The sequence below is a fragment of the Gluconacetobacter entanii genome, from assembly GCF_003206495.1.
Taxonomy (GTDB): domain Bacteria; phylum Pseudomonadota; class Alphaproteobacteria; order Acetobacterales; family Acetobacteraceae; genus Novacetimonas; species Novacetimonas entanii.
Genome location: NZ_NKUF01000013.1, coordinates 1 through 57,671, shown reverse-complemented (window position 1 = coordinate 57,671; position 57,671 = coordinate 1). Strand labels below are relative to the sequence as shown.

Annotated in this window: 41 protein-coding genes (1 of these 41 running past the window's edge); 21 read left to right on the top strand and 20 right to left on the bottom strand. The window is 61.9% G+C overall.

Features of this window, described 5'->3' with window-relative positions; genetic code table 11:
* From CFR72_RS07800 to CFR72_RS07790, 3 genes are all read right to left on the bottom strand, one after another.
* Window positions 1–148 carry the 5' portion of a (2Fe-2S)-binding protein gene (locus CFR72_RS07800; RefSeq protein WP_110913439.1) on the bottom strand. It extends 83 nt beyond the left edge of the window, so 148 of the gene's 231 nt are visible here — the first part of the coding sequence; the start codon lies at window positions 146–148; its stop codon lies beyond the left edge, outside the window.
* Window positions 149–429: 281 nt separating this feature from the next.
* A complete protein-coding gene (locus CFR72_RS07795; protein ID WP_110913419.1) occupies window positions 430–1,644 on the bottom strand; it encodes an NADP-dependent isocitrate dehydrogenase in 1,215 nt (404 codons plus the stop codon).
* A gap of 179 nt (window positions 1,645–1,823) precedes the next feature.
* Window positions 1,824–3,287, bottom strand: coding sequence for a sodium:solute symporter (locus CFR72_RS07790; protein ID WP_110913418.1), 1,464 nt, complete (start codon window positions 3,285–3,287; stop codon window positions 1,824–1,826).
* 289 nt (window positions 3,288–3,576) lie between these two features.
* On the opposite strand from CFR72_RS07790, the gene CFR72_RS07785 reads away from it, so the two are divergent.
* From CFR72_RS07785 to CFR72_RS07775, 3 genes are read left to right on the top strand one after another with little or no spacing between them, the layout of a single operon-like run.
* Window positions 3,577–4,758 carry a serine hydrolase domain-containing protein gene (locus CFR72_RS07785; RefSeq protein ID WP_110913417.1) on the top strand — a complete coding sequence of 394 codons (1,182 nt, stop codon included), beginning with the start codon at window positions 3,577–3,579 and terminating at the stop codon, window positions 4,756–4,758.
* 38 nt (window positions 4,759–4,796) lie between these two features.
* Window positions 4,797–5,729, top strand: a complete 933-nt coding sequence (locus CFR72_RS07780) for an N-acetylmuramic acid 6-phosphate etherase (RefSeq protein ID WP_110913416.1) — start codon at window positions 4,797–4,799, stop codon at window positions 5,727–5,729.
* Between the two features lie 5 nt (window positions 5,730–5,734).
* Window positions 5,735–6,493, top strand: a complete 759-nt coding sequence (locus CFR72_RS07775; RefSeq protein ID WP_244182211.1) for a GntR family transcriptional regulator — start codon at window positions 5,735–5,737, stop codon at window positions 6,491–6,493.
* Here the strand turns inward: CFR72_RS07775 and CFR72_RS07770 are convergent.
* The 8 genes from CFR72_RS07770 to CFR72_RS07735 form a co-directional block, all read right to left on the bottom strand.
* Complete coding sequence (locus CFR72_RS07770) at window positions 6,468–8,522, bottom strand: beta-N-acetylhexosaminidase (protein ID WP_244182210.1); 2,055 nt, start codon at window positions 8,520–8,522, stop codon at window positions 6,468–6,470. The two genes, CFR72_RS07775 and CFR72_RS07770, sit on opposite strands and share 26 nt — an antisense overlap.
* 36 nt (window positions 8,523–8,558) lie before the next feature.
* Window positions 8,559–9,662, bottom strand: coding sequence for an N-acetylglucosamine-6-phosphate deacetylase (gene nagA, locus CFR72_RS07765; protein WP_110913413.1), 1,104 nt, complete (start codon window positions 9,660–9,662; stop codon window positions 8,559–8,561).
* Window positions 9,663–9,711: 49 nt separating this feature from the next.
* Window positions 9,712–10,665 carry an N-acetylglucosamine kinase gene (locus tag CFR72_RS07760; RefSeq protein ID WP_110913412.1) on the bottom strand — a complete coding sequence of 318 codons (954 nt, stop codon included), beginning with the start codon at window positions 10,663–10,665 and terminating at the stop codon, window positions 9,712–9,714.
* Between the two features lie 45 nt (window positions 10,666–10,710).
* Window positions 10,711–11,502 (bottom strand): glucosamine-6-phosphate deaminase, encoded by a 792-nt coding sequence (gene nagB, locus CFR72_RS07755; protein WP_167400331.1) that lies wholly within the window; start codon window positions 11,500–11,502, stop codon window positions 10,711–10,713.
* 42 nt (window positions 11,503–11,544) lie between these two features.
* Window positions 11,545–12,735 carry a hypothetical protein gene (locus tag CFR72_RS07750; RefSeq protein ID WP_146220677.1) on the bottom strand — a complete coding sequence of 397 codons (1,191 nt, stop codon included), beginning with the start codon at window positions 12,733–12,735 and terminating at the stop codon, window positions 11,545–11,547.
* Window positions 12,732–14,060, bottom strand: coding sequence for a glucose/galactose MFS transporter (gene gluP, locus CFR72_RS07745; RefSeq protein WP_110913409.1), 1,329 nt, complete (start codon window positions 14,058–14,060; stop codon window positions 12,732–12,734). Before gluP ends, CFR72_RS07750 begins: the two co-directional genes overlap by 4 nt.
* Window positions 14,061–14,142: 82 nt before the next feature.
* Window positions 14,143–16,491: a TonB-dependent receptor gene (locus tag CFR72_RS07740; RefSeq protein ID WP_244182209.1), complete on the bottom strand. Its 2,349-nt coding sequence runs from the start codon at window positions 16,489–16,491 to the stop codon at window positions 14,143–14,145.
* 454 nt (window positions 16,492–16,945) lie between these two features.
* Window positions 16,946–17,833: an ROK family protein gene (locus CFR72_RS07735; RefSeq protein WP_110913408.1), complete on the bottom strand. Its 888-nt coding sequence runs from the start codon at window positions 17,831–17,833 to the stop codon at window positions 16,946–16,948.
* A 192-nt stretch (window positions 17,834–18,025) separates the two neighbouring features.
* Here CFR72_RS07735 and CFR72_RS07730 point away from each other — a divergent pair, with 192 nt between their 5' ends.
* On the top strand, window positions 18,026–19,165 hold the full coding sequence (locus tag CFR72_RS07730; RefSeq protein ID WP_167400329.1) for an ROK family transcriptional regulator: 1,140 nt from the start codon (window positions 18,026–18,028) through the stop codon (window positions 19,163–19,165).
* 154 nt (window positions 19,166–19,319) lie between these two features.
* On the opposite strand, the gene CFR72_RS07725 is transcribed toward CFR72_RS07730, so the two are convergent.
* The gene (locus CFR72_RS07725) at window positions 19,320–20,603 is read right to left on the bottom strand and encodes an exo-beta-N-acetylmuramidase NamZ family protein (RefSeq protein WP_110913437.1); all 1,284 of its coding nucleotides are present in this window, start codon (window positions 20,601–20,603) and stop codon (window positions 19,320–19,322) included.
* 36 nt (window positions 20,604–20,639) lie between these two features.
* Window positions 20,640–22,853: a beta-N-acetylhexosaminidase gene (locus CFR72_RS07720; RefSeq protein ID WP_244182208.1), complete on the bottom strand. Its 2,214-nt coding sequence runs from the start codon at window positions 22,851–22,853 to the stop codon at window positions 20,640–20,642.
* 310 nt (window positions 22,854–23,163) lie between these two features.
* Between CFR72_RS07720 and CFR72_RS07715 the strand changes: the two genes are divergently transcribed.
* Window positions 23,164–23,775: a TetR/AcrR family transcriptional regulator gene (locus CFR72_RS07715; protein ID WP_110913406.1), complete on the top strand. Its 612-nt coding sequence runs from the start codon at window positions 23,164–23,166 to the stop codon at window positions 23,773–23,775.
* Between the two features lie 14 nt (window positions 23,776–23,789).
* Here CFR72_RS07715 and CFR72_RS07710 read toward each other — a convergent pair whose 3' ends face one another.
* Window positions 23,790–25,148 (bottom strand): NCS2 family permease, encoded by a 1,359-nt coding sequence (locus tag CFR72_RS07710; protein ID WP_110913405.1) that lies wholly within the window; start codon window positions 25,146–25,148, stop codon window positions 23,790–23,792.
* Window positions 25,149–25,470: 322 nt separating this feature from the next.
* Between CFR72_RS07710 and CFR72_RS07705 the strand changes: the two genes are divergently transcribed.
* The 6 genes from CFR72_RS07705 to glgB all read left to right on the top strand — a co-directional run bounded on the left by CFR72_RS07705 (window position 25,471) and on the right by glgB (window position 37,316).
* A complete protein-coding gene (locus CFR72_RS07705) occupies window positions 25,471–26,574 on the top strand; it encodes an ABC transporter substrate-binding protein (protein WP_244182207.1) in 1,104 nt (367 codons plus the stop codon).
* Between the two features lie 81 nt (window positions 26,575–26,655).
* Window positions 26,656–27,663, top strand: a complete 1,008-nt coding sequence (locus tag CFR72_RS07700; RefSeq protein ID WP_244182214.1) for a FecCD family ABC transporter permease — start codon at window positions 26,656–26,658, stop codon at window positions 27,661–27,663.
* The gene (locus CFR72_RS07695; RefSeq protein WP_110913402.1) at window positions 27,660–28,445 is read left to right on the top strand and encodes an ABC transporter ATP-binding protein; all 786 of its coding nucleotides are present in this window, start codon (window positions 27,660–27,662) and stop codon (window positions 28,443–28,445) included. The genes CFR72_RS07700 and CFR72_RS07695 overlap by 4 nt, the downstream gene beginning before the upstream one ends.
* 155 nt (window positions 28,446–28,600) lie before the next feature.
* The gene (locus tag CFR72_RS18015; RefSeq protein ID WP_110913401.1) at window positions 28,601–31,783 is read left to right on the top strand and encodes a maltotransferase domain-containing protein; all 3,183 of its coding nucleotides are present in this window, start codon (window positions 28,601–28,603) and stop codon (window positions 31,781–31,783) included.
* Window positions 31,780–35,088 carry a maltose alpha-D-glucosyltransferase gene (treS, locus tag CFR72_RS07685; RefSeq protein ID WP_110913400.1) on the top strand — a complete coding sequence of 1,103 codons (3,309 nt, stop codon included), beginning with the start codon at window positions 31,780–31,782 and terminating at the stop codon, window positions 35,086–35,088. The genes CFR72_RS18015 and treS overlap by 4 nt, the downstream gene beginning before the upstream one ends.
* A complete protein-coding gene (glgB, locus tag CFR72_RS07680) occupies window positions 35,085–37,316 on the top strand; it encodes a 1,4-alpha-glucan branching protein GlgB (protein WP_110913399.1) in 2,232 nt (743 codons plus the stop codon). Before treS ends, glgB begins: the two co-directional genes overlap by 4 nt.
* Window positions 37,317–37,370: 54 nt before the next feature.
* On the opposite strand, the gene glgX is transcribed toward glgB, so the two are convergent.
* Window positions 37,371–39,497 carry a glycogen debranching protein GlgX gene (gene glgX / locus CFR72_RS07675; RefSeq protein ID WP_110913435.1) on the bottom strand — a complete coding sequence of 709 codons (2,127 nt, stop codon included), beginning with the start codon at window positions 39,495–39,497 and terminating at the stop codon, window positions 37,371–37,373.
* A gap of 493 nt (window positions 39,498–39,990) precedes the next feature.
* Between glgX and CFR72_RS07670 the strand changes: the two genes are divergently transcribed.
* From CFR72_RS07670 to CFR72_RS07655, 4 genes are all read left to right on the top strand, one after another.
* Window positions 39,991–41,685, top strand: coding sequence for a carbohydrate porin (locus CFR72_RS07670; protein WP_408869960.1), 1,695 nt, complete (start codon window positions 39,991–39,993; stop codon window positions 41,683–41,685).
* Between the two features lie 182 nt (window positions 41,686–41,867).
* Window positions 41,868–43,262, top strand: coding sequence for an efflux transporter outer membrane subunit (locus tag CFR72_RS07665; RefSeq protein ID WP_167400328.1), 1,395 nt, complete (start codon window positions 41,868–41,870; stop codon window positions 43,260–43,262).
* A gap of 162 nt (window positions 43,263–43,424) precedes the next feature.
* Complete coding sequence (locus CFR72_RS07660) at window positions 43,425–43,601, top strand: DUF3311 domain-containing protein (protein WP_110913396.1); 177 nt, start codon at window positions 43,425–43,427, stop codon at window positions 43,599–43,601.
* A complete protein-coding gene (locus tag CFR72_RS07655; protein ID WP_233043619.1) occupies window positions 43,598–45,103 on the top strand; it encodes a sodium:solute symporter family protein in 1,506 nt (501 codons plus the stop codon). Before CFR72_RS07660 ends, CFR72_RS07655 begins: the two co-directional genes overlap by 4 nt.
* Before the next feature lie 160 nt (window positions 45,104–45,263).
* Here CFR72_RS07655 and CFR72_RS07650 read toward each other — a convergent pair whose 3' ends face one another.
* Complete coding sequence (locus CFR72_RS07650; RefSeq protein ID WP_110913394.1) at window positions 45,264–45,731, bottom strand: hypothetical protein; 468 nt, start codon at window positions 45,729–45,731, stop codon at window positions 45,264–45,266.
* Window positions 45,732–45,824: 93 nt separating this feature from the next.
* The gene (locus CFR72_RS07645; RefSeq protein ID WP_110095945.1) at window positions 45,825–46,031 is read right to left on the bottom strand and encodes a cold-shock protein; all 207 of its coding nucleotides are present in this window, start codon (window positions 46,029–46,031) and stop codon (window positions 45,825–45,827) included.
* 826 nt (window positions 46,032–46,857) lie between these two features.
* Between CFR72_RS07645 and CFR72_RS07640 the strand changes: the two genes are divergently transcribed.
* A complete protein-coding gene (locus CFR72_RS07640; RefSeq protein WP_244182213.1) occupies window positions 46,858–49,230 on the top strand; it encodes a mechanosensitive ion channel family protein in 2,373 nt (790 codons plus the stop codon).
* A 78-nt stretch (window positions 49,231–49,308) separates the two neighbouring features.
* On the opposite strand, the gene CFR72_RS07635 is transcribed toward CFR72_RS07640, so the two are convergent.
* A complete protein-coding gene (locus tag CFR72_RS07635) occupies window positions 49,309–49,614 on the bottom strand; it encodes a hypothetical protein (protein WP_110913392.1) in 306 nt (101 codons plus the stop codon).
* Between the two features lie 272 nt (window positions 49,615–49,886).
* Between CFR72_RS07635 and CFR72_RS07630 the strand changes: the two genes are divergently transcribed.
* The 3 genes from CFR72_RS07630 to CFR72_RS07620 all read left to right on the top strand — a co-directional run bounded on the left by CFR72_RS07630 (window position 49,887) and on the right by CFR72_RS07620 (window position 54,120).
* The gene (locus CFR72_RS07630; protein WP_110913391.1) at window positions 49,887–50,279 is read left to right on the top strand and encodes a hypothetical protein; all 393 of its coding nucleotides are present in this window, start codon (window positions 49,887–49,889) and stop codon (window positions 50,277–50,279) included.
* A gap of 66 nt (window positions 50,280–50,345) precedes the next feature.
* The gene (locus CFR72_RS07625; RefSeq protein WP_244182206.1) at window positions 50,346–52,712 is read left to right on the top strand and encodes a TonB-dependent receptor family protein; all 2,367 of its coding nucleotides are present in this window, start codon (window positions 50,346–50,348) and stop codon (window positions 52,710–52,712) included.
* A 10-nt stretch (window positions 52,713–52,722) separates the two neighbouring features.
* Window positions 52,723–54,120 (top strand): PepSY-associated TM helix domain-containing protein, encoded by a 1,398-nt coding sequence (locus tag CFR72_RS07620; protein ID WP_110913390.1) that lies wholly within the window; start codon window positions 52,723–52,725, stop codon window positions 54,118–54,120.
* A gap of 111 nt (window positions 54,121–54,231) precedes the next feature.
* Here the strand turns inward: CFR72_RS07620 and CFR72_RS07615 are convergent, their stop codons facing one another.
* Both CFR72_RS07615 and CFR72_RS07610 read right to left on the bottom strand, forming a co-directional pair.
* Window positions 54,232–54,903 carry an SCO family protein gene (locus CFR72_RS07615; RefSeq protein ID WP_110913389.1) on the bottom strand — a complete coding sequence of 224 codons (672 nt, stop codon included), beginning with the start codon at window positions 54,901–54,903 and terminating at the stop codon, window positions 54,232–54,234.
* 66 nt (window positions 54,904–54,969) lie between these two features.
* Window positions 54,970–55,434 carry an Lrp/AsnC family transcriptional regulator gene (locus tag CFR72_RS07610; RefSeq protein ID WP_110913388.1) on the bottom strand — a complete coding sequence of 155 codons (465 nt, stop codon included), beginning with the start codon at window positions 55,432–55,434 and terminating at the stop codon, window positions 54,970–54,972.
* A gap of 109 nt (window positions 55,435–55,543) precedes the next feature.
* Between CFR72_RS07610 and CFR72_RS07605 the strand changes: the two genes are divergently transcribed.
* Window positions 55,544–57,058, top strand: coding sequence for an aminotransferase class V-fold PLP-dependent enzyme (locus CFR72_RS07605; protein WP_110913433.1), 1,515 nt, complete (start codon window positions 55,544–55,546; stop codon window positions 57,056–57,058).
* Window positions 57,059–57,179: 121 nt separating this feature from the next.
* Window positions 57,180–57,515, top strand: a complete 336-nt coding sequence (locus tag CFR72_RS07600; protein WP_208629989.1) for a hypothetical protein — start codon at window positions 57,180–57,182, stop codon at window positions 57,513–57,515.
* The last annotated feature ends 156 nt before the right edge of the window (window positions 57,516–57,671 follow it).

Sequence of the window (57,671 nt, the reverse complement as noted above, 5' to 3'; positions counted from 1 at the left end):
GCAGCAGGCACACGACCCCCGGGACACAGTTCCCGCACTGCGCCTTGCATCCCTTTGCCGCATAAACCTCCCGCGGATGGGTGGCCCCCTTGCTTACAGCGATATTTACATCCGTATCCGTCAGCATGTTGCACGAACAAACAAACATGAAACACCCATCCATTGCCGCGAGTCCGCCTCACCATATATGAGAACAATTCTCAATATCAATGGGGGATGAAGGATTTTCTGCACCTTTTGCGAACACGCCCGCGCGAACTGCCCGCCCGCAGGCGGCGCCTTGCGATTCGCCCACCGGGATCGGCGGTTTGCCCGGCTGGATGGGGCACCGGGCCCAAACACAAACGCCGCCTCCCGGACGGGCGACGGCGTTCATGGACCGTGGTCAGGACAGGCCCCGGATCACAGGGCCTGCTGCGGATGGAGGGATCAGGACAGTTTCTTGCGCAGGCGGGCGTCGAGAACGTCAAGGAACGGCTGCGTGTCCAGCCATTTCGTCCCGTTGCCAACCAGCAGGGCAAGATCCTTGGTCATTTCACCGCCCTCGACCGTCTCGATGCAGACACGCTCCAGCGCCTCGGCAAAGTGGATGACGTCGGGCGTATTGTCGAAACGCCCTCGATAGGCCAGTCCGCGTGTCCATGCGAAGATGGAGGCGATGGGGTTGGTGCTGGTGGGGCGTCCCTTCTGGTGCTCGCGGAAATGGCGGGTCACCGTGCCGTGCGCGGCCTCGGCCTCCACCACGTCGCCCGTGGGGTTGAGCAGCACGGACGTAATCAGGCCAAGGCTGCCGAAGCCCTGCGCCACGATGTCGCTTTCCACGTCACCGTCATAGTTCTTGCACGCCCAGACATACCCCCCCTGCCATTTCAGCGCGCAGGCCACCATGTCGTCGATCAGGCGATGTTCGTAGGTCAGGCCCAGCTTTTCGAAATCCGCCTTGAATTCGCGCTCATAGACCTCCTGGAACACATCCTTGAACATCCCGTCATAGGCCTTGAGAATGGTGTTCTTGGTGGACAGGTAGACCGGCAACTTGCGGTCCCGCCCATAGTACAGCGACGCACGGGCAAACCCCTCGATGGACGCACGGGTATTGTGCATGCCCAGCGCCACGCCCGGCCCCTTGAAATCATGCACATCGAGCACCTGCTCCTCCCCACCATCGGCAGGCTGGTAGCGCAGCGTGACCTTGCCGGGACCGGGGATGCGGGTTTCGGCGGCGCGGTAGATGTCACCATAGGCATGGCGGCCGATGACGATCGGCTTGGTCCAGTGCGGCACCAGTCGCGGCACGTTCGCGCAGATGATGGGTTCGCGGAAGATCGTGCCATCAAGGATGTTGCGGATCGTGCCATTGGGCGAACGCCACATCTTCTTAAGGCCGAACTCCTTGACCCGCTCCTCATCGGGGGTGATCGTCGCGCACTTGACGCCCACGCCATATTTGCGGACGGCTTCGGCGGCCTCCACCGTCACGCGGTCATCCGTTTCGTCGCGATGGACAATCCCGAGGTCGAAATATTTAAGGTCGATGTCCAGGTACGGCAGTATCAGGCGGTCCTTGATGAAATGCCAGATAATGCGGGTCATTTCATCCCCGTCCATTTCAACGACGGGATTTTTTACCTTGATTTTGGCCATGTATTGGGTCCGCTTCTTTATTTTACATCCATGCGGGCATGGACATTTCCTTCGGGCGAACATTCATAAAGGCCACGCCACCACAGAATAAAGAGATAGAGCGCCTCTCCCCCTTCACAAACGTGACAGCACGACGGCAAGGCGCGCATCGTGGCCACGTTCATGCCATCGGGTATCCCTCATGCCCGCAGGCGCCGGACCTGGCGCGACACCGTGCCGAATGCGAACATCAGCACCACACCAAACGGCACCAGCCATGAAAAGGCAATGACATGGCCATAGGGATGGACAAACATCATCACGCCGCACACCACCAGCAGCGTCAGGATGAACGCGGGCAGGACATCGCGCACATCCGCCTGCGCCACGAACATGGCGAACACGAACGCCCCCAGCATCGCGCCATAGGAACATGCCGCCACCGACAGGCCGAACACGACGGCAGGCCCGTGGCTGTGTGAAAAACCCAGCGCGGCCAGCACAAGGATCGCGGCCCATGCCAGCGTGACCAGGCGTGCGAACGCCAGCGGCGCCATATGCAGGCGTTTCGTCACCGATGTGCAGAATGCGGAAAAATCAAGCAGCGTCGCACTGGTCATGGAATTGAGCGTCGCCGACAGCGATCCCATGGTGGCACTCAGCAGGCCGGCAATCAGCAGGCCGGCCAGTCCATGCGGCAGGCCATGGACAATGAAATCGGGAAACAGTTCATCCGACGCCCCCAATCCCACTTCCGCCAGCGGACGCCCGCCATTTCGCGCCCATAGCAGGATTCCCACCAGCGACAGCAGCGTGAACAGTCCCCCCACCATGAAGCCGCTGCCAATCAGCGCCTTGCGCGCATCGCGCAGGTTCCGTGCGGCAAGGATGCGCTGCACCATCAACTGGTCGGTCCCGTGCGACGCCATGGACATGATGGCCCCGCCGACGATGGCGGCGAGCGGGGTATAGGGATTAAGGAAAAACAGGCTGGATTTCTGGAACAGGTGGAACCGCGACGAATGCACCAGCATATGCGTCTGCGCCGCCGTCTGATGGTGGTACAGCAAGAAGACACAGTCCGCAGCGCCGGTGACATAGACGGCAAGCTGTATCGCATCCGACCAGACCACCGCGCGCAGGCCACCAAAAAGCGTATAGAACAGGGTCAGCCCGACAATGATCAGCATCACTACGAAATGTGGCAGCGGGAAATGCATGGCCGCAAGGATGGCCGCAACCGGCAGCATCCCGGCAAACATCCTTATCCCTTCCGCCAGCACGCGCATCAGCAGGAACGTGACCGAGACCGTACGTTCCATTGACGTACCGAAACGCTGCCCCAGGTACTGGTAGACACTGCTGAACTGCCCGGAGAAATAGTGTGGCAGGAACAGCCATGCGACCAGTGAACGCCCGATGACATAGCCGATCGCAAGCCCGACGAAGACCAGTCCGTCCCCATAGGCGATGCCGGGGATGCTGATGACCGTAAGGGTGGAGGTTTCGGTCGCCACCAGCGACAGGCAGATCACCCACCACGGCAGGTCATGCCCCCCACCGACATAGGCGGAGACGGACTCCTGCCGTCCGGACAGGAAAAAGGCAATGAACGGCAGCGTCAGGCAGTAGATGCAGATAATCGAGAGATCGATGGGAGACATGCCAATTCCATCATTTCAGGGACACAAATCATATAACCAAAGCAATACCACAGGAAAGCCGGGAATCATCAGATTCCGAAACAATTTTCTTTCGTTAACGCAATGACATAATTGCTGGAAATACATCCTTCCTGCCATGGGAACCTGCATTCACGATTATGTCACCGCTCCACCCGGCAGGCATGTGTACCTGAAACATGATGAAACGCCATTGTTATTGCGACTTCATAATGGTATTATTCCTGTATCAGATACTGCAACGCCTTTCAGCCAGCGGATCCCCTGCACCATGCACGCATTCCCTGCCACACGACACCTGCGTCGCCGCCACGCCCTGCTGCTCGCCACGGCCGCAACACTTGGCGCATGCGCACGCACCAGCCACGGACAGCGCATGACGCGGAACATGGCGGAAGTCGATCACCTGCTTGAACAGGCCGTCACCACGCATGCCACGCCGGGCGTCGTATGCGCCATCGGGCATGCGGGAAAGGTCGTGTACCGTTCCGTCCACGGGCAACGGTCCGTTGCGCCCACGCACGAAGCCATGACATGGGATACCGTGTTCGACATGGCATCCCTGACCAAGGCGGTCATCACCGCACCCAGCATGATGCAGTTGTGGGAACAGGGACGATTCAACCTCGACGACCCGGTGTACCGCTACCTGCCGCAATTCGCGACGCAGGGAAAATCCGGCATCACGATCCGGCATCTGCTGACCCACTATTCCGGCCTGCGGCCCGATCTGGGCCTGCAGGACAAGTGGCAGGGCCGCGATGCGGCCTTCAGGCTGGCGATGAACACCGTTCCCGACCATCCGCCGGGCAGCGGGTTCGTCTATAGCGACATCAACTTCATCACGCTGGGATTCCTGGTGGAAAAGCTGTCGGGCATGACGCTCGATGCCTATGCCAGCCGTTATATCCTGACACCGCTCAATATGCGCATGTCAGGCTTCCTTCCGCCGGAAACATGGCGCGCGCACATCGCACCGACGCAGTTCGATGAAAACGGCCAGATGCTGCGCGGGCAGGTGCATGACCCGTCCGCCCGGCGCATGGGCGGCGTCGCGGGACATGCGGGCCTGTTTTCAACGGCCGACGACATGTGCGTCTATGCGCAGGCGCTGCTGGACCGGCGCGCGGGCAGGCCGTCACTGTTCCCGCTGCAGACCAGCACGCTCATGATGATGACCACGCCACAGCAGCCGCAGGGCAGGACCGACCTGCGTGGACTGGGCTGGGACATCTCCACGCCCTATTCATCGCCGCGGGGCGAGCGTTTTCCCGTGGGGTCGTTCGGGCATACCGGCTTTACCGGGACATCGCTGTGGCTTGATCCCGACAGCGATACCTATGTCCTGATCCTGGCCAACCGTGTCCATCCCGATGGGCATGGCAATGTCATCAAGCTGCGCCATGATGTTGCAACTGCTGCCGCTGCCGCCCTTTCCATACCCCGGTCCTGACCTTTTCCACCCTTGATACTGCCGGAGCGCGTGCTTCCATGACCCCGAATTCCTCCCCTGCCCTTCCTGTCCTGACCGAGGGGCAGGATCCGCGTTACGCGGATGTTGACCTGTGGCCCGTCTCATCGGTCCTCGATGCGCTGGCGGAATCACAGATGAGTGCGGTCGCCGCCGTCCGCGCCGCCGTCCCCGAACTGGAACGTGCGGTCAACGCAGCCCTGCCCCGCCTTCTGGCGGGGGGACGGCTGTTTTATGTCGGCGCAGGGACATCGGGCCGCATCGGCATGCAGGACGGGGTGGAACTGCTGCCGACCTTCGGGTGGGAGCCCGAGCGCCTTGTCCTGCTGCTGGCGGGCGGCAACGATGCGATCTATCAGGCCGCCGAGGGCGCGGAAGACCGCAAGGACGTCGCCCAAAGCGAAATCATGGCCCACAATCCGGGGCCGGACGACGTGGTCATCGGCATCGCGGCAAGTGGTTCCACCCCCTATACCTGTTCCGCCATCGCAACCGCACGCGCGGCAGGCAGCCTGACGATCGGCATTGCCTGCAATCCGTCGTGCCTGCTGCTGGGCGCGGCCGAAGTCGGCATTTCGATCGTGACGGGACCGGAAGTCATTTCCGGCTCCACGCGCCTGAAGGCCGGAACCGCGCAGAAGGCCACGCTCAACCTGATTTCCACCACCCTGATGATCCGCATGGGCCATGCCTATCGCGGGCAGATGGTGGACATGCGCGTCGTCAATGAAAAGCTGCGCCGCCGGGCCTGCCGCATGGTGCAGAACCTGACCACCAGCACGGCGGAACAGGCCATGGATGCGCTCAAGGCGACGGGCTTCAACGTCAAGCGCGCGGTCATGCTGCGCTGGGGCATCGCCGCGGACCGGATCGATCCACTGCTGGCGGCCCATGACGGCAACCTGCGCACGATCGAGGCGCAGATGGATGCGACGGGTGAGCGGAAGGATTGATCCGGGTGGAGCATCACGCAAGGTTCGAGGAAGCACTGCGGCTTGATCCCGCCAGTCACATGCCGCTCTACCTCCAGTTGGAGGCACGGCTGCGGCAGATGATCGAAAGCAGCCAGTTACGTCGCTGGGACGCCATCCCGGCAGAGCGTGAACTGGCCAGCATGACCGGGGTTTCGCGCGTGACCGTGCGCAAGGCCATGGCCAAGCTGGTGCATGAAGGCCTCGTGATCCAGAAGACCGGGGCCGGCACGTTCGTATCGGGACGTTTCAGCCAGCCGCTTTCGGAACTGAGCGGCTTTTCACAGGACATGCGTGCGCGTGGCTTCACCCCCGGTTCGCACTGGCTGGACCGGCAGCATGCCACGGCAGGACCGGATGAGGCCATGGCCCTCGGGGTCGCGCCGGGCACGCGCATTATCCGCCTCAAACTCATCCGGACCGCCAATAACGAACCCATGGCGGTGGAGACCGCCATCGTGACGGCGCGCGACCTGCCCGATCCCTATCTGGTGCAGGACTCCTTCTATGCCGTGCTGCGGGCGCGGGGGCTGGTGGCGGTGCGCGCGCTGCAACGCCTGCGCGCCGGGCTGGCAACCCAGCAGGAAGCACTCTGGCTGCACCTGAAACAGCCGGCGCCCATCCTGCAGATCGAACGCCGCGCCTTCCTTGCCGATGGCCGCGTGCTGGAGGTCACATACTCCTCCTACCGCGCGGATATGTATGATTTCGTAGTCGAACTCAGGTCTTCCGACCCGACGCCATAAGGGCCTCGATCCCCGGCACGATCTCCTGCACAAGATCGGCTGGCGGTTGTGCCATGGTGTGCGCCGCCTTTGTCGTGGCGGAGGCGTCGATCTGCTGGTGCGCCAGCGTGATCGCATGGCGCGCACTGTCCCGCCAGCCGTGGCCGCCACCATCAAGCGCCGCCAGTCCCGCGCGTGCGAGTGCCGCCAGTTCGGCCGACACCGGCAGCAATGGCTGCAGCACCGGATACTGCGCCACCAGGCGCACCATCGCCGCATCATTGTCACGCCACGCCACAAGCCGGGCGCGCAGGTCAGTCTTCAACGCATGCTGCCCCGCAAGACAGGCGCGGACATCGCGATTGAACGCCTGCGCGGCGAAGCTGTCCGGGGCGGCGATATCGGCGGGCGTGTCGAACTGCTGCTGTGTGATCGGCACCTTGTGCAGATACTGCCAGGCCTGATGGTTGCGGGCATAGTTGCGCACCGGCCCTGTCACCGACAGCAATGTCAGCAGCGGTTGCGGATCGGCGGGCGCCAGGCGGGCCGCCATGCGGTACGTATTCGCCTGCGCCCGGTTGCCCAGCACCTGCAGTTCATCCTGCATGACAGGCAGGCGCGCGGACAGGCTGTCGGGATCACGCACATCCTGCAGCGACCAGAAACGCTCCGCAATGGCGGCCGTGCGGGGCCATAACCGCGCGTCGAGCATCTCTTCGGTCACGGTTTCGGTCCACAACGCCGCCTCCGCCCCGATGACCTGCTTTTTCTGGCCATCGGACAGCGTATCCGTCGGGTCCACGCGATAATGCTCGGCCGCGGGCTGCAACAGGTCGAGGTAGTAGCCCGCCGACACCACGACAGGATGCCCCGCCGCCGCGGCGGAGGCGGCATATTTCTGACCCCGCCACGCCTCCACCATCACGCCTTGCGGCACCGGGGCCTCGCTGACTTCGTCCCAGCCCATCATGACCTTGCCATCATGTTCCAGCATACGGGCAATCCGCGCGGTGAATGCCGCCTGCAACGCCTTGGGGTCGGCATAGCCATGCGCCTTCATGTAGGCGGCGATGCGGGGATTTTGCGTCCATTGCCATCCCCGCACCTCGTCCCCGCCCGCATGGAAATAGGTATCGGGAAACAGGCGTGCCATTTCGTGGTAGAGATGGCGCAGGAAAACGTAGGTTTCCGGCCGGGTCGGATCGAATGCATCGACATAGACCTGCCGCTGGTCCATCGCATCGGGCGTCTGGGCCGCATATTGCGGATAGGCCGTCAGCAGGGCGAAGGAATGGCCCGGCGTGTCGAATTCAGGCACGACGCGGATGGCCCGTTCCGCCGCATAGGCCACAAGGGCGCGGATCTGCCCTTGGGTATAATACTCCCCCCGCGCGGCTATTTTCTGGATACGCGGATAGCGATGGCTTTCAACCCGGAATGACTGCCCGTCCGAAAGATGGAGGTGCAGGACATTGAGCTTTGCAAGCTCCATCGCGTCAATCTGGCGCTCCAGCGTCGCGGGCGTCATGAAATGGCGGCTGACATCAATCAGGAGACCACGCCATGCGAAACGTGGCCGGTCATCAATCACGGCGGCATCAAGCACGGGGCCATCGGCCGTATGGTCCACAAGCTGCAGCAGCGTGGCCAGCCCCCGGATCACGCCCGCAGGTCCATCCGCCGTCAGCAGCACGCCATGATCGTCAACCTGCAGGTGATAATGCTCCCGCATTTCGACCGACAGCATGTGCGGGTCCTTCGCCGTGCAGTCGATCTGGAGCCGCAGCGGGACGACAGGGCCATATTCCGGGGCATAGCGACGTCCCGAAAGCACATCCAGACGCCTTTCAAACCGCCCCACGACACGGTCGAGCAGCGGGGAGCGCACGCGCGGCCATGTGACCTCCACCCGCCCGGTCAGCGTGATGGGGCGGGCACCGGGAACATAGGATGCGGGCATCGGTATCAGCGCGGGCGCAGCCATCGCAATGCAGGGTGTGACAAGTATTGCCGCAGCAACAAGCGCATGGCGCATATGTAAAAAAGCCAATACCCGTTCCCCCGCCATGCCCCGGCCGCCCCGCGATCAGCGCAGACGCCGTCCGCCGACCCAGACTTCCTCGATCTGCAATGCGCTGTTCATGACCACGAAATCGGCACGGCAGCCACTGGCGAGGCGACCGCGATCCTCCAGCCCCAGATACCGCGCGGCGTTGGTGCTGACGAGGGCGGCGGCGTCGGAGAGTGACTTTCCCGCCGCGACCGCGTTGCGCACGGCGACATCCAGCGTCAGCACACTGCCCGCCAGCGCCCCGTTATCCAGCCGCGCCACGCCATCCCTGATATGCACGGTCTGGCCGCCAAGCTGGCTGATCCCGTCACCACCGCCGGTCCCGCGCATGGCGTCGGTTACGAACAGCAGCCGCGATCCCATGACGCGATGCGCCAGGCGGAAGGTCGCGGGATGGACATGGTGGGTGTCAAAAATCATCTCGGCATAGGCTTCGTCGCTGCACATCAGTGCCGTGACCGGGCCGGGACGACGGCTTTCGATCGGGGCCATCGCATTGAACAGATGCGTCGCCCCCGCCACGCCACCCGCCGCACAGATACGGCAGATCGCGCGCTCCGCCCCTTCGTAATCGGTGACCGTATGCCCCAGGCTGACGCGCACGCCGGCACGGGCGAAGGTTTCCATCGCGGTCTGCGCATGCTCCAGTTCCGGGGCAAGGGTCACGACCCGCACCACGCCGGTGGCGATGGCTTCCCCGACATGGACCGGATCGGGGGCGATCGCGAATGGTGGCTGCGCGCCAAGGCGATGCGGGCTGACGAACGGCCCCTCCAGATGCGCGCCATGGACCAGCGGGCCATCGGGGATGACATTGCGCCAGACTTCCGCCACGGCGTTGAGCGCATCCATCACATCGGCCCATGGGCGTGTGATCGTGGTGGGCAGGATGGTCGTGGTGCCATGCGCCAGATGGAAGCGCGACAGGCGGTGGATGGCATCCACCCCATCCATCGTATCCGCCCCGTCCCCGCCATGCACATGGCCGTCGATGAAGCCGGGCAGGATATAACGTTCGGGGGCATTCGCGCTGGGCGTGATGTCCCCGATCATGCCGTCAAAGGACATCGACGCACCGATGATCCGGTCCTCAAGGACAAGCTGGCCACTGATATTCATGGGTTACGTCCGATCATAAATCTCATCCGTCATTGGGTCCGTGCCGCGCTCAGTCGCACGACAGGCCGGTGCGCAACTGCGCCAGCCATGCCCCATCGACTTTCCATCCCGCAAGGCGCGCCGCACGCATCGCCCCGCCCCCTATGGCGGAAAACTGTGGGGCGCGCGGGGCCTCCCCGAGCAGGCGGGTCACGGCCTCGATCACGGTGTGGCTGAGGAATACACTGCCGCTATGGCTCCACGGCAGGGCCTGCCCCAGGCGCGCACGCGCGGTCTGGACCTGTGAGGCAAGGAATCCCGCCGCGCGTTCAAGGATCTCCACCGCATCGGCACAGCCTTCGTCGGCAAGGCGGCTGACCTCCCGGGCCAGCGCCGCGATCGCCGAACGGGGATGGTCCTGGATGCGCTGCCATTCCAGCAGGGCCTCCCCCGCCAGTTCGGGGTCAACCGGCAGGTCGAGCGCACGCAGGATGAGGCCCGCGAACGCGGCCCCGTCAGGGTGGCGGGTGTCAAGGAAATGCACCACCTTGCCAAGGGCGGCGCACCCGATCCAGTACCCGCTGCCCTGATCCCCCAGCATGAAGCCCCACCCCCCGATGCGCAGCGGGGGATGGCGACGGTCTTCGGCCCAGATGACCGCACCCGTCCCCGCAAGTGCAAGGATGCCCGGCCCGTCGGCAAATGCGCCGATGCAGGCAATCTCCACGTCCGAGCACATCATGATGGTCACATCAGGCCCAAGGACGTCACGGACGACCTCCTCCTGCAGGCGCGAGGACGGGCGCAGCGCGCTGTACCCCGCAAGCCCGATGGTCGCCGCCCGCAGGGGAACCGGGCTGATATCACGCAGCAGGTCCGTCAGCGTCCGGGCCCAGTCCGCCTTGTCATACGGATTGCTGCCACCTGCATGGCGGCGCGCCAGAACACGTCCGTCAGGGGCGACCACGACGGCGCGGGTACGGGTCCCCCCGCCATCAACCGCAAGAATTGCCTCGTCTGTCACGTCATGCCGTCCCACGAAAATACCGTACCGTCACGACCCGTCCCATCAGGCCAGCAACGCCTTGAGTTCCGGGTCATGCTGCATCAGATATTCGATATAGGGACGGCATGAAAGATCCGCCGCCGCCGCCTCGTCCACAATCACAAGGCAGTCGGCGTGCATCTGCAGGACGGTCGCGCTGATGCCTGCCGTGACCGGTCCCTCGATCACGCGGGCCAGGATTGCGGCCTTGGCCGCCCCGGTCACCACCATCAGCGTCCGCCGGGCATCGGCGATGGTGCCGACCCCCATTGTCACCGCATGATGGGGCACCTGCTCCAGATCATTATCGAACATGCCCACATTCTGCCGCCGCGTTGCAGGGTCGAGCGTCACGAGACGGGTGCGCGACGTGAGGGCGGACAGGGGTTCGTTGAAACCGATATGACCATTTTCCCCCAGCCACAGAAGCTGCAGCCCCAGGCCGCCGCTATCGCGCATGGCCTTTTCATATGCCGCGCACTGCGCCGCCATGTCGGGGGCCATGCCATCGGGCACGTGCGTGGCCTCCAGCGGCACATTCACCTTGGAGAACAGGTGCGCGTTCATGTAGGTGCGATACGAATGCGGCGAGGTCGGTGCAATACCGGCATATTCATCCAGATTGAACGTCCGGCATGCCGAGAAATCCAGCCCGTCCTCCTTATGTGCCCTGACCAGATGGCCGTACACCGCCTCCATCGTCCGGCCTGTCGCCAGTCCCAGCGCGATATCGGGCTTCTGGCGCAGGGCCTGTTCAATGACACGCGCCGTCAGCGCGGTTGCGCGTTCAGCAGTCGGACAGATGACAACCTTCATGACATTCTCCACTTCCGATGCGCTGGTGCTGCCCTTTTTGCCCTATGCAGGGGCAGGCAGGCCATCCAGTGCCCGATATATCCAGTTGAGGTTTTCCCGGCGCAGATGACCGAAATTGTAAAAGGCGAAATCCCGCACGCCACGGCGGGACAGCGCCTCGACCTGTGCGACGAAGGCCCCGGCATCGGCAAAATCGCAGGGGGCCGGACGCAGGACCGGGCGCAGGGGACGATCGGCGGGGACGATTTCACGGATGTCCTCGAAACGCGCCAGCAGGGCCTGCGTGTCAGGCCCGTACAGGCAGACCTCCAGCCCGTCACAGGCACGCGACAGGGCCTCAAGGTCACTGCCCTCGATCCATGAACGGACCGGATTGGCCTGAACCGATGGGATGACATGAACCGTTGCATCCGCGCGGACCGCCTCGTGGATGTCGCGCACCAGTGACGTTACCTGCCGGCAGCGCCAGCGCAGGAAGTCACGCAGCGCATCATCCTGCACGATGGCGTGCATCAGCCTGTCTTCCCCTTCCGCTGGCGTCCCATCGCACTGTCGCGCCAGATATGAAGACAGGTGTCCACGCACGCGCCGTCGTAGCCCCGCCGCATTCACGCCCGCACGGGTCGCGCCCTCCATGCAGGCGTCACAGAAGCACAGGCCGAGCAGGGTATCAGGCCATGCATTGGCGGACAGGAGGCTCATTTCATGATGGAAACCATGATGGAACGGCTGCCATCCGGGGGTTTCGAGAATGATGTCGCCAATATACGGATGCGATGCGATATCGCGGCACAGGGCGATGCCATAGGCCCGCACATCCGCGTTCGACGGACACAGGCTGTAGGGATAGCAGTCCCCAAACGCATTATGGCACGCAGCCTGCGGATGGCGCGTGCCAAGGGCGGTATTGTGAAACAGGACCGTCCATGCCGAAATGGCCAGACCATGGTCATGCAGCGTCCGCAGCACATCCATCGGGGGCATCCGTTGGGCCATGATGGGCCGGATGGTTCCATACCTGCCGGGATCGGTCGGCAGGTACACGGCCCCGTCCTGCGGGAAATATACCCGCGCATCCCGCCCATGGGGACGCAGGAACTTTCCCGTATGATAGGCCGCGGCCATGCACAGCCTGCTGATCCCAAGCGCCTTCAGACCGGCGGCAAGGTCGGGCAGGTCGTCGTGGTCCATGATATCCCACGGATAGATGTACAACCCGTGACCAGATCTCATGACTCAACCATCATCACCGGCACGGGGCGCGACCGGTTCCGCCGCTGGATCAGGATATTATACAGCACGATCAGGCAATATGACGGCGCCATCAGCACGACAAAGGCGCTCTGCACCCCCAGGACCGGCATTAACTGCACAAACAGTTGCGGCAGGACCGCACCCCCTGAAAACGCCATGACCAGAAGTGCCGTCGCCTGCGCGCCCCGTTCTTCCACATCGCGGATGACGATGGGAAACAGGGATGGCAGGATCATGGAATTCGCGAAACCGAACAGCGCGACACACATGACCGAAACATATCCCTGTGTCAGCCATGTCAGCACGCACAGCGCCAGGCCGCAGATTGCCGACAGGCCGAGATAACGTTCCTGCGAGAAGACACGCGGCACGAGGAACATGCCCAGGATGTATCCCCCCATCATCGCCGCAAGCGTCAGGGAGGTGAAGAATTTTGTCTGGTCCAGCGGCAGGCCGAGGCTTGCGCCATATGCCCCGATGGCGTCACCGGCCATTACCTCGGTCCCGACATAGACAAACATGCACAGCACGCCCAGCCACAGATAGGTCGGCCCCCGGGGCGTGGTTCTGGCTGCGTCGTCCTGCGTCGCGGGCGGCGTGCTCGGCGTGGCCGAGTTACTGCCGGAGATGTCGATTTCCGGCAGCGAGGAACGCGCAAGCCCCACCGCCGTCACCAGCAGGATAACCGCCATGACAAGGTAGGGCACCTGCACCGCATGGGCGAACTGGTCCAGGATATGGTCGCGCGCGATGGCATCCGGCGCGGCCTTCACCCTTGATGCGATATCGTTGATATTGCGCATCACCAGCATGGCCAGGACGATCGGGGCGACAATCCCCGCCAGTTTGTTCGCCACCCCCATGATCGCGATCCGCTGCGCCGCCTTTTCCGTGGGGCCCAGCAGGGTCACATACGGATTGATCGTGATCTGGAGCAGCGACAGCCCGGCGCCGATGACAAAAAGTCCGGACAGGGCGCCCGGATACCATCGCATGCTGACGCATTCGCCAAAAATCGCAATTCCTACCGCCATGATGACCAGCGCCACCACAAGGCCGCTGCGCAGGCCAGTCTTCTGCGCCAGCAGGGTCGCAGGCAGCGGGAACAGCAGATAGGAAAGGTAAAAACACATCGGCACAAGAAACGCGCTGACGGTGCTCAGATTGAACGCCACCTGAACAAAGGTGATCAGGGGACCATTAAGCCACGTCACAAACCCGATAATGAAGAACAGACACGCAATGACGATGATCGGTCGCCAACCATAGGCGCCAGCGGGACTTTCGGGATGCGATGGGGACAATGAATCCTCCTTGGCCCGTCAGCGGCGACAGCATCCCGAAAGGAATGGCTGCCGCCACAGCAGGCAGTTATCAGAAACCAGCCTATACAGAAACCATCGCGGCAAATGCGCCACCCACAAGATAGACGGGCGAAGACGTCGTTGCCACACCATTACTGCTATACATGTTTCCCGCAACCGTTTTGGTCGGATGGGCGTTGGTGGTGAAGCTCGAACCACCAGACAGGTAGTGGTTGTCACCGATATTCATGATGTTCAGCTGAATCTGCGGGGCCTTTGCCGGACCAAGCTTCTTCAGGCGATAACCCAGCGTGATATCAGAGGTGATATAAGAGGGGATCTTCTGGTCATTCATGAAGGTCGTGTACTGGGAGTCGACATAACGCAGCGCGAAGTTGCCGAAGAAGCGGCCATCATCATAGTTCAGGCCAATGGCCCCCGTGAACTCCGGTGACTCAACCGCCACTTTCCCGGCCGTCGGCAGATAGTTCCCGCCACCAGCGTTGAAGTTGTTGTCCATCGTCGCATGCAGATACTGTCCCGACAGGTACGGGCTGATGTGATGCCAGCGACGCAGGCCGAATTCGAACTGCGCACCACGTGACGTCTGGCCACCGATGTTGATCGGCTCGGAAATCAGCTGGTTGGTGCCAGGGATGTAGTTCATCGACGTGACCTGGTGGTTGGTCATGTTCAGGTTAAACAGGGACACCGCGATGTTGTAGAAACCCGAGTGACGGAAACCGATTTCCTCGCCAATGGAATATTCCGGCTTGAGCGAACCGGGCTGTTCCACCGCATGCGACGAATTGGGATCGAAGATCTGGCTGTAAGCCTCGACCGATGCCGGGGCACGGAAGGCCGTGGTGCCGTTGACATAGATCTGGTCATGCGGCGTGATCTTGAAACTTGCCGAGAACTGGGGCAGAGGTTCGAAATAGTTGCCCGCCTTGTAATAGGGATCAGCACCCGGAACGTTATTGGTGCCCGTCCTGCTGACCATCGCCGCGCGGAAACCGGCACTCAGCGTCAGGCGGTCATGCAGCAGCTTGAGCGTATCGGCAATGAACAGCGTGTTGACCTGCTGCTTGAAGTTTAGGTCATAGCCGGTCAGGATCCGGCCGGTATCCGCGACACGAAGCGGACTGTCGGAATAGGACCCGTCGGCGAACACACGGTTGAAGCTCGAAAGTTCCTGATGGGTGGTATAGTTATACCAGTACCCAATCGACAGCTTGTTATGGCCCATCGTCCAGTCAAGCGATGTATTGAGCGATGCGCTCTTCTGGTCCCACGGATCGATGGATTCCGTCAGGATCGAACCGGTCCCGGTGGGGACACCGGTCAGGCCGCTATACTGCTGGGTGCCCATGTATCCGCCCGTGGTCGGGATGCTTTCCCCACCGTTCGACGGACCGAACTGATGTTCGTAATAGGGCGTGACATGCAGCTTGAGGTTTTTCGTCAGCGTGAAGTGCGACGGCAGGATGATGGTCTGCGCGTTCAGGTTCGTAATGTTCAGGCCATAGAACAGCGGATCATTCTGCGTAAAGTCGCCATGATAGTTGAAGTTGTCACCATACTGCTTCCACTGCGCCAGGGTGGGCGAACGCCATGAGGTCTGCTGCTGGCGGTTATAGGAGAAGATGGCGGAAATACTGTTTCCGTCGCCCCATTCCTTCACGAACTTCGAATCAATGTGATAGCGGAACAGGCCGCCCGGACCACGCCAGTTGTTGTAGCTGGTGTGGGAGAAAGACACGAAACCGCGAATACCGGTATTGCCGATATCACCCGTTTCGTAACGGATGAATTCCTTGTTCGCGCTGTGCGTCCCGCCGGCGAGGTCAACATAACCGCCCTGACGATGTGACGGGTTGATTTCCTGCGACGAAATCTGCCCACCCACCGCGTTGTACAGCGGCGCGTCCATGTCGGGCGACCCCTGGGAGACGGTGACCGAGCCAATATTCTCGGAATCCACCATCATGCTGCTATAGGGCTGGTAATTGATGGGGTCAGCCATCGGCGCACCTTCGAACAGGTACCCGATCTGCGCCTGCGTCATGCCGCGCATGGTCATGTTGTTACCCGTCAGGCCAAACGGATCCTGACTGGAGTAATTGACACCCGGCAGTTCGGCAACAAGCGATGAAATATTGGCCGTCGGCGCCTGCTTTGCAATAAAGTCGCGTGTCAGGCCACTTTGTGAACGCGGGGCGGTCTGTGTCGGCATCAGGCCGCCACCCGGCGTCAGGTTGGTCACGCCGTTCGACGTCGTCATGCCATGGCTGGTCACATGGATCTGTTCGACTTCGGAATGGGGCTGCGCATTGGTCGCGGCCGGCTTTGCAGCCTTTGCCGTTGCGGACGCATGCCCTGCCTTAGAACGTAACGAAGCGTTCGCTCCCCCTTCGCGTGTCGTGGCCACGCCCTGCCCATATGCAGGAACGACAACCAGGCTCGCCAATACAGTACAACAGAGGGATAGATTACGATACGAAACGTTCATGAACGTGAATCCCTGCATTCAGGTGAAAAAGCGGCGAAACAAACGTTTTGTTCCGTTAATGGATAATGACAGACCTATCGAAACCAAAGCAATAGTTCGGAAACCGTCCAATGATAGTTTTGGAATGAAAACAAAGTGGGTGCGGTATTTTTCAGTGCATTTTAGCCATGAAAATAGCCTGAAAATACCATAAAAACGTATCAACTCTTTGTTTTATATTTATTATTTTTCGAAACACACCCAGATTACAGCCCCATCAGGATCGTAGCATTTTTGTCACAATTCCTCCGGGCACCTGCGATGGAGGCCCTAAAGGCAGGCGCCCTGCATTAATTCCGTTGCCAGACAATCCGGGAAAGGAAGCGCCCGCCCCTCAATCCCTGAGCCATGACGCACCGATCAGGCCGGAATCCGCCGGCAGGCTGGCCGGAACGACCAGTACGCTCCCCTGCTCCCGCAGGATGCGATCGCGCACCATGCGGTCCAGCGCCCAGATCAGTTCCACCTGATGCGCCAGCCCACCGCCAACCGGCATGATGGAGGCCCAGGTCACGTTGGCGATCATCGCCAGACCGGCGGACATGCGATCCAGCCAGACATCGACGGTGCGCCGCGCGGAAGCCTCGCCCTCCTGCCAGTTGGCCAGAAGGTCGCGGGCATGCAGCACCTCCCCCCCCAGATGCTGGTGCAGGCGTTCGATCCCACGCGCGCCGCCAATCGTATCGAGGCAGCCATTCTGCCCGCACTGGCACGGCAGGCAGGGGATGGCGTCCGCCCCGGCAGACTGCGCAATGAAGGGACCATGCCCCCATTCGCCCCCCAGGCCGCCACGGCCGATGACAGGACGGCCATGGATGATCAGGCCCCCTCCGACCCCTGTCCCCAGAATGATCCCGAAAACGATTTCATGCCCCTTTCCCGCGCCCTGCATGGCCTCGCTCAGCGCAAAGCAATGTGCATCGTTGGCCACCAGCACATGCCGCCCCAGACGCCCGGTCAGCAGTTCACGCAACGGCACGTCATTGACACAGGGGATATTGGCGGTGCGCGTCTGCCCCGTATCGGGCGCGCAGACGCCGGCAATCGCCATATGCAGCGGAATGGCGGGATCATACCCGGCGGTCATGGTGGCCAGTGCCGAAACAAACCCTTCCAGATCAGAAGTCGGTGTCGGCAGGCGTTGCCGGTGCGCCAGTTGATGGCTGGGGTCGGCTTCCGCAAAATCGATATAGGATCCACCGATATCGGCGCAAAGTATCACCGGATCTTCTCCTGATGGTTATGTATGACGGGCTGATCTCGATACGCAGAACCTGTATCGGTGGCAGGCCGTGCCCACGGAAAAGCATCCGGAATCATTCAATTAACTCACTAAGTTCGACATTCATACTAATTGTCTTCCGGCTTCGTATCAATTAAAAACAATCTACAGGGACAGCCAGTCAGGATGCAGATGTTTACGTCAGGACAATATCGGGTGCTGCGCGCCATCAGCACGATGGGCAATATCAGCAGGACACAGCTTGTAGATATCACGGGCCTGAGCAAGGCTACAGTCTCGACCCTGACGCGTGAACTTCTTGACCGCAACATCCTGTCCGAACGGGAACTGGTGTTCGGGCAGGGACGGCCCGCCATCCTGCTGGGACTGAATGCCGTCTCCGCCTGCTTTGCGGGGGTTTCGCTGCAATCGGACCCCGGACAGATCCTGCTGACGGACCTGCATGGGGAAATCCTGGTCCAGATGGACCTGCCCCGCATATCCGACCCGGACCTGTGCGTGGACCAGATCGCCAAGGCGATAGACGACCTGCTGGAACAGGCAGGTGACAGGGCCGGCCCACTGGGCGGGATCGGCATTGCCATTCCCGGTTTTGTCGCACGCGACAGGCGCATGTGCCTGCGCTCGACAGCGCTGGGATGGCGCAATGTCGATATTGTCACGCCACTCAAGGACCGGATGAAAGTACCTGTCTTTGCTGAAAATGATGCGAATGCGCTGGTACAGGGCGAACATCTGTTCGGCATCCTGCGCGACTGTCCGGATTTCAGCATGATCATCGTGGGCGACGGGGGCATCGGATGCGCCCATATCGTCGATGGGAAACTGCATCGCGGCTTCCATGGCGGTGCGGGCGAAATCTCCCACACAACCGTTTTCTGGCCTGACGGGCGCGAGCCCGAACGCCCGTGCAGTTGTGGCAAGCGGGGATGCCTGGACACCGTTTCTTCGCTACAGGCCATCCGGTCCATGGCGCATCAGCATGGCCTGCCCGGATCACCAGAGGAACTGGAAATGCTGGCGCGCGACGGACATGCCGACGCACTTCGCATCCTTCATACCGCTGGCGGGGCCATGGGACTGGCGGTGGCGCAACTAGTGCAGCTATTCGACCCGAGCCAGGTGGTCGTGCTGCTGGACGAACCGTTCCGTGAAGGCGTATTTGGCGCGGTACTGCGCCAGACCATGGAAACCAACGTCATGCCCCGTCCCGACTGGGAAACGACCCTGACCCTGCGCGAAACGCGGCGTACCGACTGGGCCACGGGGGCGGCTGGCATTGCCACCCGGCAGTTCCTGTTCAGTGAATGAAGGGCCGTTGCGGAAAACCTGCTGACCCGAAGGTTGCCGGATGCGGTCTTTTTTTCAGGAATGACTGTTCTCTTGAAGCTTTTTGGAAAAAGCTTCACCAAAAACTTTCTGTCGTTTGCGCAGGTGCGCGATATTCTTTCCCTGCGCCCCGGATTCAGGAATAAAGCATATATTTCTTCCGTGTTTCCATGAAGCGGGCAAGTTCCGGCTGCCATGACTGGATAATGGCGTCGGGCGCCGTTCCCTGATCAAGTTGGTGACGGACCGTATCCGTTCCCATGAGAAGGTCGAATGTCCGTGCATCCTTTCCCCGCCACGGCACCGAACCCGTCAGATTACGCAGGGTGGACAGCAGCGTCAGTCCCGTCCGCACGGCATCAAACCGTTTGCGATCGGTAATGACGATCTGCAACCCATGGTCCATCGCCCCCTTGTCCACAAATGCCACGGGGGCGAAAGCGACATCGCGGAATGCGACACCGGGCAGCCCGGACTGCTCCATCCGGTCGCGCCACGCCGTCGCATCAAGGCGTGGACCGCCAAGATAAAGGAAAGGCATCGCCGTGCCACGGCCAACCGACAGGTCCGTCCCTTCGAACAGGCACGTCCCGGGATAGGCGATCGCCGTCTGCACTGTCGGCATGTTCGGGCTGGGCGGAACCCATGGCAGGTCCGTCTGGTCAAAGAACAGGTCGCGCGTCCATCCCTTCATCCCGACATGGCGCAGTTGCACGGGACGACCGGACACCGTGGGAATGAAACATGCGTTGAACAGGCTGGCGAGTTCGCAGACCGTCATGCCATGCTGGATGGGGATGGCCTGCCGCCCGACAAACGAGGCAAAGCGCGGATCCAGCACCGGACCACCCACGCGGGTTCCCGAAATGGGGTTGGGCCGGTCAAGCACGACATAGTCAATCCCCAGTCGCGCGCACGCCGCCATCGTGTCATAGAGGGTGGAGATGTAAGTATAGAACCGCGCCCCGACATCCTGAATGTCAAAGACCATCGTATCGATGCCGGAACTGCGGATGATCGCATCAAGCCGGGGGCCGGACACGTTATAGATGTCATAGACCATGACGTCGGTCTTCGGGTCCCGGGTCAGGGCCTCTGACGAACCTGCGGGGGCGGACCCGCGAAAACCATGCTCCGGCCCGAAGATGGCCTGTAGGTTGATGCTGGCATCGGCGTGGATGATATCGGCGATATGATGCAGGTTGCGGCCAACACTGGTCGGATTGGCAATCAGCCCGACCTTGCGCCCCCGCAGCAGCCCATAACCGTCGGCGCGCAGCCCCTCGAACCCTGTCTGGACCGTATGCACGACATCGGTGTCGCAGGCAGGATTTTTTGCAAATGCCCCCCGGACGCCCGAAAATCCGCCCCCACACAGGGCGATCCCGCCCCCTATGACCACCCTGCGCGTCAGCTTCATGAAAACAGCCATTTCATAGGCCCGGCATTACAGGGATCAATGCGCGTGGTTCACCAGCGCATGCAGGCCCGGCAGGATATCGATCAGCAGGCCCGAAGGGGGCTGGTCATGCGTATAGGACGCAACGGCATCCGCGCACCCGGCAAAAGTGGCGTCCTGCTGGGCCAGCAGCCTGTTGACGCGCTTGTGCCAGTGATGGCCATGGCTGCGATGCTTCCTGATCGCCTCCAGCCCGACACGCGCCACGGCGGCCAGTTGCTGCGACACAGGGCGCGCATCCTGCAAAAGCGGCGTCGTCGCAACGGCGGCATATCCCGCATCATTGGCCAGGTACAGCTTCAGCATCTGCCGCAGCGGAACGGCAAGGTCCTTTTCCCCCGCGACGTAACGCGCCGCCATGTCATTGAACCTGTTGGCCTCGAAACTGTCCGGGGCGGCAATCGCGCCCGGTGCGTTCAGCATGGCGTCGCCGCTGTGCGATGCCAGCCTGTTCATGGCGTAATTGCGCACGGGGCTTGTCACCGATGTCAGCACCTGCAGCGGGCCGACATTGCCCGGCGTCAGGCGCGCGATCATGGCGTTTTCATGCGCGCTGGCCTGCAGGCCCGTCGCCTCCAGTTCATGCTGGATCACGGGCAGGCGCTTTTCCATGTCCGCCACGTCCCGCACCGAGGCATCGGACCAGAACCGTTCGGCAATCGCGGCCGAACGCGGCCACAGGCGCGCATCGACCATCTCATCGGAAACGATTTCACTCCACAGCGGGGCTTCACCACCAAGGACCAGTTTCTGCTGCGCGGCGGTCAGGGGCTGCACGTTCGGGTCGAGCGCGAAGGCGTCGATCATCGGTCCCTGCCTTGGCCGCGCACGCGCGACTTCCTCAGGCGACAGGCCGACCGCCTTGGGGTCATAGGGATCGACCTTGTAATGCTCCGACGACGGATTCAGCAGGTCGAGATAGTAGCCCGAAGACACCACCACCGGATGCCCCGCCTGTGTGGCCGACGCGATCCATTTCGACCCACGCCATGCCTCCACCACGACATCGCGCGGGATCGGGGCCTCGCTGACCTCATCCCAGCCCATCATGATCTTGCCCTGCCGTGCCAGCGCACGCTCCACCTGCGCGGTAAACGCGGCCTGCAGCGCCGGGGCATCGGCATAGCCGTGCTTCTTCATATAGGCGACGATGGCGGGATTTTCGTTCCACTGCCTGGGCGCCACCTCGTCCCCGCCGGAATGGAAATAGTGGTCGGGGAACAGGCGGCCCATTTCGGCATAGAGTTCCGTCGCGAACTTCAGTGTCTGCGGCTTGGTCGGATCGAACGCGGCGTTGTTCAGGTTATAGACCTTGTTGCAGATCGCCTTGGTCTTGACCGTGTTGATGGTGATCGAACAGGGGGATTCCCGCTCCTCCGCCGTGGGGACATGCTGGGCCGCCAGTTCGGGATAGGCCTCCAGTATGGACAGCGTATGGCCCGGCACATCGAATTCCGGCACGATGCGGATACCGCGATCGGCGGCATAGGCCACGATGTCACGCACCTGCGCCTGGGTGTAATACTGGTTATGGCCACCAACCTGATGCAGGCGGGGGAAGCGGAGGCTTTCGACACGGAAACCGGTCCCGTCACTCAGATGCCAGTGCAGGACGTTGAGTTTCGTCAGTTCCATGGCGTCAAGCTGACGCTTCATGGTCTCCACCGACATGAAATGACGCGACACGTCGATCATCACGCCACGCCATGCGAAACGCGGCGCATCGTCGATCGTGGCCTCGTGGATGACCGGCCCCTGCGGCGTCTGGACCACAAGCTGCAGCAGCGTCGCCAGCCCGTGCACCACGCCGGCAGGGCCATCGGCATCGAGGCTGATCCCGTTCTGCGACGTGACGTTCAGGGTATAATGTTCACGTTCATGCACGCTCAGGTACGCAGGATCGACCCTGCTGGAGATACGCAGCACAAGCGGCGTGCCGCCAGCGGACGTGGCGCCTGCAAGCATCGCGAAGCGGGCGGAAAAACGCTCTGCCGCGCGGCGGAGCATCGGCGTTGGCCTGCCCGCCCATTCGATACGCACCCCACCCGTGGCCGCGACATCCTGCCCCGACAGGGTGACGGAATGCGGGCGCGGCATCAGCGCAACGGACGACGTATCGGCCAGCGCGGGCGCGCACAGCGAGGCAAGCAGCGCCATGGAACTGCAGGCGGCATGCAGGAAGCGGCGGGAGCGGTGCAGGATAGGAAGCATCAGGCAAAAATCTTTCCGTTCTGGGAATCCGGGGGCCGGCTCCACAAAAAACCGGGGTGGCGGCATGTGCGATAATCCATTACTGGCACGCCCCATTTTGTTCGGAAAGTAAAATAAATTGGTCCCATCCGCATGAAATTGCGTGCTCTTTGCACAGGACGGACGCCACGCGCCCAAAATGCGCGCGGGACGGCGCGGCGGATTCAATCACAAATCCACGCCACACCACAAAATGAACTACCAACCTGCGAGATATGCTTTATAAAGATAGATTGGCAATGCAACAAATCGATACGAGGCATAACCATTCATGCCCACCACCGCTTATTCCGATGGCTCCCGGCATGGAAAGCGCACCAAGGTCCTGCACGCCGCACGATGGCTGTTCAACCGTGTCGGTTACCAGAGCGTGAGCGTGGATGCGATCCGCGTCCGTGCCGGCGTGACCAAGGCCACGGTCTTTCGCCATTTCCCGACCAAGGACACATTGGTGTCAGAGGCAATCGCCACGCACATCCACCAGATCGAGGATGAACTGGCGCTTGCGATCAATGAGCAGCAGACGCCGCTGGCGAAGATCCGGGCGATTTTCGACTGGTACGACGCGCTGTTCAGAAGCGATGATTTCCACGGGTGCATGTTCATGCATGCCGCCGCCGAATACCGCCGCCGGCATGACGAGATCACGCAACTGCTCCAGGCGCAGAAGGACAGCATGTGCAGCGCCTTCAGCCAGCTTCTGCAGGCCGGCGGGATGGAGATCGAGACCGCGACGACGCTGGGCCGCACGCTGTGCATGCTGCTCGACGGGGCGATGGTCCAGGCGGAGATGTGCGATAATCACGATGCCGCTCGTGAGGCATGGTACGCGACATCGCGCCTGCTGCTGGCCCACTGTTTCATGGGCGAGGACGATTTCTGAACCCCGGCGTCCGTTCAGCCCTGCATGCCGCTTTCAAGCCACAGGAAGACGACGAACACGATATCCAGCCCCACCAGCATGGGCGTCAGCCGCCACCACTGCCGCCGCCCCAGAAGCAGGAGGGTGTGCAGCAGCAGGCCACAGGCCAGCGCCAGCATGAAATTCCCCGTCATGAGGGTGATCACCACCATCAGCAGGGGGGAGGCAAGGTCATCAAGGGCGTGCGTCTGTGGCGATGCCAGCGTGGACAGCATCCCCACCCCCACGACAATCAGCACCGGGCCGGTGGCGACCGCGGGAATGGCGGTAATCAACGGCCAGAAGAACGACGACACGGCGAACAGCACCGCAACGACCATGGCGCACAGGCCCGTCCTGCCCCCGGCTTCCACCCCCACAAGGGATTCCAGATAGGCCGAGACCGTACTGGTGCCGAGGCTGGCCCCGATCACGCTGGCGGCCCCATCGGCGCAGAAGGCCGAACGCCCCAGCGGCAGCGGCGGCCCGCCCCTGCCCTGCGTTGCACGCTGGGTAACGGCCATCATCGTCCCCGTTGCATCGAAAAAGTCGCTGAGGAAAAAATACAGCGTAACGGGAAACAGGACGAGGATGTTCGCGAAAAACCCATGGAAATCAAACGCGAACAGCAGGTGATACGGATAATGCGGCCAGTCGGAGACATGCGCGGGCAGGCGTGTCAGCAGCCTGCCATCAGGACCATGCACGAACAGGCCCGCGCAGCTTGTCACGACGATCGACAGCAGCATCGCCGCAGGCACCCGCAGGTATGACAGCACCATCGCAAGCGCCAGCCCGCCCAGCGCAAGCTCAACCGCAGGCTGGCGCAGCAGGCCAAAGGCGAAACCATCGTGCGAGGGCACCAGCAGGCCGCTGGTCGTCATGCCGATCCGCACGATGAACGCCCCGATGGCGCAGCGGATGCCGCAGACGACAGGTTCGGGAAACCCGTCGATGATCTTCTGACGCCATGACGTCAGCGCCAGCAGCACGAAGACGATCCCGCCCAGGAAGACCATGGCGAAGGCGACGGCCGGACTGATGCCCATATGCATCACGACGACCTGTGCGAAGATGATGTTGCTGCTCATCGCCGGGGCCAGCGCGATCGGCAGGTTGGCCATCAGCGCCATCAGCAGCGTCCCGCATACCGATGCGGCGATGGTCGTCATGATCATGTCGTGGTGGTCCAGTCCCGCCATCGACAGGATGGCCGGGTTGACCGCCATGATATAGGCCACGGCGCCAAAGGTGGTCACCCCGGCCACGACTTCCCGCCCGGGGGTCGAACCACGTCGCGAGATGCTGAAATACCGGTCGAGCCACCCGCCCGCACCACGTATCGCCTGCCTCACGCCGCCATTTCCTTCATTGTCGCCCGACCTTTTCCCACTGGCTGCATATGGTGTGCAGAGGCATGCATTACGGATTTCAGTAGACCACCCCCATGCCAAAGTCGAATGCAGATATATGCACACCGTGTTCTGATAATCTCAGCGCCGGGCGCGCCGGGCATCCGGTCATGGCGGCGGCCGAAAATTGACAATGATAACAATTATCATTATCAGCACACCCTGCTCAGGAATTCCCCGTGCATATCGTGCGTATGGCGACAGCGGGGCAACGCAAGGCAGGAAAACCGGCATGAAACGAATTTTCCATCGGTGCGGACGTGTAATGACGGCCCTCCTCGCGGCCATTTCGCTGACCGGCGGCCTGTGCGCCACGCAGGCCCACGGCGCCACCATTACGGACATGGCGGGACGCACGGTTGAAATCCCGCAGGACGTACACCGCATCATCCTTGGCGAAGGGCGCCTGATCTATGCGCTCGCCCCGCTGGAGCGCGCACACCTGTTCGACCGCATCGTCGGCTGGCAGGGGGAATTCCGTGGCGCCGATACCCAGAGTTATGACCAGTATGTCGCCCGTTTCCCTGCGGCGGCCAAGGTCGCGCTGATCGGCAAGACCACGGCCGATACCGTCAGCCCCGAAAAGGTGCTGGACCTGCATCCCGACCTTGCCATCCTGACGGTTTCCGGGCACGGCCCCGGCGCGTCAAGCGAGCTTGTCAACCAACTGGAGGCCGCGCACATCCCCGTGGTATTCGTGGATTTCCGCGCCAATCCCCTGCATGACACCATCCCGTCGATGCGTATCCTCGGCACCGTCCTGAACCGCGAAGCCGAAGCACGCGAATATATCGATTTCTACCAGTCGCACCTTGATCGCATCACCCGGACCGTTGCCACAATCCCGGCGGACCACCGCCCCAGGGTCTTTATCGAGATGCTGGCGGCGATGCGTGAAAGCTGCTGCCACACGGCGGGCAAGGGCAACATGGGCGCGTTCATCGAGGCCGCGGGCGGCAACAATATCGCAGCCCCCCTCCTGCCCGGATATATCGGTGACATCTCGCTGGAAAAGGTGATCGCGTCGAACCCCGACATCTATATCGCCGATGGCACCAATGGACCGAAAGCGGCAGGACCGGGACTGCGCATGGGGGCGGAGGTCTCCCCCGAACTGGCCCGCTCCTCGCTCAGGGCGGTGGAGGACCGGCCGGGGATTTCCACCCTGCGCGCCGTAACCGGCGGCCATGCCTATGGGCTGTGGCATGCCTTCTACGACTCTCCTTACAATATCCTTGCGGTGGAGGTGATGGCCAGGTGGTTCCATCCCGACCTGTTCGCGGATATCGACCCCGCGAAGACGCAGAAGGAACTTTATGACCGTTTCCTTCCGGTCCCGCAGACGGGCACATTCTGGATCACGCCCTGAGGCCGCATGAGCAGTATCTCCCCCACCCCCATCACCAGGCGCAGTCTCGATACAGGCGACATCCACGCTCTGTACCGCGCGATGTTACGGCGGCGCGTGCTGGTCATGGCGGTCATCACGGGGCTGATCGCATGTTCCGTGACGCTGGATTTCGCGCTGGGCCCGTCGGGCCTGTCGCCCGCGCGCCTGTTGCATATCCTGCTGCACCCCCATGACGCCCCTGCGGGTGAAAGCGTGATCGTCTGGCAGATCCGCATGCCCTATGCCCTGATGGCGATCTGCGTGGGGGCTGCCCTTGGCCTGTCGGGGGCGGAGATGCAGACCATCCTTGCCAACCCGCTGGCCAGTCCGTTCACACTGGGCGTTTCGGCGGCGGCGGCGTTAGGGGCGTCACTTGCGATCATCCTGCAATGGCATATCCCCGGCGTGCCGGAAACGTGGATCGTCTCCACCGATGCCTTCGTGTTCTCGATCGGGTCGGTCTTCCTGCTCGACCTCGTCTCCCGCCTGCGCGGGTCGGGCACGGGGACGGTCGTCCTGTTCGGCATCGCGCTGGTCTTCATGTTCCATGCCCTTGTCTCCCTCCTGCAGTTCATCGCCAGCGAAGACGCGCTGCAGGACCTCGTCTTCTGGACGATGGGCAGCCTGACACGTGCGACATGGCCCAAGATCGGCATCCTTGCCGCCGCGTGCGTGCTGATTGCGCCGCTGTCGTTCCGCGCGGCATGGCGCCTGACGGTCCTGCGCATGGGCGAGGAACGCGCCGCAAGCCTGGGGGTCGATATCCCGCGCGTGCGGCGTGCGGCGCTGCTGCGGATCAGCATCCTGTCCGCGCTGGCGGTCTCCTTTGTCGGGACGATCGGCTTCATCGGACTGGTCGCCCCCCACATCGCGCGCCGCCTGCTGGGGGAGGACCACCGTTTCTACCTGCCGGGCAGCATGCTTGTCGGTTGCCTCATCATGTCGCTGTCATCGGTTGCCGCGCGCAACATCATTCCCGGCGTCATCATCCCCACCGGCATTGTCACGGCACTGGTGGGGATTCCGTTTTTCCTGACGATCGTCCTGCGCCGGCAGGGCCTGTCATGAGCGAAAGTGGACTGTCCGCGCAGCATGTCAGCGTAAGTTACGGCCGCCGCACCGTGCTGCATGACCTCAACCCCGCCCCGTTTCCCTGCGGGCGCGTCTGCGCGCTGCTGGGTCCGAACGGCAGCGGGAAGTCAACATTCCTGCGGGCGGTGGCGGGGATCGTGCCTTCACCGGCCGTCATCACGCTCAACGGCATGGAACTGTCGCGCATGCCACTGACGCAGCGCACGCGCCACTGTGTCTACCTGCCGCAGGCGTTACCTGCACCTGTGCATCTGCAGGTGCTGGAATCCCTGATCGCCGCGCGCCATGTCAATGGCATGCAGGCCATGGGCGAAACCGGCGTGATTGATGAAACCCTCGAGACGCTCGCCACCTTCGGGATCGAGGACCTGGCGATGCGCTACATGGATGAACTCTCCGGCGGGCAGCGACAGCTTGTGGGCCTCGCGCAGGCGCTGGGACGGCGGCCGGAGGCGATGCTGCTTGACGAACCGCTCAGCGCGCTGGACCTGCATCATCAGTTTTCGGTCATGGATATCGTGCGGCGCACGACGGCGGCGCGGGGCATCGTGACGATGATCGTGCTGCATGACCTCAACATCGCCGTGCGCATGACCGATGACGCCATCATCATGCGTGACGGACGCCTGATTGCCGCAGGCCCCGCCCGCACGGTCATCTCGCCCGACCTGCTGCAACAGACCTACGGCATCCATGCCCGTGTCGAAACCTGCTCCCGCGGGGAGCCCTTCGTCATGGTGGATGGCACCCTCGACTGATCCCGTTTCCGGCATGAAACACGGATTTGTTATCCTGTTTTCCCCTGCCCTGTCCGTCCTTTTTCCTGACTTCGCCGTTCTGAGCCTATCATCGGGTCGCCCTGCCCATCCGGGATCGCGGCCCGCCGATACGCAAGCCCGAAGAAAGAACCGGCATGGTGTCAGGCAATCCGCAACCGCATGTCCACACCAGCGATGACGACCTGCCGTCATGGTCGCCGGTCATCCGCTACCTGCCCCCCGCGGCGATAGGACGGCCAGAGGGTTGGGCACGGCTGCTGGCGCGCGCGGCCGCCAGCGGTTTTACCGACCTGCTGGTTGCGCCCCTGTTTGCCGCGACCGGGGATCCGTTCCTCGTATCCTCCCATTCCGAAGGAAGCGCGGACCTGTCATGGGATGTCCCGTTCGCGACGGGATTGCGCCAGTTATGTGCCGCGGCGCGCAAACATGGGATCGCCATCCTGCTCGACCTGCCGCTTGACCGGATGGCGCGGGATGGAACGCTTGCGCGCCAGCATCCCACATGGTGCCTGCCGGATCATGACCCGCGTGCCGCCAGATGGGATTTTGCCGGACATTCCCAGGAAATCCTCCGATACTGGGCCACGGTCCTGCGTCCTCTTCTGGAGGCAGGCGTGGCGGGGTTCCGCTGTGACGCACCATGGGATGTGCCTCCCGAAATGCTGCGGGACATCATCCGCTCCTCGCACGCGATCACACCCGCATGCCGCTGGATCGCATGGACGGCGGGCCTGTCCCCCGACATGGTGCGTCAGGTCGCCCTGAGCGGGGTGAACATGGTCAGTTCCTCTCTCGCATGGTGGAACCGGCGCGATCCGTGGTTCGAGGCGGAATGGGCGCCCCTTCCCCCCGGTGTCGGGCGGCTTGCATGTCCGCAGCCCCTGCCCGGCGGGTCGGCCCCGCTGCCGCCGTGCGATCAGGTGGTCATGAACCTGCGCCTGTGCGGGGCAACCGGGGATGGCCTGCTTGTTGGCGCAGACGATGATGACGGGCAGGACATCAGGGTGCGCGATGCGATCATCGCGGCGGGGCGGATGATTGCCATGCGACGTGGGAAGACGCTGCCACGTCCCATGCGCCTGACATCCGCCGACGCACCGGTCACGGTCCTGGCGTTCCACACGGAGCGTTATACGCGGCTGGTCCTGGCGAATGCGTCCTTAGGGCAGGAGGCCTTCCTCCCCATTGCGACCCTGCCGCTGGATCCGGCGGCGTTCGGGCCGATTGATGGCGATATCGCGGTCGCGCACCAAATCCGCAAGGGGCGGCTTGGCCTGCGTGCGGGCGAGGTACGGGTGCTGGAGGGCGCGCGGCAGCATGCGCCGGTCATGACCCATCCCTCCCCGGATGCGCGCACCGCCGCACGCCACAGTCGCATCGTCATTGAAAACGTCACCCCCGCCATCACCCCCTCCCGGTTTTCCGCCAAGGCGGAAATTGACACCCCGGTCATGGTGGAGGCCGATATTTTCATGGACGGGCATGACCTTCTGGCGGCCCGCCTGTGCTGGCGCGCCATGGACACGGCCTGCTGGCGGCATGAACGCATGGAGATGATCGGGAACGGCCGCTGGCGCGGTTTCATGTATCCGGACCGGATCGGCCCATGGGAATACACGATCACGGCCTGGGTGGACAGTTACGCCTCCGTTGCGCGCGCCCTTGAGAAGAAACAGGCCGCAGGCCGTGTCAGCGCGCAGGACGTGGAAGATGCGCGCCTGCTGATCCACGCCGCCGCAACGGACGCGCATGATACGGAGCGCCAGCAGTGCCTGCACCTTGCGCAAATACTACCGGACCTGCCGCAGGAGGAGGCGCTACGCCTGCTGCTTTCGCCACAGGTGCGCACCCTGATGGCGCATGTCGCAAGACGGCCATTCCTGACGCAGCTTCCGGCCCCCGTCCCGATCTTCGTGGATCGCCGCGCCGCGCGATATGGCAGTTGGTATGAACTGTTTCCCCGTTCGCAAAGCCCCGTACCGCACCAGCACGGGACCCTGCGCGACGTCATCGCGCGCCTGCCCCATATCCGCGACATGGGCTTTGACGTGCTCTACTTCCCGCCCATCCATCCGATCGGTCGCCTCAATCGCAAGGGGCGCAACAATGCCCTTCATGCGGACGCGGACGATGTCGGCAGCCCGTACGCCATCGGATCGGACGAGGGCGGGCATGACAGCATTCATCCGCAGCTTGGCACCTTCAGCGATTTTCGCGACCTGAACCAGGCGGCACGCGCGCACGGCCTGGAACTGGCGATGGATTTCGCAATCCAGTGCGCGCCCGACCATCCGTGGGTCACGCAGCACCCGCAATGGTTTGACCACCGCGCGGACGGATCGATCCGGCATGCGGAAAATCCGCCCAAGACATATGAGGATATCGTAAATGTCGATTTCTATGCCGAAGGGGCCATCCAGTCGCTATGGCTGGCCCTGCGCGATATCGTGCTGCTGTGGATCGGTGAAGGTGTGCGGATCTTCCGCGTGGACAATCCCCACACCAAGCCCCTGCCGTTCTGGGAATGGATGATTGCCTACATACACGCGCTTTATCCGGAAACCATCTTCCTGGCGGAAGCTTTTACCCATCCCGGCATGATGTACAGACTGGCAAAGGCGGGATTCACGCAATCCTATACCTATTTCACGTGGCGCAATGGCAAGGAAGACCTGATGTCCTACATGACGGAGATCACCAGCGCGCCTGTCTGCGACTTTTTTCGCCCCCATTTTTTCGTAAACACGCCGGATATCAATCCGTTTTTCGTGCAGGACAGCACGCGCGCCGCACATCTGATCCGCGTGGCGCTGGCCACCACGCTGTCGGGCCTGTGGGGCATGTATGAGGGGTTTGAACGGTGCGAGGCAACGCCCATTCCGGGGCGCGAGGAATATATGGATTCCGAAAAGTACCAGATTCGGAAGCGCGATATCCAGCACGGACCCGACATCATAGCTGAAATCACCATGCTGAACGCGATCCGCCGCGACCACCCCTGCCTGCAGACGCACCGGGGCGTGCGTTTTTACAATATGTTCAATGACGCCATTATATATTTTGCAAAGGGCATGACCGACATGTCCGATGTCGTGCTGGTCGCCATCAACCTTGACCCCGCCCGCGTGCAGGAAGCCGATTTCGAAGTTCCCCTGTGGGAATGGGGATTGGCGGACAACGCCTCCATCCGGGTGCATGACCTGGTGCATGACCGGCACGGGACATGGCACGGAAAGATCCAGCACATCCGCCTTGATCCGCACGACCTGCCATTCGCGATCTGGCATGTCCGCCCGGTGGAAGGACATGAAGCATGACAGGACACGTCCCGGCACAGGCAACCGACCCGTTATGGTACAAGGACGCGGTCATATACCAGGTACATGTCAAATCATTCTTTGATTCCGACAATGACGGGATCGGCGATTTCCGTGGCTTGACCTCACGGCTGGACTACATCGCCGACCTTGGCGTCAACACGATCTGGCTGCTGCCGTTCTATCCCTCGCCGCGTAAGGATGATGGCTACGACATTTCGGCCTATCGCGCGGTGCATCCCGATTACGGCACGATGGCGGACGTGCGCCATTTCATCAACGCCGCCCATGCACGCAACATCCGCGTGGTCACCGAACTGGTGATCAACCACACATCGGACCAGCATCCATGGTTCCAGCGCGCGCGCAAGGCGAAACCAGGATCGGTCGCACGCAATTTCTATGTCTGGTCCGATACCGGCACGGAATATGCCGGTACGCGCGTCATTTTCTGCGATACGGAGATTTCGAACTGGACGCGCGACCCGGTGGCGGGGGCATTTTACTGGCACCGTTTCTATTCCCACCAGCCCGACCTGAATTTCGACAATCCGCATGTCCTGCGCGCGATCCTCGGGATCATGGCGTTCTGGCTGAAACTTGGTGTCGATGGGCTACGCCTCGACGCCATTCCCTATCTGGTGGAACGTGACGGCACCAGCAACGAGAACCTGCCCGAAACCCATGCCGTCCTGCGCCGTATCCGCGCCGCACTGGATGCACGCTTTCCCAACCGCATGTTGCTAGCCGAAGCGAACCAGTGGCCGGAAGACACGCGGGAATATTTCGGCAATGGCGATGAATGCCACATGGCGTTCCATTTCCCGCTGATGCCGCGGATGTATCTGGCCATGGCGCGGGAGGACCGCTTTCCCATCACCGACATCATGCGCCAGACACCCGATATCCCCCCGACATGCCAGTGGGCGATCTTCCTGCGCAACCATGACGAACTGACGCTGGAGATGGTGACCGACAGCGAACGCGACTTCATGTGGAACGCCTATGCCGCGGACCGGCGCGCGCGCCTCAACCTTGGCATCCGCAGGCGCCTTTCCCCCCTGCTGGAACGTGACCGGCGGCGGATCGAACTCCTCAACAGCCTGCTTCTGTCGATGCCCGGAACGCCGGTCGTCTATTACGGCGATGAAATCGGCATGGGCGACAACATCCAGCTTGGCGACCGCGATGGCGTGCGCACGCCGATGCAGTGGTCGCCCGACCGCAATGGCGGCTTTTCGCGCGCGGACCCCGAACGCCTTGTCCTGCCGGTCATCATGGACCCGCTTTACGGATATGCCGCCGTCAATGCGGAGACACAGCGGCGCGACCCGTTCTCGCTGCTGAACTGGATGCGGCGCATGCTGGCGGTGCGGGCGCGTTCGCATGCGTTCGGCCGGGGCACGCTGACGTTCCTTTCGCCGGGCAATCGCAAGATACTGGCTTACCTGCGTGAACATGAGACCGACACCATCCTGTGCGTCGCCAACCTGGCACGCTCCGCGCAGGCAGTGGAACTTGACCTGTCGCTGTTTGCGGGGCGGGTTCCGGTGGAAATGATGGCGGAAAGCGTCTTTCCCCCCGTGGGGCAACTGCCCTACCTGCTGACCCTGCCGCCTTACGGCTTCATGTGGTTCCGCCTGTGCAGCGTGACGGAAAACCCGACATGGCATGTCCCGGCCCCCGAACCCCTGCCGGAATTCCGCACGCTGGTCCTGCGCCGGTCCCTGCGCGAACTGACCGACGCGCCCCTGCGCACGGTCATGGAAGGGGAACTGCTGCCACTCTATCTGGCGATGCGGCGATGGGCGTCCGCGCGGGGACATGCGATCGACCATATCCATATGACCGAGGCCATAACGCTGGGTACGCAGTTCCTCCTGTGCGAGATCGCGGCAACCACGGGCGAGCGGGAGGCCAGCTATTTCCTGCCGCTGGGCATCGCGTGGGATACGGACAGCCTGCCCGCCCTGCCGCAGCAACTGGCCCTGTCGCGCGTGCGCCGCGGCAGGCTGACCGGATACCTGACCGATGCGTTCGCCCTGCCCGCATTCGTTGCCGCCATGCTGAAGGCCATGGCGGAGGAAACCCGCCTGCCCGCGCGTGAAGGCGAGGTCATCTTCCGCCCCGCCGACGCCTTCCGCACGCTTGAACTGCCGCCTGACGCACCCATCCACTGGTTGTCCTCCGAACAGAGCAACAGTTCCCTGATCGTGGCGGACAAGGTGGTCCTCAAGCTGATCCGCCAGCCACATGCGGGCCTGCATCCCGAAGTGGAGATGACGGAGTTCCTGACACACAGGGGCGCGCGCGGCATCGCGCCCTTCCTTGGCGAAATGCTGCGGATGGACCCGCAGGGCACGCCCCATACACTTGCCATCATGGAGGGCTTCATCGGCAACCAGGGCGACGCATGGAGCTGGACGCTGGGCTACCTGCGCGGGACGGCCACCGACCTTGCGCTCAGTGGGGAGGAACAGGTCGGCATGCGCGCCGAACATGTCGCATTCTTCCGCACCCTTGGCCAGAGGCTGGGCGGCATGCACGCGATCCTGGCGCAGGACAGCGACAATCCGGCCTTCACCCCCGAACGGGTGGGCGCGGATGATATCGCCGCACTGGCCGCCACCATCCATGAGGAGGTCGTGCGTGCGCTCGACGTCCTTGCCGGTATCCACGACTGGCCACATGCCGAGGATCAGGCGCGCGCGGCCGCACTGCTGGCGGGGCGGGACGCGCTGCTGGCACAGGTCAGCACGCTGGCGTCCGCAGGCGTCGGGACGCTGCGGACACGCATCCACGGGGATTTTCACCTGGGCCAGGTGCTGGTGGTGGAAAATGACGCCGTCATCATCGATTTCGAGGGGCAGCCCCTCACCCCGCTTGCCGAACGGCGGAAAAAGGCAAGTCCGCTGCGTGACGTGGCGGGACTGCTGCGTTCGATCGCCTATGTCGCCGATACCGCGCGCCTTGCCGACAGCGATACGACCAGCCACCCCGCCGCCGAACAGTCCGCCGAGCGGGCAACGGAATATGTCAGCGCATTCCATGACGAGGCCTGCCGGACCTTCATGGAAGGATGGCGCGAAGGAATCGGGGAAAGTGCGACGGCCCTTGGCACGGAACAGGCGCGATCCGCGCTGCTGCATCTGTTTGTGATGGAAAAGGCGGCCTATGAAATCCGTTACGAGGCCGCGAACCGCCCGACATGGATCGGCACGCCGATCGCGGGACTGCACCAGTTCCTTGACCCGCCCCCCACGCAACCCCCTGTAAAACCCTCAGCACAAGGAGAACGGCCGTGACGGAACATCTTCCCACCCTTCGCGCCGGGCATGATGCCGACGCCCGGCTTGAAGCCCTCCTGTGCGGGCGGCTTGGGGATCCCTTTGCATTCCTTGGCCGCCATCCCGGCGAGGGGGAGGATATCATCCGCGTGTTCATGCCCGGTGCACGCGCGGTCACACTCGTCAACGCCGCCCCGTCCAGGCGCGGCCGCCGCAAGGGGCCTGCGGAATGGCCGATGGAGCAGGTCCATCCCGGCGGCGTCTTCATCGGCCATGTCCCGACCGGCACCCCCTACCGCCTGCGGGTGGAATGGGAAGGCGGCGTGCAGGAGACCGAGGACGCCTATGGCTTTGGCCTGCTGCTGGGGGATTTCGACCTGCACCTGATCGCACGTGGGGAACATCAGGACCTGTACCGCGTGCTGGGTGCGCACGTCATGGAAATCGGGGGCATCAGTGGCGTGCGCTTTGCCGTATGGGCCCCCAATGCGCGCCGTGTCTCAGTCGTGGGGGATTTCAACATGTGGGACGGGCGCCGCCATCCCATGCGCCTGCGCCATGAACATGGGATATGGGAACTGTTCATCCCGCGCATCGGGGCCGGAGAGCGCTACAAGTTCGAGATCCTTGACGCGCAGGGGGACATGCTGCCGCTCAAGGCCGACCCGCTGGCCTTTGCGGCCGAGGTCGCGCCCGCCACGGCCTCCGTCGTTACACCCACGATCGATTTCGACTGGTCGGACGATGCATGGATGCATACACGCGGGACACGGCAGGACATCAATGCCCCCATCAGCATTTATGAAATCCATGCCGGATCATGGCGCCATGCGCAGGCAGGTCATGTGGACTGGGACGAACTGCGCCTGACATTGCTGCCGTATGTGGTGGAGATGGGGTTCAGCCATATCGAACTGATGCCCATTGCGGAATATCCCTTTGGCGGGTCATGGGGATACCAGCCACTGGGCCTGTTCGCGCCGTCCGCCCGGTTCGGGCCGCCCGACAGCTTCGCCCGGTTCATCAATGCCTGCCACCTGGCGGGGATCGGGATCATCGTGGACTGGGTGCCGGCGCATTTCCCGACCGACCCGCACGGGCTGGCGCGTTTCGATGGCAGCGCCCTTTATGAACATATCGACCCGCGCGAAGGATACCATCCCGACTGGAATACCCTGATCTACAACACCGGACGGCGCGAAGTCAGCGGGTTCCTGATCGCCAGCGCCCTGTTCTGGCTGCATCAGTACCATATCGACGCCCTGCGCGTGGATGCCGTCGCCTCCATGCTGTACCGCGATTACAGCCGCGCGCCGGGGGCGTGGATCGCCAATGTGCATGGGGGACGCGAAAACCTTGAATCCATCGCCTTCCTGCGGCACCTGAACGCAACCGTTGCGGTGCGCTCCCCCGGCGCCATCATGATCGCGGAGGAATCCACCGCATTGCCCGGTGTTACGCGCGCCGTCAGCGAAGGCGGCCTGGGCTTCACCTTCAAATGGAACATGGGGTGGATGCATGACACGCTGGATTACATGGGCCATGACCCGATCCACCGGCGTTACCACCATAACGAAATGACGTTCGGCCTGCTTTATGGATTTTCGGAACATTTCATCCTGCCCCTGTCCCATGACGAGGTCGTGCATGGCAAGGGATCGCTGATCCAGCGCATGCCGGGCGACACATGGCAGAAACATGCGAACCTGCGCGCCTACCTTGCCTTCATGTGGGGACATCCGGGCAAGAAACTTCTGTTCATGGGCGGGGAACTTGCCCAGCGGGAGGAATGGAATCACGAATCCCAACTGGCCTGGCACCAGCTTGACACCCCCGAGGGCAACGGGGTCCGGCAGCTTATCCGTGACCTCAATCACCTGTACCGCACCCATCCCGCGCTTTACCTGTCGGACGGTAACGCCGAAGGGTTTGCATGGCTGGTGGGAGATGATTACGAAAACTCGGTCTTTGCATGGATCCGGCGGAGTGCCGGCACACCCACGATCATGGTCGTATGCAACATGACGCCCGTGCCGCGACATGATTACTGCATTGGCGTGCCGCATGCAGGAACGTGGCACGAAATCCTCAATACGGACAGCAGCCTTTATGGGGGATCAAATGTCGGCAATTATGGCGGCATACAGACGCGGCCCCATGCCGCGCACGGACATTCCTGCTCCGTCAGCGTGTCGCTGCCACCCCTCGGGGCCCTGTTCTTCCGCCACGAAGCGGAACAGGCATAAAACCTTCAAAAGTTTTTGGTGAAGCTTTTATAGGGGGTTTCCCGAAACCGCTGACTATCCTGCCACAAGGTCGAACAGCAGCACCGAACGTCCCACCGCGGGATAGGAAGTACAGGCCGGGAAAAGCCGTTCGTCCCCTTTCTCCTGATGGGCCATATTGGTATCCAGCAGCAGGCGCCAGTGCTGCTCCGCCACGGAGGGCAGCACGAACTGCACATCCTCATGCCATGAATTGAAGACCAGCAGCAGGGTCGCATCCTCCCCACGTTTCATGATCCCGGTCCTGCGCGCCCGCCCGTCGAGCATCAGGCCAAGGCAGCGGGTCACGTCCCAGTCACCGATCGCCATTTCATGGCCAGTGGCGTTGACCCATGTCAGTTCCTTGATATCGAGTTCACTGTTATAGGCTTCCGTCAGGAACCGCCCGCGACGCAGGATGGGAAACTGCCTGCGCAACGCCGTCAGGCGGGAGACGAACCGTACAAGCGACCCGTTACGTTCCGGCATCGACCAGTCGATCCATGAAATATCGTTATCCTGACAATAGGCATTGTTGTTTCCCAACTGTGTCCGCCCGAATTCGTCCCCCGCCAGCAGCATGGGCGTGCCCTGTGAAAACAGCAGTGTCGCCAGCATGTTGCGCATCTGGCGTTCACGGATACCGATGATCCGTGGATCTTCCGTCGGGCCTTCAACGCCATAATTGCTGGAATTGTTGTCCGACGCCCCGTCACGGTTTCCTTCCCCGTTGGCGTCGTTATGCTTGTCATTGTACGAAACGCAGTCATTGAGCGTAAAGCCGTCATGCGCCGTTATGAAATTGACGCAGGACCATGGCTTGCGCCCCTGATGGTCAAACAGGTCCGGACTGCCCAGAAGGCGTGGGGACAGCCTGCTCGCCAGTTGCGTTCCTTTCCAGTATTCGCGGACATCATCACGAAACCGGTCATTCCATTCGGCCCAACCCGGCGGAAACGCCCCCACCTGGTAACCGCCCGGCCCACAGTCCCAGGGTTCGGCGATCATCTTCACCGTCTCCAGCGTCGGGTCCTGCGAACAGGCCTTGAGGAATCCGGACTGGTTATCAAAACCGTTGGGTTCGCGCGCCAGTATGGTCCCAAGGTCGAAACGGAAACCATCGACATGCATTTCATCGGCCCAGTAGCGCAGGCTGTCGGTCACCATCTGGATCACGCGCCGGTGCGACAGGTTGACGGTATTTCCGGTGCCCGTGTCATTGACGTAATAGCGCGGCTTATCCGCCACAAGGCGGTAATAGGAAGCGTTGTCGATGCCCCGGAACGACAGCGTCGGCCCCAGTTCATTCCCCTCGGCCGTGTGGTTATAGACAACATCAAGTATGACCTCGAGCCCGACATCATGGATCTGCGACACCATTTCCTTGAATTCCCGCAAGGACTGCGCACGGTCAGAGGCATAGCCGGGGTCGGGCGCGAAAAAACCGATGGTGTTGTAGCCCCAGTAATTCCGTAATCCCTTTTTCAGCAGGTATTCATCACTGATGAAGCTGTGTACCGGCAGGAATTCGATGGAGGTCACGCCAAGGGACTTTATGTACTCCAGCACCTCGCGCACAGCCATCCCGGCATAGGTGCCACGCAGGCCTTCGGGCACATGGGGATGCTTTTTCGTATATCCCTTGACATGGGTTTCATAGATCACCGTCTGGTCCCATGGCAGCGGATTGCGACCCGATTGGCCGCGCCAGTCAAAATTCGGGTCTATGACGACGCATTTCGGCACAAATGGCGCGCTGTCACGGGTATCGAAGCTGAGATCCGCATCCCGGTGACCGATGGTATAGCCAAAAAGCGCATCGTCCCATTTCAGGTCGCCCATATGCGCACGTGCATACGGATCAAGAAGCAGTTTGTTCGGGTTGAAACGATGCCCTGACTCAGGCTCATACGGTCCATATACACGGTATCCGTAAAACTGCCCCGGCCGTACATCGGCAATCCAGCCATGGAAAATCTGGTCGGTATATTCCGGCAGGGTGATGCGTTCGACTTCCTTTTCCCCATGTTCATCGAACAGGCAGACCTCAACCCGGGAGGCATGGGCGGAGAAAAGGGAGAAATTGACGCCTTTCCCGTCCCATGTCGCGCCACGGGGATAGGGGGAGCCTTCACGCAGACGTGGATTTACCGGGTTGGTCATCGCAATTTCCTGCCCTGCAAGCAATGTCATATCCCGGCTAACCCACGGGGGACGAAACAGTTGCGGCATGGTGCGTTCCACGCGATCATCGCGACAGGTGATGACCTTGCAAATAAACCCGTTCACCTCGAATCTTTACTTTACAGTCGGAATACCAACAAAACACAGACCAAGTCATACGGGTATTTTTTGTGCATCGCAAAAAACTTACCTGTAATTTAATTTGTTTGACTGGCTTATTTTTTTGATACGATCCCAAGAAAACATAAAAAAGAAAAAACAATACTATGCCTGATACATCCCAGCGTTTTCCGGACATTTCCCATCCACAAACCGTCATGTCCTGCCCTGACCGGCAGGTTCATGTCCTGGTCCGACCGGACAGGAGGAATGCAGCGCGCGTACCATGACATGGCCTTCCCCACGGGACGGCACTCTGGAAAATCCATAACAAGCAAAACCTGACAATAATAAAAAAAGAACTGTCATGGTCATGAAAAACATGCCGCACGATTTCCGCACGGCGTCTTCGTCCCCGCGTGCGCTGCCTGCATTTATGTGTTCCGTCATGACGGCGGCGGCGAGCCTTGTCCTGCCACATTGCGCACATGCCCAACCCGTGGCGGACACCACCACATCGCACGCACCTGCGCCGTCCTCCCCTTCCGCACCCGTTCCGGCCCACCGCGAAAATGCCGAGGAATATGGCCCGACCCCGCGCAGCATACAGCGTCCGCCCAACACCCCCATTCCACCAAGCGGCGTGCCGCTGATCCCCACGGCCGGCCTTGCCCCGCTCAGCGTGGCGCCCATCAGCAGTCCCGGTGACAAGACATCGTTCCACAAGATCGAACTCGACGCGCTGAGCCATCATGAAGGGATTGCCGGCCTGCTTCCCGCCTCCGTGGATGCGCTGCGTGATACCGACCTCGAGGATCCCTACTACGTCCCGACCGCGGGCACCGGCCATCTGGTCCCGCAGCTTGGGGACTTCAGGTCCATGCTGCTCAACCATGGCGTCAGCTTCGCCTTTACCTACAAGGGGGAGGCCATGGGCGTCATTGACGGCGGCGTGCAGCGCGGGATGAGCTACGTCCATGAACTGACCGGGCAGGTCAACTTCGACCTTGAAAAGATGGCGAACCTGACGGGATGGTCCGTGCATACGCTGGTCATGGAGCGCGCGGGCCGCGCCGTAAGCCGCGACCGGGTGGGGGAATATTACGTCAACCTGCAGGAAGTCTATGGCCTGTCGGGACATATGGTTGCGCATCTGGTTGATTTCTATGCGGAAAAGAAGCTTCTGAACAATCACCTCGACATCACGTTCGGCCGCATGGCGCTGACCCATGTGTTCGCGACATCACCGCTGCTGTGCTCCTTCATGGTGACATGTTCCGCCCCCGTGGCCCTGAAGCTTGACCCCGGGTTCAGTGTCTATCCCAAGGCCACGTGGGGCGCGCGCCTGCGCCTGCGCCCCACGCGCGATACCGCCATCCAGCTTGGCGCGTATGAGGTCAGTCCACTCGCCAGCAATCCCAGCGGATGGGCATGGGGCAGCGAACCGGCGACGGGCCTGATGCTGCCTATCGAATTCACGTGGCAGCCGTTCCTGACGCGCAACCGCCTGCCGGGGCATTACGTGCTGGGATATGCCCATGACACCACGCGCTATCCCGACCAGATCGGGGTCAGCCTGCCTGCCGCCCTGCGCACGGCCGCCGGGCGGCAGCGTTCGGCGCCGATGGACATGTTCTGGTTCGAAGGCGACCAGATGATCTACCGCCGGGGGGGACGCAACCAGATGGCCGGTGGCTACCTGATGGCGGGATATATCCATAACACCCCGCATGTCACCTCCATCGCGGACCAGGCCTATGGCGGCCTGTCGTTCGCCGCCGTCATCCCGTCACGCATGACGGACCGCCTGGGCATCATGTATTCATGGTACCATGTCAGCCACCGCAAGGAAGAAGGCCAGGTCCTGATCCAGGATGCGGGCTACTCTCTCGGCAGTGCCGTGCGGGCGCCACAGACCAGTTCACATATCATCGAGGCCTATTACGCCATCGACGCGGCACCGGGTGTACTGGTCCAGCCGGAATTCGAATACATGATCCATCCGGGTGAAACGCACCACATTCCCAATGCGGCGCTTGTCGGCCTGAAGGTCATCGCCAACCTGTAGGGAATGGTACATTTTGTCACGACATGAACACACAAAGAAAGAAACAGATAAATATTTGAAATAAACAGGAAAAAGACAGGAAATATATTTCCACATATAAAGGTTTCATGGGAAGTTTCAGCATAGGGAAAATTGAATTCCGGAGTTTCCGCTTCTTTTCACATGTGTGCTTTCTTCTTGTCATGACAGGCCTGCTTGGCGCGTGTTCCGTTGGCCCCCACTACCACCCGGAACACGTCGCCCTTCCCGGGCATTATCACGAGGACGAAGCCAGCGATAAGGACTTCCGCCCGCAGGAACTGGTGCAGTGGTGGCAACAGTTCCATGACCCGATCCTTGATCGCCTGATCCTGCTGGCCTTCGACGCCAATCACGACATCCGTGCCACCGCGCAACGCGTCCTGGTCGCCCATGCCCTGCGCGATATCGAGGCATCGCAATGGTATCCACAGATCGATTTCAGCAGCCAGAATGGCGACCTGATGAAATCCACAAGCCTGTCGAATGCAATGCCGCATATCGACGAGCTGCCACGTGATCCGCATGCCTCCATGCTGTCGTACGGCTTCGGGGCAAGCTGGCAGATCGACCTGTTCGGGCGCATCGGCCATCAGGTGGATGCCCGTGACAAGATAATCGCGCAGGCACAGGAAAACCGGCATGCCATCATGCTGACCGTGTTGGCCGAAATCGCGCGGAACTACATGACGCTGCGCGGCACGCAGCATCGACTGGCCATCATTGACCAGCATATCGTCACGGCCGGACACCTGCATGACCGCGCCATACGCCTGCAGCAGGCCGGGGTGGGCAATACACTGCATGTTGCACAGACGGCCTCCCTGCTGCATGCCCAGCAGTCGCAGCGCGCGGTTTTGTGCAAGACAATCAGCCAGAGCATGCATGCACTGGAGATCCTGGTGGGGCGCCTTCCCGGGGACCTGCGCACGGAACTGGCCTCCACCGTACCGCTGCCACATGTGCCGCCCGCGCCCGAGACCCTGCCCGTTCGCCTGCTGCGCCACCGGCCCGACATACGCCGCGCGGAACGGGCCTATGCACAGGCGATGGATGATATCGGGACCGAAGTGGCCGGGATGTATCCCGACCTTGTGCTTCCGCTGACCTACAACCCCAATGCCTCCACCTTCTCGCAACTGTTCGCGGCGGGCGCACAGGCGTGGCAGGCGCTGGCCATGACGTCACTCCCGCTCGGGCATGGGGGGCAGCAGCAGGCGCGCGTCAGGTCCGCACAGGCCATCGCCGAGGCCGGGCGACTGAAATACCACCAGCAGATCCTGACGGCCCTACGGGAGGTGGAGGATGCCATCGTCGCATGGAATGGCAAGAAGACGCATGTGATCCTGCTGCACCAGGCGGCCCGGCAAAGCCGCCTGGCCAACCAGCGCAGTCGCCGGCTTTACGAGGCGGGGATATCCGACCTCCTGAACGTGCTGGAAACCGAGCAGTCGGCCCTGCGGGCCGAGGACACGGAATTATGCGCCCATATCGACTGGCTCCACAGGACGGTTGACCTGCACGTGGCACTCGGCAGCGGATGGGAAAGCCGAAGCTGATCCCTGTTTTTTCATGTCCGGATGAAATGCATCCATTGTGCGTCGCACAATTTTACTGGTGATATTTTTGTAATTACTTAGAAATATATATTAATACTTGACATATTGAACAATTTTTCAGATGTTCCTGCACGGCCACTAAAAACAAAAAAGACGGTCAGCATGAAACAAGCCTGTTTGCTCCTTCTCCCGTTCGTGGGCCTGCTGTGGGTGCCACTGTATAACCGCACGGACCCGATCCTGTTCGGTTTTCCCTTTTTCTACTGGTACCAACTGGCATGGGTGCCCGTCACCTCCGTGCTGATCTGGTGCGCATGGAAAGCGGGGAAACACTCATGAACACGGCCCCTGCGCCCGGCATGGCCGGGATTGGCGTTTTCATCTTCTTTTTCCTCGCCACCATCATCCTCGGCACGACCGTGCGCCTGTGGCGACCGCTGCTCTCACGCGGGCGGGCACGTCCCGCCACGGGGGGAAATGACGAATGGGGGCTGGGCGGTCGCGAATTCGGCGCGTGGATTACATGGTTCCTGGTGGGGGGGGATTTCTATACGGCCTATACGGTCATCGCCGTCCCGGCACTTGTCTATTCCACGGGGGCGTATGGCTTTTTCGCGCTGCCCTATACCATCATCGTCTATCCGTTCCTCTTTGCCGTCATGCCACGACTGTGGACGATCGCACGCAATGGCGGCCATTCCACTGCTGCTGACGTGGTGCGGGTACGCTTTGGCAGTCGCACACTGGAACTCGCCATCGCGGTGAGTGGACTGGTCGCGGTGCTGCCCTATATCGCGCTGCAACTGATCGGTATCCGCACGGTGATCGAGGCGCTGGGCTTTTCGGGCACCCTGCCGCTGGTTTTCGCCTTTGTCTCGCTCGCGGCCTATACGTGGCTGGGGGGACTGCATGCGCCTGCGCTTACGGCCTTCATCAAGGATGTCATGATCTATATCGCGGTGCTGGCCGCGGTGACGATCGTGCCGATCTATCTGGGTGGTTATGGCCACATGTTTTCCGTCGCGGCACGGCACCTGCCCCCGACGGCAACGGGGCAGCCACTGTCATCCTCGCAGGTCATCCCTTACGCGTCCCTGGCGCTTTCCTCCGCCTTTGCCGCGTTCCTGTATCCCCATACCCTGACGGGGATACTGGCGGCGAAATCTGCTGATACCATACGGCAGAATGCCGTCTTCCTGCCGATCTACACGATCGTGCTGGGCCTGATCGCGATGCTGGGCCTGATGGCGCATGCGGCGGGCATCGTCACCTCCTCCCCCTCGCAGGTGGTGCCACAGCTTTTCCTTGCGATCTTTCCGTCATGGTTTGCCGGATTCTGCTTTGCCGCCATCGCCATCGGCGCGCTGGTGCCTGCCTCGGTCATGGCGATTGGCGCGGCCAACCTGATTATGCACAACATCCTGACCGGGCATAAGAATTCGGTCGCAGGGGCACGGATCGCAGGTTTCGGCATCAAGGTGGGCGCACTGCTGTGCGTGCTGTTCCTGAACGCAAAATTCGCAATCGACCTGCAGTTGCTGGGCGGGGTCATCATCCTGCAGACCTTCCCCGCACTGGTTCTGGGACTGCTGCCGCTGCGCATGCCTGCGCCGGCACTGATCGCGGGATGGGCCATCGGGTCGGTGTCGGGACTGTCGCTGTGCTGGATCGACGGACTGAAGCCCCTGCACACGATCGGGGCCGGCACGATGACGGTCGCCGTTTCCACCGGCCTGCTGGCGCTGGCGATCAATATTGCCGTGACCATGGCCTGTTCGGTCGCCATGCGTGCTGCCGCACCACGGCAGGTTGCAGTCCCGGCGGAGCCGCAGGGGGAATGACCCCCTGATCGTTTCATAACGATGGATACCGGCCGCGCCCGGAAATGCGTTTGACTCATTGAAAAGTTTCTGGGTGCCGCCTTTTTTCAGGAAGGCGGCGTCCCTTGAAGCTTTTTGAAAAAAGCTTCACCAAAAACTTTTGTGAGTTTAGGACATTTTCTTATTCGGGAAGGTCTTTCTCCTTGCGTTCCTTTTCCGCGCCGATGCTCATGCGCTGGTAGATCCCCAGCACAAGCACGATCAGCGTGGCCGTCAGCAGCAGGAACACCGGATAGACCATGTCCGCCGGGCTTTTGTTGCTGACTTCGAAGACACCGACAAGGCCTTCGATAAATACGGCAATGATGATGGTGGTGATGAAACGGGTCAGGCTGACGCGGGCTTCGGCAAGGGTCTGCTTGCCCTTGGTCTGCACCACCTCTTCCTCGACAAAATATTTCGCGACATCAAAGACCGCAATGGCGATCACGACGTAGCTGACGGCCTGGATTACGGCATCGCGCATCCCCAGCCATGAAGTCCGCATTGCGAAGATCGGCCCGGAAATACCGTAGGCCATCAATGTCATGGCCAGCATGATCAGGACGATACTGGCGATGGCGAAAGCAATTCTTGACAGGAAGCGCATTTGAAACAAAGCGACCTCGCATCAGAATTTTTTCATATTATATTGTAACAGTCGCAAAAAAGGGGCGCCAGAGCACCCCTTTTCCCGTGGCAATCAGACAGCCTGCAGGTTTGCTGCCGACGTCTTGCCATTACGACCTGTTTCCAGTTCGTAGGTCACTTTCTGACCTTCATTCAGGCCATGCAGGCCCGCGCGCTCTACAGCGCTGATATGGACGAAAACATCGGCCGTGCCGTCATCCGCCTCAAGAAAGCCAAAACCCTTCTGGGCGTTGAACCATTTAACTGTGCCTGTAGCCATGACAGGACTCCTATATAACCCGGCAGCCATGCGACCTTGCATGGATTAAAACCCTTCATTTGCGGAGAAACTCGACAGTGCCTCCAGGGGCACGTGATAGCTTTACCGTGGCAGAAAAGTTCAGCCGTGCGCCTTACATAAATCAAAGCACTTTCAAATGCACGGTTTTTATTATTCCAGACACAGAATATTTCATGTCATTCGCGGAAATACAGGGAAAATCAGGCATCATGACCCTGTAAAAAAGACTTCTTCACACCCGGCGCACCTCCCTCAGGCGCATCCATGACCGTCGCACGGCACCGGCGCGGGGACAGAACAGGCCGTATCAGGACCGTTGGGTTCCATCGCAATGACTGCACCGGTCCCACCCGGGGATGCATGTCCGTTCCCGGTGCCGGTCATGTACATACGCACGCGCCGGGGAAGCATAGCCGCCCCCAATCCTGAATATTCCATGTATCATATAATATTTATTCATATATTTACTATATAGAATGGATCATACACACAAATACCCGTGTCAATACCATGTATATGTCTGGGAAATAAAACAATTTATCGCATATCAGGGCAGCATTTTAAGGCATGCGTTTTGCCATTCATGTCTGCGATAACCCACGCCGCCTGTGTGGCATGCTGAATGAAGCCCCCGCATTTACGTCACGGACAGGCTGGACATTGCTGTCGGGACGGAACGTGGATCATGCGTCATTCTCTGGATATTCCTCATTGGGGTGCGACCTCCCTGCCCCGTTTCCCGCGGCCCCGCGCGACACGCAACCGTCCTGCATCCGTGATGCTGCGCATGGTCGCGGTGATGGTGATGCTGCTTTCGATCGGGGGCGTCTGCCCCCCGGCACGTGCGGAAGAGGCCACCTCCCCGGGCATGACTCGCGAACAGGCCCAACAGGTCCTGTCGGTCATCAATGATCCCGAAAAACGGGCGGCGTTTGAAAACACGCTCTCGGCCATTGCCACGCAACTGCCACCGCCTGCACCCGTCACGCCGCCCGCACGGCCCGCGTCCCATGCCGCCACGGATGCCCTCTCCGTCCAGCCTGACAGCCTTGGCAGCGATTTCGTGCAGGACATGACATCGCTGCGCCATCGCCTGCTGGTGCAGGCCCAGCATTTTGTCGCGCTTTTCGGTGACCTTGTCTTTGTGGTGCACTGGACGCACACGGTCCTGACCGATCAGCAGTCGCGCGGCATCATGCTTGACGCGGTGGGACGGGCGACTTTCATCCTGCTGATCGCCCTTGCGGCGGAGCATGTCTTCTCGCTCCTGCTGCGACGCCCCCTCAAGAATGTTACGGCCCGTGCCATCGCCACCGAACAGCGCCTTGGCCAGGCCGCGGCCACGACCACGACACAGGCCGGGTCCGATACGGATACACAGCAGACACAGCAGCAGGATGCACAGGCGCAGCACGCGACATTGCGCCTGCTGGCACGCGTGCCGTATTCGCTTCTGCACCTGTTGATAAAACTGCTGCCGGTGGGTCTGTTCCTTGCCCTGGGATATGCGTTCGCCGCCCTTTTGACGACCACGCATCAGGCGGCCCTTGTCACGATCACGCTGACCAACGCCTATGTCGTCGCGCGCGTTGTCTATCTGCTGATGGAAACGCTGTTCGTTCCACATTCGCCTGCCATTCGCCTGTGCAATGCCAGCGACCAGACCGCCTTCATGGTGACGCGCTGGCTCAATTTCCTGGTGGCGGCGCCTTCGGTGGTGGTGTGCCTGTCCACGCTTGGCGGGGTGTTCGACATGCCGGCACGCGGGACGGAGGCGATCATCCGTACCGTGGTGCTGGTGGAACATGTGCTGGTTGCGATCTTCACATGGCGGGTGCGCATGCATGTGGCCGTTGCCCTGCAGCCATCCGAACGCCTGCGCAAACAGCCGTTCTGGATGTTCATGGGCAAGCTGGTCTACCTGTGGTGGATCCCGGCGATGTTCTTCAACTTCGCCCTGTGGCTGATCTGGGCGACGCATATCAGCGGCGGGTATGAATGGATCATCCGCACGGTCATCCTGACGACGCTGGTCGTGATCCTGTCGCGCCTGTTCTCGGTGCTGGCCTACAACCTGCAGAACCGCCTGTTCCATATCTCTCCCGCGCTGGAGGCCCGCTATCCCGGCCTGCAGGCGCGCGTGGACCATTATTATCCCATTTCGCGCAAGACACTGACCTTCCTGCTCTATTTCGGGACTGCCGTGCTATTCCTGCAGTCACTGGGCCTGCCGGCGATCCATTTCTTCATGTATTCGCGGCTTGGCACCAAGGTCATCGACGCGATCCTGACGGTGCTTGTCGCCTATACGATCGCGATCATCGTATGGGAAGGCGTCAATGCGGCGCTCCAGACACAGATCAACCATTTTGACGCCACCGCGCAGGAGGGACGGGCCAGTCGCCTGCGCACCGTCCTGCCCATCATCAAGACGGTGCTGCTGGCGATCATCGTCATCATCGTGGCGGTCACCACGCTGTCACAGATCGGGATCAACGTGGCCCCCCTTCTGACGGGTGCCGGGATCATGGGCGCCGCCATCGCCTTTGGCGCGCAGAGCATGGTCAAGGACTTCATCACCGGCTTCTTCATGCTGGCGGAAAATTCCATCCAGGTGGGCGACTGGGTCACCGCCAGCGGCATTTCGGGCACGGTGGAACACCTGTCGATCCGCACGCTGCGCCTGCGCTCGGTCAATGGGGACCTGCATATCATCCCCTTCTCCGAAGTGTCGTCCATCGCCAACACCTCGCGCGACTACAACCTCGTGGTCACGAATTTCATGATCGACCTGAGCGAGGACCCGCAGCGTGTGGCAACGATCCTGCATGAGGAACTGGAAAAACTGCGCAAGACCACGCAGTACGGGCACCTGATCCTGTCGGAATTCTCGTTCCTCGGGGTCGAGCAGGCCGATGGCAACGGTGCTAGCTTCCTCGGGGCGTTCCGCACGACACCCGGTTCGAAATGGAAGGTCTATCGCGCCTATTACAGCCGGCTTGCGGTCAGGATGAACAGCGAGGGGATCAAGTTCCCCGCGCCCAGCAACATCAACCTGCTGGGCAACATGCCCGGCGCGCCTGCGCTTGACATCCGCATCAGGGAGGCAGCGCCCCCGACGCCTGCACCAGCACCAGCACCGGCACCGGCACCTGCGGATGCGCATCCGCACGCCTGACATTCCCTGCGCGGGGGTATTCTCCTGCCCCGCCCCTGCATCCATGCGCAGGGGCGAAGCCGGGGAGAAGGCCGGTGGTCAGGCCACGCGGATCTCGACCTTGTGCAGGCCCTTGAGGGCATGCGCATCGGGATGGCCGACATGGAACGGTTCGGACGGCAGCAGCTTCAGGTCGGAAATGTCCGTCAGCGGCAGGCAGCTCCACTGTCCGGTGGGCGGCACGCCCTTTTCATGCGCATCTTCACCGCGATAGATCAGGACATGCGCGACCCCATCGGTTTCACCCAGCGCATGCGGTGAACCCACATAGTTCTTTTCGTCGAAGGTGAACCCGACAACGACTTTTTTCTGGATTGCCTCACGCAGGCTATCATGAACTGACATCAATATTTTCCATCTTGACTGGAGAAGGCTTCGTACACCGTCTGTTATAACGGAGCCCGCCTTTATACCCTTCCCGCCCGGACAGAGAAGTGGGCCATGCTGCCGGCGCACGCAATCCAGCCCTGCATTGCGCCACCACCACGCAGACATGGCAACCCGACAGGCGTCTGATGGCAAAGTTTGCAATTGCCTTGTCCTGCATCACCCGTCAAAAGGGAATCTGGCCGGCTGCATGTTCCTGCCGGCGCACCCGTTTCCATGAAGGTCACGCAATGACAGCCAGACGACAGCAGGGAGGCCCGATCATCATCGCATGGCCGCTGATCCTGCTGGCGCTGGTCGGCCGTATTGCGTTTGGCGGGCTGGCCGCCCCGGATAACGTGCTGCACCCGCAAAGTGAGCAGCAGTCCCTGCTGTCGATCCTGTGCGCAGGCGACATGCCCGCGGATGATGGCCACCATGACCATCACCTGCCCACGGCCGACATGGCGACCGTACTGGCCGAAGCGCACGGACTGGACGCCCCCCTGATGTCGGGGGCCGGTTTCGTGGGGCCGGGTATGTTCGCGATGCTGGCCGGGTCGTGGATATTCCCGCCGGTTCGCGGGCCGCCACGGGCACGGTATTCCGCCCTGTGCCCGCAGGGGCCCCCTCACCTGAACTGAATCTGCCGCCTTCTGCCCCCGCCATTGCGCGGGCGCGCCCGATTCATCTTTCAGGTTCCTTCAATCATGCGTTCCACATTCAATGCGCCGTCGCGCCTTATGGGCGTTGCTGGCTGCATGGTGGCCGTCGCGGCCTGTGCCGCGATGTCGCCGGCCCATGCTGCCGACGTGCCCGCACATCGCGCCACGCCAGCGCCCCCACATCAACATGCCCGGCATCAACATGGCCTGGCGCCCCGTCCCGCGCCGCAGACGACATCCGGTACAGGCGAACGGATTACCGTCATCGGCACATCGCATGCGCCCGCGACATTCCATCCTGCCGGCCAGACGACCTACAGCGCCCCGCGCGAAAACTTTGCCAACCATGTCGGACAGAGCGTGGCCGACATGGTGGTGACCATCCCCGGCGTCAGTTTCGTCGCGGGAAACGGTCCGCGCGATGTCGTGGTGTCGGTCCGGGGATCGGGCGACCGGCAGGCCTATGGCATGAAAAACATCCAGGTTCTGGAGGACGGCTTCCCCATGACCCAGCCCGACGGGACGGCGCGCTCCGACCTGATCGACCCGCATGCCTATGACGGGGTGGATGTCTTCCAGGGTCCGGCCTCCACCGTGTTCGGCAATTACGCGATCAATGGCGCAATCAATTTCCGCACGCGCCAGGGCGCGGATATCCACGGGGTGGAGGTCGGGTCGGATTTCGGCAGTTTCGGCATGGTCAACAACTATGCCACGCTGGGCCTGTCGGGGCGGAAATATGACCTTGTCATCTTTGGCAGCGACGTGCGCGGCAACGGCTTCATCGCCAACAGCGCCTACCAGACCTCGACGGAGAACCTGCGCCTGCGGGTCAACCTGACGCCGTCGGACCGGCTGGTGGTGAAATTCGTCAACAACATTACCGATACACGCCTGCCGCTGCGGCTGTCGCTGGCGCAATACGCCGCCAACCCGTTCCAGTCGGGATGCGCCAGCGCCAGCCACGCGGCCGCCGGATGCGCCACGGTCAGCCTGCTGGCCAATGGCAGCTATGGCGCGCGCATCGCCGTCAGTCCGCAGGCGGCAGGGCTTGGCCGCTTCGACCGCCGGACAGTTGCGGGCATACGCTGGGAGCATGACGTCAACGCATCAACCACGGTCCACACGCAGTTCACCTATGACCAGCGGCATATCGACCAGCCCACCTCGCCCTATGCCTATACCGGCCCGTATGATTCCTATGCCGGCAGCAGCGATGTCACGAATACGGCGCATGTTGCCGGCATGGCGCTGAACAGTTCCGGGGCCATCAGCTTTGACGACCTCGACGCCCTGTCCGCGGTCCGCAATGTCACGACAGCGGGCCATGACCATCCTGGCGCCCTGACGCAGTCAAGCTGGAGCCACCAGTGGAACGCGGGCCTGCGGTTTCAGGAGGACCTGCAGTTCGCACGGGCGTGGCACCTTGTCGTGGGGCTGGGGGGCACCTATTCCGGGCTGAGGGCGCAGGAGACACTTTTCACCAGCAGCGCCAGCGGCACCAGCCGGCGTCCTGTCGCCGCCGACCGGCATTTCTTCAACCTTGCCCCGGAGGCCGCGCTGACCTATGCGCCCTCACGCGACTGGACGCTGCATGCGCGCGTGGGCACGGCCTATGCCACGCCCACCACGTCAAACCTGTTCATCACACCGCAGGGCACATACGGGAACAACACCCGGCTGAAGAGCGAGACAAGCCTTGGCTTCGATTTCGGGGCGGACTGGCATCCCTCCGCGACCCTTGATGTACAGGCAACGGGTTTTTACGAATTCTACCACAACGAACTGGTCAGCCAGTCGGCGGGCGTAAATACGGTGGGGGCCTATACGTTCAACGCCCCCGCCTCCCAGCATCGCGGCGTGGAGGTGGGTGCGACGTGGACGCCCCTGCCGCGCACGCTGTCGGGTGCGCGGATCATGCTGAGCTATACCTACGACAACCAGATCTATACCCGTTATACCGAAGTCCTGTCCAACAGCACGATGTCGCGCGCGCTGGACCGGTCGGGGAACAGCATTCCGGGCGTCATCCCGCATTTCCTCAATGCGCGTGTCCTGTATGACCAGCCAACCGGCCCGCTGCAGGGACTGGGCGGTTATGCCGAGGTCACGTGGCGGGGCGATTACTGGCTGGACAACGCCAATCTGCTCAGGGCGCCGGGATACGCACTGCTCAACCTCGAACTGCATTACGACCCGCCTGCACGTTTTGGATGGGCGCAGCGGCTGCATGGATTTTTCGAAATACAGAATGTCGCCAACCAGACCTACATCGCCGGGGCAACGAACATTACCGACACCCTGGCATCCAACGGGCATAATGCAGGGGCGGCCGTCCTTGCGACCAGTACAGGCTCGATCTATGCCGGATCCCCACGCGCCTTCTATGGCGGCGTGAAGGTCCGTTTCTAAGGACGCCCCCATGAACATCCCCCATGATACCCGCCCCCGCCGCACGATGCGCGCGCTGTGGCCCGATTACCGCATGGTCTGGCGCTGGCATTTCATTGCCGGGCTGCTCTGCCTGCCTTTTGTCGCTTTCCTGTCGCTGACGGGCAGCATTTACCTGTTCAGGCCACAGATTGATGACCTGATCGACTGGCGTTACGAACATCTTGCCACAAAGGGCGACGTGGCCGCGCCCTCACGGGTGGTCACGGCCGCGCTTGCGGCGGTACCGGGATCGCACTTCCTCGCCTATGAACTGCCACGCACATCCCACAGCGCGGTGCGTGTGATCGTCAGCCACGGCGGCGACGCCATACGTGTCTATGTCGATCCCCAGTCCCTTGCGGTCCTGAAGCAGGTTTCCGAAGAACATCGCTTCGAGCGCATCATCTTCAATCTGCATGGGCAACTGCTGCTTGGCAATGCAGGCTCCATGATCGTGGAGATGGTGGCGTCATGGACGATCGTGCTGGTTGTGACCGGCCTGTACCTGTGGTGGCCGCGCGGACGCACGGGGCGGTCCGGCGGCATTGCATATCCGCGCCTTGCGGCCGGGGGACGCCTGCGCCTGCGTGACCTGCATGCCGTCACCGGCGCGTGGCTGTCCATCTTTGTGGTGCTGTTCCTTGCCTCCGGCCTGCCATGGTCGTTCGTGTGGGGGTATGCGTTGCAGTCCGTTGAAAAAACCGTCGGCCGCTTCACGGCAATACAGGACTGGGAAATCGGCCATGTGCCCGCGCGCAACGTGATCGCGGGGACAGGCGGTACGCCCGCGGCAATGGACGCCATGGCGGGGATGAAGGACATGCCCGCCATGCCCGGCATGGATATGCCGCCCACCCCTGCGGCGGATGCCCCCGTCGATGGGGCCGCGCTCGACCGGGTGGTGTCCACCGGGGCGACGCTTGGCCTGCGCTATCCCGTGCTGGTGACACCCCCGCCACAGGCCGGACGGGCATGGCGGGTGCGTTCCGATACGCAGGACCGCCCCTGGCGCATGACGGTCGATGTCAGCGCCAACGGCCATGTCGAGGGACGCGATAGGTTCGCGGACAAGCCGGTCATCGACCGGGTCATCGGATATGGCGTGGCCGCCCATGAAGGGCAACTGTTCGGGATCGCCAACCAGATCCTCAACCTCGTGGTGGCGGTCGGCCTGCTGGGCATGAGTATCGCAGCCTTCCTGATGTGGACCCGCCGCAGGCCACCCGGACATATTGGCGTTCCGGCGTCGCTGCCGGATGGGCGCATCGGGGGCGCGGCCATGGCCTGCATCGTGGTCATGGGGATCATGCTGCCGGAACTCGGCGCCGCGCTGGTGGTGATTGTCCTGCTCTCCGCCCTCATACGACCTGAAAAAGGAAGTTCCTGAAAAAAGTTTTTGGTGAAGATTTTTTCAAAAAGCTTCAATAAGCGCCGTCTTATTTGAAAAAATTGCTCCGCCGGAGACTTTCACCCACAAGCAATTTCCGCCCTCCCCTTGCTATTGGGCAGGCAACAGGTTGCGCAACCGCGTGGCAATTTCCTCGGCACTGGAATCCACGGGGAACATGGACACCAGATGGTTGCGCCCATCCATCAGGAACAGCATCGAACTGTGATCCATCTGGTAATTCCCCGCAGTGGCGGCTGTCATCTGCCGGGGACGGACCATGACGTGAAACTCCGCCGCCACGTTGCGGATCGCCTGCGCATCCCCCGTCAGGCCGACAATGCGCGGGGAAAAGGAGGTGACATATTCATGCACCCGCGCCGGGGTGTCACGCGCCGGGTCGATGGAAATGAAAACCGGCACGACCTGCGCCCCACGCGCGCCAAGCCGGTCCAGCGCCGCCGTCACGGTCGCGAGGGTCAGAGGACAGACATCAAGACAGTGGGTATAGCCGAAATACAGCAATGTATAATGGCCATGAAACGACTGCTCCGTCACGACATGGTCCGTATCGTCGGTCAGGGTATAGGGACCGCCGATTTCCTCCGCCGGCCTACCAAGCATCAGGGCGCGAAGCCCCGCCGCCGCGCACAGCAGCACGGCAGTCGCGGCCATCAGGCCGAGCAAGGCACGGCGTTCGCGGCGTTTGCGCACATCCGGCGCGATGCCACGGGCGTCCTTACGCGCGCGCGCCCTGCCGGGGGAAGAAGACGGTTCCTTCATACCCCCGTCCCTATCCCATCCGCGCGCGCAATACCACGACCGCACGCATGACGGTGTACATGCCCTTCAGCACACCGGCAGGTCACGGTTATTGGCGATGGCCTCCATCGTGATGTACGACGTGATGGAATCCAGTTCGATCTGTTCGATCAGTCGCTGGTAGATCGCATCGAACGCGTTCATGTCCTCCGACATGATCTTGAGCATGTAATCATAGTCGCCCGCGATGCGGTAAAAGTCGATGACATTGGGAATCCCCAGCACGATCATGCGGAATTTCTGCAACCACTCGCGCGAATGGTGACGGGTGCGCACCATGACGAACACCGTCAGTCCCAGGCCCAGCCGTTCCGTGTCAAGGCGCACGGTCTGCCCGGTGATGACCTTCCTTTCCCGCAGGGCCTGCACACGCCGCCAGCACGCATTTTGCGACAGCCCCACACGATCGGCCAGTTCGCGTTGCGACAGGCTGGCGTCATTTTGCAGCGCGCGGAGAATCCTCTGGTAAAAATGATCCATATTTTTGCTCATTGTGGATCATATGACCACAAAATGACGAAAACAAAGCAGAAAATGGGAAAACACCTCCCGTAATGGCAGATAGGCTCTGCGCAGCACGACAGTCATGGGAACCCCACAGATGCACGACCCGGCCACCCTCTATGGCTCCTTCGCCAACAGCCTGCGCGATGGCGACACACTCGCCCTGCTGCGTGCCGGACTGATCGGCGAAGGTGCGATGATCCCCGGCCCCTTTGGCGCACATAAACTGCTTTATGCCGATTATGTGGCGTCTGGCCGTCCCCTGCGGCAGGTGGAGGACTTCATCGCCACCCATGTCCTTCCCTATTACGCCAACAGCCATACCGAGGCCTCGTTCTGTGGTGCCTACATGACCCGCATGCGCGCCCATGCCCGGGCGGAAATCGCCCGCCTGTGCGGCGCGGATGACCGGTTTTCCGTAATTTTCACCGGATCGGGCGCAACCGCCGGGATCAACCGGCTTGTCCACCTGCTGGGCGTGGCACAGGACGCCCGGGCGAGCGAGCGGGGGCGGCCGATCGTCTTCATCGGACCTTATGAGCATCATTCCAACATCCTGCCCTGGCGCGAAAGCGGCGCCGAGGTCATCGAAATCCCCGAGGCGGACACCGGCGGCCCCGACCTTGTGGCCCTTGAGCGCGCCCTGCATGAAACGCCCGCCGGCAGGCTGCGGGTCGGGGCATTTTCCATCGCATCCAACGTCACCGGCATCATCACCGATGCCGATGCGCTAAGTGCGCTGCTCCGGCGGCATGGGGTGCTGTCTGTCTGGGACTATGCAGGGGGTGGCCCGTACCTGCCGGTGGACATGAAGGCCGGGACCCCGTGGGAAAAGGACGCCGTCGTGCTGTCCGCCCACAAATTCGTCGGCGGCCCCGCCGCATCCGGCGTCATGGTCGTGCGCAACGCGGCCCTGCGACAGGCGCGCCCGACCGCCCCCGGTGGCGGTACGGTGCGGTTCGTCTCCCCCTGGGGGCATGATTATTCCCAAAGCCCCATCAGCAGGGAGGAAGCCGGCACCCCCAACGTGATCGGCGATATCCGCGCGGCCCTCGCCTTCATGGTGAAGGACGCGATCGGGGAGGATGTGATGGAGGCGCGCCATGCCGAACTGCGCCAGCGCGCATTGTCGGTCTGGTCACGCAATCCGTTCCTGCGCATCCTTGGAAACCCGCGTGCCACCGCCCTCCTGCCCTTCTTTTCGTTTCAGGTGCGCGACCCGGATACGGGCGCACAGGTCCACCAGCAGCTTTTTACCCGCATGCTGTCGGACATCTACGGCATCCAGGCACGTGGCGGATGCGCCTGCGCGGGGCCATATGCGCATCGCCTGATGGGGATTGACCAGACCCGGTCGGACACGCTGCGCGCGGCCATCCTGTCGGGACAGGAAATCGACAAGCCGGGGTGGGTGCGCCTCAATTTCAGTGTGCTGATGGATGATGCAAAGGCTGATACCCTCATCCATGCGGTCGATACCCTCGCCCGCAGGGCCGCAGGCTTCGCATCCCTGTATGAGTGCGATACGCATAACGCACGATTCAGCGCCCGTCCCATGCCGCAGGCGCGGATTGCGGCGCTGTCGGACCATGCCGGGACCGAACAGGCATGAGGACGCCCGGTTCCCGCCGTCCTGCCGCGCAGGGCAGCGCCACGTTGATACGGATTGCCTGAACGGCAGGTTCACGGATACGATGCGCCCGGTGACGCAATCTGCGCGATAGGGGATTTTGTTGAACATCAAGCGCAACCTGCTACTGGTCGCGGCGGCCGTGACCGGCCTTTGTGTCCTGCTGCTGATGGGCGGTTATTTCGTGTGGTCGGACCATAAGGACGTGGATTTCGCACGGCACAACACCCTGATGAAGCATTCGCAGGAAGAGGCCGCCTATGCCCGGCAGCTTGACGAGGCGAACCAGACCGTCGTGCGTGACCAGAGCGTGTTCCTTGACGTCCATCTTGCGGATTTCGACAAGATGGCCAGCAGGGAGGACAAGGCATGGCTGTCGCAGGAAGTCAGGAAATTCGACATCAGCCGCGTCAAGGTTTTCGACGGCGAGACTGTGTAGAATTTTGTGCGGTGGCACTTTTTCAGGCCATTGGGAAACGATCATCGAACATGATGGCGAGCTGGCATCTGACAGCATACCATTCGCTCACTGAGCGCTTCCACTCTGAGGAGGTAGCATTGAGCGCCAGGTAAATCAATTTTGCTGCGGCCTCGT

What these genes read in the sequence shown, in the direction of transcription:
- CFR72_RS07795 (WP_110913419.1), bottom strand. Translation starts at nt 1,644, where the DNA reads ATGGCCAAAATCAAGGTAAAAAATCCCGTCGTTGAAATGGACGGGGAT.
- CFR72_RS07790 (WP_110913418.1), bottom strand. Translation starts at nt 3,287, where the DNA reads ATGTCTCCCATCGATCTCTCGATTATCTGCATCTACTGCCTGACGCTG.
- CFR72_RS07785 (WP_110913417.1), top strand. Translation starts at nt 3,577, where the DNA reads ATGCACGCATTCCCTGCCACACGACACCTGCGTCGCCGCCACGCCCTG.
- CFR72_RS07780 (WP_110913416.1), top strand. Translation starts at nt 4,797, where the DNA reads ATGACCCCGAATTCCTCCCCTGCCCTTCCTGTCCTGACCGAGGGGCAG.
- nagA (WP_110913413.1), bottom strand. Translation starts at nt 9,662, where the DNA reads ATGAATATCAGTGGCCAGCTTGTCCTTGAGGACCGGATCATCGGTGCG.
- nagB (WP_167400331.1), bottom strand. Translation starts at nt 11,502, where the DNA reads ATGAAGGTTGTCATCTGTCCGACTGCTGAACGCGCAACCGCGCTGACG.
- CFR72_RS07750 (WP_146220677.1), bottom strand. Translation starts at nt 12,735, where the DNA reads ATGAGATCTGGTCACGGGTTGTACATCTATCCGTGGGATATCATGGAC.
- CFR72_RS07730 (WP_167400329.1), top strand. Translation starts at nt 18,026, where the DNA reads ATGTTTACGTCAGGACAATATCGGGTGCTGCGCGCCATCAGCACGATG.
- CFR72_RS07725 (WP_110913437.1), bottom strand. Translation starts at nt 20,603, where the DNA reads ATGAAGCTGACGCGCAGGGTGGTCATAGGGGGCGGGATCGCCCTGTGT.
- CFR72_RS07720 (WP_244182208.1), bottom strand. Translation starts at nt 22,853, where the DNA reads ATGCTTCCTATCCTGCACCGCTCCCGCCGCTTCCTGCATGCCGCCTGC.
- CFR72_RS07715 (WP_110913406.1), top strand. Translation starts at nt 23,164, where the DNA reads ATGCCCACCACCGCTTATTCCGATGGCTCCCGGCATGGAAAGCGCACC.
- CFR72_RS07705 (WP_244182207.1), top strand. Translation starts at nt 25,471, where the DNA reads ATGACGGCCCTCCTCGCGGCCATTTCGCTGACCGGCGGCCTGTGCGCC.
- CFR72_RS07700 (WP_244182214.1), top strand. Translation starts at nt 26,656, where the DNA reads ATGTTACGGCGGCGCGTGCTGGTCATGGCGGTCATCACGGGGCTGATC.
- CFR72_RS07695 (WP_110913402.1), top strand. Translation starts at nt 27,660, where the DNA reads ATGAGCGAAAGTGGACTGTCCGCGCAGCATGTCAGCGTAAGTTACGGC.
- CFR72_RS18015 (WP_110913401.1), top strand. Translation starts at nt 28,601, where the DNA reads ATGGTGTCAGGCAATCCGCAACCGCATGTCCACACCAGCGATGACGAC.
- treS (WP_110913400.1), top strand. Translation starts at nt 31,780, where the DNA reads ATGACAGGACACGTCCCGGCACAGGCAACCGACCCGTTATGGTACAAG.
- glgX (WP_110913435.1), bottom strand. Translation starts at nt 39,497, where the DNA reads ATGACCAACCCGGTAAATCCACGTCTGCGTGAAGGCTCCCCCTATCCC.
- CFR72_RS07670 (WP_408869960.1), top strand. Translation starts at nt 39,991, where the DNA reads ATGAAAAACATGCCGCACGATTTCCGCACGGCGTCTTCGTCCCCGCGT.
- CFR72_RS07665 (WP_167400328.1), top strand. Translation starts at nt 41,868, where the DNA reads ATGACAGGCCTGCTTGGCGCGTGTTCCGTTGGCCCCCACTACCACCCG.
- CFR72_RS07660 (WP_110913396.1), top strand. Translation starts at nt 43,425, where the DNA reads ATGAAACAAGCCTGTTTGCTCCTTCTCCCGTTCGTGGGCCTGCTGTGG.
- CFR72_RS07655 (WP_233043619.1), top strand. Translation starts at nt 43,598, where the DNA reads ATGAACACGGCCCCTGCGCCCGGCATGGCCGGGATTGGCGTTTTCATC.
- CFR72_RS07650 (WP_110913394.1), bottom strand. Translation starts at nt 45,731, where the DNA reads ATGCGCTTCCTGTCAAGAATTGCTTTCGCCATCGCCAGTATCGTCCTG.
- CFR72_RS07645 (WP_110095945.1), bottom strand. Translation starts at nt 46,031, where the DNA reads ATGGCTACAGGCACAGTTAAATGGTTCAACGCCCAGAAGGGTTTTGGC.
- CFR72_RS07640 (WP_244182213.1), top strand. Translation starts at nt 46,858, where the DNA reads ATGCTGCTTTCGATCGGGGGCGTCTGCCCCCCGGCACGTGCGGAAGAG.
- CFR72_RS07635 (WP_110913392.1), bottom strand. Translation starts at nt 49,614, where the DNA reads ATGTCAGTTCATGATAGCCTGCGTGAGGCAATCCAGAAAAAAGTCGTT.
- CFR72_RS07630 (WP_110913391.1), top strand. Translation starts at nt 49,887, where the DNA reads ATGACAGCCAGACGACAGCAGGGAGGCCCGATCATCATCGCATGGCCG.
- CFR72_RS07625 (WP_244182206.1), top strand. Translation starts at nt 50,346, where the DNA reads ATGCGTTCCACATTCAATGCGCCGTCGCGCCTTATGGGCGTTGCTGGC.
- CFR72_RS07620 (WP_110913390.1), top strand. Translation starts at nt 52,723, where the DNA reads ATGAACATCCCCCATGATACCCGCCCCCGCCGCACGATGCGCGCGCTG.
- CFR72_RS07615 (WP_110913389.1), bottom strand. Translation starts at nt 54,903, where the DNA reads ATGAAGGAACCGTCTTCTTCCCCCGGCAGGGCGCGCGCGCGTAAGGAC.
- CFR72_RS07610 (WP_110913388.1), bottom strand. Translation starts at nt 55,434, where the DNA reads ATGAGCAAAAATATGGATCATTTTTACCAGAGGATTCTCCGCGCGCTG.
- CFR72_RS07605 (WP_110913433.1), top strand. Translation starts at nt 55,544, where the DNA reads ATGCACGACCCGGCCACCCTCTATGGCTCCTTCGCCAACAGCCTGCGC.